General features: G+C 62.0%; 62 protein-coding genes and 1 pseudogene (1 of these 63 running past the window's edge). 12 read left to right on the forward strand and 51 right to left on the reverse strand.

All coding sequences use genetic code 11. The features are described 5' to 3' along the window. Together D3242_RS30655 and D3242_RS30660 are read left to right on the forward strand one after the other, a co-directional pair. A pseudogene (locus D3242_RS30655) lies at window positions 1–127 on the forward strand (IS5/IS1182 family transposase); the annotation flags it as partial. 111 nt (window positions 128–238) lie between these two features. After that, a complete protein-coding gene (locus D3242_RS30660; protein WP_064982902.1) occupies window positions 239–1,222 on the forward strand; it encodes a glycerophosphodiester phosphodiesterase family protein in 984 nt (327 codons plus the stop codon). A 481-nt stretch (window positions 1,223–1,703) separates the two neighbouring features. Here D3242_RS30660 and D3242_RS30665 read toward each other — a convergent pair whose 3' ends face one another. Together D3242_RS30665 and D3242_RS30670 are read right to left on the reverse strand one after the other, a co-directional pair. After that, complete coding sequence (locus D3242_RS30665) at window positions 1,704–3,683, reverse strand: bifunctional 2',3'-cyclic-nucleotide 2'-phosphodiesterase/3'-nucleotidase (protein WP_064982901.1); 1,980 nt, start codon at window positions 3,681–3,683, stop codon at window positions 1,704–1,706. Window positions 3,684–3,833: 150 nt separating this feature from the next. Then, on the reverse strand, window positions 3,834–5,099 hold the full coding sequence (locus D3242_RS30670) for an NAD(P)/FAD-dependent oxidoreductase (RefSeq protein ID WP_064983546.1): 1,266 nt from the start codon (window positions 5,097–5,099) through the stop codon (window positions 3,834–3,836). 162 nt (window positions 5,100–5,261) lie between these two features. Here D3242_RS30670 and D3242_RS30675 point away from each other — a divergent pair, with 162 nt between their 5' ends. Next, on the forward strand, window positions 5,262–5,912 hold the full coding sequence (locus tag D3242_RS30675) for a 5-formyltetrahydrofolate cyclo-ligase (protein ID WP_081296012.1): 651 nt from the start codon (window positions 5,262–5,264) through the stop codon (window positions 5,910–5,912). Between the two features lie 32 nt (window positions 5,913–5,944). Here the strand turns inward: D3242_RS30675 and D3242_RS30680 are convergent, their stop codons facing one another. After that, window positions 5,945–6,418: an Lrp/AsnC family transcriptional regulator gene (locus tag D3242_RS30680; RefSeq protein WP_010909317.1), complete on the reverse strand. Its 474-nt coding sequence runs from the start codon at window positions 6,416–6,418 to the stop codon at window positions 5,945–5,947. Between the two features lie 157 nt (window positions 6,419–6,575). Between D3242_RS30680 and ald the strand changes: the two genes are divergently transcribed. Together ald and D3242_RS30690 are read left to right on the forward strand one after the other, a co-directional pair. Continuing rightward, window positions 6,576–7,691, forward strand: coding sequence for an alanine dehydrogenase (ald, locus tag D3242_RS30685; RefSeq protein ID WP_064982899.1), 1,116 nt, complete (start codon window positions 6,576–6,578; stop codon window positions 7,689–7,691). 211 nt (window positions 7,692–7,902) lie between these two features. After that, window positions 7,903–9,198, forward strand: a complete 1,296-nt coding sequence (locus tag D3242_RS30690; protein WP_064982898.1) for an outer membrane protein — start codon at window positions 7,903–7,905, stop codon at window positions 9,196–9,198. A 232-nt stretch (window positions 9,199–9,430) separates the two neighbouring features. On the opposite strand, the gene D3242_RS30695 is transcribed toward D3242_RS30690, so the two are convergent. The 6 genes from D3242_RS30695 to D3242_RS30720 form a co-directional block, all read right to left on the reverse strand. Then, window positions 9,431–9,898 carry a DUF1203 domain-containing protein gene (locus tag D3242_RS30695; protein ID WP_064982896.1) on the reverse strand — a complete coding sequence of 156 codons (468 nt, stop codon included), beginning with the start codon at window positions 9,896–9,898 and terminating at the stop codon, window positions 9,431–9,433. A 180-nt stretch (window positions 9,899–10,078) separates the two neighbouring features. Next, window positions 10,079–10,636, reverse strand: coding sequence for an OmpA family protein (locus tag D3242_RS30700; protein ID WP_064982894.1), 558 nt, complete (start codon window positions 10,634–10,636; stop codon window positions 10,079–10,081). A gap of 116 nt (window positions 10,637–10,752) precedes the next feature. After that, complete coding sequence (locus tag D3242_RS30705) at window positions 10,753–11,316, reverse strand: GNAT family N-acetyltransferase (RefSeq protein WP_027046818.1); 564 nt, start codon at window positions 11,314–11,316, stop codon at window positions 10,753–10,755. Window positions 11,317–11,321: 5 nt separating this feature from the next. Continuing rightward, window positions 11,322–12,218, reverse strand: a complete 897-nt coding sequence (gene sseA / locus D3242_RS30710) for a 3-mercaptopyruvate sulfurtransferase (RefSeq protein WP_064982893.1) — start codon at window positions 12,216–12,218, stop codon at window positions 11,322–11,324. A gap of 38 nt (window positions 12,219–12,256) precedes the next feature. Then, window positions 12,257–13,000: an alanyl-tRNA editing protein gene (locus tag D3242_RS30715; protein ID WP_064983543.1), complete on the reverse strand. Its 744-nt coding sequence runs from the start codon at window positions 12,998–13,000 to the stop codon at window positions 12,257–12,259. Continuing rightward, window positions 13,000–14,034 carry a cysteine synthase A gene (locus D3242_RS30720; protein ID WP_019857998.1) on the reverse strand — a complete coding sequence of 345 codons (1,035 nt, stop codon included), beginning with the start codon at window positions 14,032–14,034 and terminating at the stop codon, window positions 13,000–13,002. Before D3242_RS30720 ends, D3242_RS30715 begins: the two co-directional genes overlap by 1 nt. A 226-nt stretch (window positions 14,035–14,260) precedes the next feature. Between D3242_RS30720 and D3242_RS30725 the strand changes: the two genes are divergently transcribed. Next, window positions 14,261–15,082 carry an SDR family oxidoreductase gene (locus D3242_RS30725; RefSeq protein WP_064982892.1) on the forward strand — a complete coding sequence of 274 codons (822 nt, stop codon included), beginning with the start codon at window positions 14,261–14,263 and terminating at the stop codon, window positions 15,080–15,082. A gap of 93 nt (window positions 15,083–15,175) precedes the next feature. Further along, a complete protein-coding gene (locus D3242_RS30730) occupies window positions 15,176–16,150 on the forward strand; it encodes an alpha/beta hydrolase (RefSeq protein ID WP_064982890.1) in 975 nt (324 codons plus the stop codon). A 107-nt stretch (window positions 16,151–16,257) separates the two neighbouring features. Here the strand turns inward: D3242_RS30730 and D3242_RS30735 are convergent, their stop codons facing one another. The 3 genes from D3242_RS30735 to D3242_RS30745 all read right to left on the reverse strand — a co-directional run bounded on the left by D3242_RS30735 (window position 16,258) and on the right by D3242_RS30745 (window position 18,553). Beyond that, window positions 16,258–17,679 carry a DEAD/DEAH box helicase gene (locus D3242_RS30735; RefSeq protein ID WP_038646681.1) on the reverse strand — a complete coding sequence of 474 codons (1,422 nt, stop codon included), beginning with the start codon at window positions 17,677–17,679 and terminating at the stop codon, window positions 16,258–16,260. Window positions 17,680–18,022: 343 nt separating this feature from the next. Further along, window positions 18,023–18,304, reverse strand: coding sequence for a type II toxin-antitoxin system RelE/ParE family toxin (locus D3242_RS30740; protein WP_081296011.1), 282 nt, complete (start codon window positions 18,302–18,304; stop codon window positions 18,023–18,025). Then, window positions 18,305–18,553, reverse strand: a complete 249-nt coding sequence (locus D3242_RS30745; protein WP_019857993.1) for a hypothetical protein — start codon at window positions 18,551–18,553, stop codon at window positions 18,305–18,307. It abuts the gene before it with no gap. A gap of 63 nt (window positions 18,554–18,616) precedes the next feature. On the opposite strand from D3242_RS30745, the gene D3242_RS30750 reads away from it, so the two are divergent. Further along, window positions 18,617–20,149, forward strand: a complete 1,533-nt coding sequence (locus D3242_RS30750) for an acyl-CoA carboxylase subunit beta (protein ID WP_064982888.1) — start codon at window positions 18,617–18,619, stop codon at window positions 20,147–20,149. Window positions 20,150–20,185: 36 nt separating this feature from the next. Here the strand turns inward: D3242_RS30750 and D3242_RS30755 are convergent, their stop codons facing one another. Beyond that, window positions 20,186–22,186 (reverse strand): hypothetical protein, encoded by a 2,001-nt coding sequence (locus D3242_RS30755; protein WP_064982887.1) that lies wholly within the window; start codon window positions 22,184–22,186, stop codon window positions 20,186–20,188. Then, the gene (locus tag D3242_RS30760) at window positions 22,183–23,721 is read right to left on the reverse strand and encodes a bifunctional ADP-dependent NAD(P)H-hydrate dehydratase/NAD(P)H-hydrate epimerase (RefSeq protein ID WP_064982885.1); all 1,539 of its coding nucleotides are present in this window, start codon (window positions 23,719–23,721) and stop codon (window positions 22,183–22,185) included. Before D3242_RS30760 ends, D3242_RS30755 begins: the two co-directional genes overlap by 4 nt. 356 nt (window positions 23,722–24,077) lie before the next feature. Between D3242_RS30760 and D3242_RS30765 the strand changes: the two genes are divergently transcribed. The 3 genes from D3242_RS30765 to D3242_RS30780 all read left to right on the forward strand — a co-directional run bounded on the left by D3242_RS30765 (window position 24,078) and on the right by D3242_RS30780 (window position 26,749). Beyond that, window positions 24,078–24,416, forward strand: coding sequence for a P-II family nitrogen regulator (locus tag D3242_RS30765; RefSeq protein WP_006205430.1), 339 nt, complete (start codon window positions 24,078–24,080; stop codon window positions 24,414–24,416). Window positions 24,417–24,478: 62 nt separating this feature from the next. After that, window positions 24,479–25,888 (forward strand): type I glutamate--ammonia ligase, encoded by a 1,410-nt coding sequence (gene glnA / locus D3242_RS30770; RefSeq protein WP_010909302.1) that lies wholly within the window; start codon window positions 24,479–24,481, stop codon window positions 25,886–25,888. Between the two features lie 696 nt (window positions 25,889–26,584). Continuing rightward, on the forward strand, window positions 26,585–26,749 hold the full coding sequence (locus tag D3242_RS30780; protein WP_317452340.1) for a P1 family peptidase: 165 nt from the start codon (window positions 26,585–26,587) through the stop codon (window positions 26,747–26,749). 112 nt (window positions 26,750–26,861) lie between these two features. Here D3242_RS30780 and D3242_RS30785 read toward each other — a convergent pair whose 3' ends face one another. Further along, window positions 26,862–27,902 carry a glutamine synthetase beta-grasp domain-containing protein gene (locus D3242_RS30785; protein WP_010909300.1) on the reverse strand — a complete coding sequence of 347 codons (1,041 nt, stop codon included), beginning with the start codon at window positions 27,900–27,902 and terminating at the stop codon, window positions 26,862–26,864. A gap of 316 nt (window positions 27,903–28,218) precedes the next feature. Here D3242_RS30785 and D3242_RS30790 point away from each other — a divergent pair, with 316 nt between their 5' ends. Next, on the forward strand, window positions 28,219–28,410 hold the full coding sequence (locus D3242_RS30790; RefSeq protein WP_019857985.1) for a DUF2735 domain-containing protein: 192 nt from the start codon (window positions 28,219–28,221) through the stop codon (window positions 28,408–28,410). A gap of 81 nt (window positions 28,411–28,491) precedes the next feature. On the opposite strand, the gene D3242_RS30795 is transcribed toward D3242_RS30790, so the two are convergent. The 36 genes from D3242_RS30795 to rplC form a co-directional block, all read right to left on the reverse strand. Further along, the gene (locus D3242_RS30795; RefSeq protein WP_069092115.1) at window positions 28,492–30,381 is read right to left on the reverse strand and encodes an MFS transporter; all 1,890 of its coding nucleotides are present in this window, start codon (window positions 30,379–30,381) and stop codon (window positions 28,492–28,494) included. Between the two features lie 183 nt (window positions 30,382–30,564). Beyond that, the gene (locus D3242_RS30800; RefSeq protein ID WP_064982880.1) at window positions 30,565–31,356 is read right to left on the reverse strand and encodes an ATP12 family chaperone protein; all 792 of its coding nucleotides are present in this window, start codon (window positions 31,354–31,356) and stop codon (window positions 30,565–30,567) included. A gap of 12 nt (window positions 31,357–31,368) precedes the next feature. Next, complete coding sequence (locus tag D3242_RS30805) at window positions 31,369–32,238, reverse strand: DMT family transporter (protein WP_064983542.1); 870 nt, start codon at window positions 32,236–32,238, stop codon at window positions 31,369–31,371. A 47-nt stretch (window positions 32,239–32,285) separates the two neighbouring features. Continuing rightward, window positions 32,286–33,266, reverse strand: a complete 981-nt coding sequence (locus tag D3242_RS30810; protein WP_019857981.1) for an RluA family pseudouridine synthase — start codon at window positions 33,264–33,266, stop codon at window positions 32,286–32,288. A 61-nt stretch (window positions 33,267–33,327) separates the two neighbouring features. After that, window positions 33,328–33,702: a fluoride efflux transporter CrcB gene (gene crcB, locus D3242_RS30815; RefSeq protein ID WP_038652633.1), complete on the reverse strand. Its 375-nt coding sequence runs from the start codon at window positions 33,700–33,702 to the stop codon at window positions 33,328–33,330. A gap of 47 nt (window positions 33,703–33,749) precedes the next feature. Then, window positions 33,750–35,336 (reverse strand): hypothetical protein, encoded by a 1,587-nt coding sequence (locus tag D3242_RS30820; RefSeq protein ID WP_223217736.1) that lies wholly within the window; start codon window positions 35,334–35,336, stop codon window positions 33,750–33,752. Window positions 35,337–35,729: 393 nt separating this feature from the next. Beyond that, on the reverse strand, window positions 35,730–36,560 hold the full coding sequence (locus D3242_RS30825; RefSeq protein ID WP_064982878.1) for an aspartyl/asparaginyl beta-hydroxylase domain-containing protein: 831 nt from the start codon (window positions 36,558–36,560) through the stop codon (window positions 35,730–35,732). Window positions 36,561–36,736: 176 nt separating this feature from the next. Beyond that, on the reverse strand, window positions 36,737–37,456 hold the full coding sequence (locus D3242_RS34195) for a DUF930 domain-containing protein (protein WP_240564765.1): 720 nt from the start codon (window positions 37,454–37,456) through the stop codon (window positions 36,737–36,739). Further along, window positions 37,426–38,733, reverse strand: coding sequence for a replication-associated recombination protein A (locus tag D3242_RS30835; RefSeq protein ID WP_038646662.1), 1,308 nt, complete (start codon window positions 38,731–38,733; stop codon window positions 37,426–37,428). The genes D3242_RS34195 and D3242_RS30835 overlap by 31 nt, the downstream gene beginning before the upstream one ends. A gap of 41 nt (window positions 38,734–38,774) precedes the next feature. Further along, on the reverse strand, window positions 38,775–40,268 hold the full coding sequence (locus D3242_RS30840) for a DegQ family serine endoprotease (protein WP_064982877.1): 1,494 nt from the start codon (window positions 40,266–40,268) through the stop codon (window positions 38,775–38,777). A gap of 181 nt (window positions 40,269–40,449) precedes the next feature. Beyond that, window positions 40,450–40,881 carry a 50S ribosomal protein L17 gene (gene rplQ, locus D3242_RS30845; RefSeq protein ID WP_010909289.1) on the reverse strand — a complete coding sequence of 144 codons (432 nt, stop codon included), beginning with the start codon at window positions 40,879–40,881 and terminating at the stop codon, window positions 40,450–40,452. A gap of 104 nt (window positions 40,882–40,985) precedes the next feature. Then, complete coding sequence (locus tag D3242_RS30850) at window positions 40,986–41,996, reverse strand: DNA-directed RNA polymerase subunit alpha (protein ID WP_006205443.1); 1,011 nt, start codon at window positions 41,994–41,996, stop codon at window positions 40,986–40,988. A 104-nt stretch (window positions 41,997–42,100) separates the two neighbouring features. Beyond that, a complete protein-coding gene (gene rpsK / locus D3242_RS30855) occupies window positions 42,101–42,490 on the reverse strand; it encodes a 30S ribosomal protein S11 (RefSeq protein ID WP_006205444.1) in 390 nt (129 codons plus the stop codon). 158 nt (window positions 42,491–42,648) lie between these two features. Beyond that, window positions 42,649–43,017, reverse strand: a complete 369-nt coding sequence (gene rpsM / locus D3242_RS30860) for a 30S ribosomal protein S13 (protein ID WP_006205445.1) — start codon at window positions 43,015–43,017, stop codon at window positions 42,649–42,651. Window positions 43,018–43,235: 218 nt separating this feature from the next. Further along, a complete protein-coding gene (locus tag D3242_RS30865; protein ID WP_019857972.1) occupies window positions 43,236–43,832 on the reverse strand; it encodes an adenylate kinase in 597 nt (198 codons plus the stop codon). Beyond that, window positions 43,829–45,169, reverse strand: a complete 1,341-nt coding sequence (gene secY / locus D3242_RS30870; protein ID WP_019857971.1) for a preprotein translocase subunit SecY — start codon at window positions 45,167–45,169, stop codon at window positions 43,829–43,831. The genes D3242_RS30865 and secY overlap by 4 nt, the downstream gene beginning before the upstream one ends. A gap of 194 nt (window positions 45,170–45,363) precedes the next feature. Further along, window positions 45,364–45,837, reverse strand: coding sequence for a 50S ribosomal protein L15 (gene rplO, locus D3242_RS30875; protein WP_010909286.1), 474 nt, complete (start codon window positions 45,835–45,837; stop codon window positions 45,364–45,366). A gap of 22 nt (window positions 45,838–45,859) precedes the next feature. Next, entirely contained in the window at window positions 45,860–46,057 is a 198-nt protein-coding gene (gene rpmD / locus D3242_RS30880; protein WP_006205449.1) for a 50S ribosomal protein L30, read from the reverse strand. A gap of 24 nt (window positions 46,058–46,081) precedes the next feature. Then, window positions 46,082–46,645, reverse strand: coding sequence for a 30S ribosomal protein S5 (gene rpsE / locus D3242_RS30885; protein ID WP_064983538.1), 564 nt, complete (start codon window positions 46,643–46,645; stop codon window positions 46,082–46,084). Window positions 46,646–46,721: 76 nt separating this feature from the next. After that, complete coding sequence (gene rplR, locus D3242_RS30890; protein ID WP_010909284.1) at window positions 46,722–47,081, reverse strand: 50S ribosomal protein L18; 360 nt, start codon at window positions 47,079–47,081, stop codon at window positions 46,722–46,724. 86 nt (window positions 47,082–47,167) lie between these two features. Then, complete coding sequence (rplF, locus tag D3242_RS30895; protein ID WP_019857968.1) at window positions 47,168–47,701, reverse strand: 50S ribosomal protein L6; 534 nt, start codon at window positions 47,699–47,701, stop codon at window positions 47,168–47,170. 88 nt (window positions 47,702–47,789) lie between these two features. Continuing rightward, window positions 47,790–48,188, reverse strand: a complete 399-nt coding sequence (gene rpsH, locus D3242_RS30900; protein ID WP_006205453.1) for a 30S ribosomal protein S8 — start codon at window positions 48,186–48,188, stop codon at window positions 47,790–47,792. A gap of 12 nt (window positions 48,189–48,200) precedes the next feature. Continuing rightward, window positions 48,201–48,506 (reverse strand): 30S ribosomal protein S14, encoded by a 306-nt coding sequence (rpsN, locus tag D3242_RS30905; protein WP_010909282.1) that lies wholly within the window; start codon window positions 48,504–48,506, stop codon window positions 48,201–48,203. A 27-nt stretch (window positions 48,507–48,533) separates the two neighbouring features. Further along, complete coding sequence (rplE, locus tag D3242_RS30910) at window positions 48,534–49,112, reverse strand: 50S ribosomal protein L5 (protein ID WP_010909281.1); 579 nt, start codon at window positions 49,110–49,112, stop codon at window positions 48,534–48,536. Beyond that, window positions 49,105–49,419: a 50S ribosomal protein L24 gene (gene rplX / locus D3242_RS30915; RefSeq protein ID WP_019857966.1), complete on the reverse strand. Its 315-nt coding sequence runs from the start codon at window positions 49,417–49,419 to the stop codon at window positions 49,105–49,107. The genes rplE and rplX overlap by 8 nt, the downstream gene beginning before the upstream one ends. Window positions 49,420–49,431: 12 nt before the next feature. After that, window positions 49,432–49,800 carry a 50S ribosomal protein L14 gene (gene rplN / locus D3242_RS30920; protein ID WP_006205457.1) on the reverse strand — a complete coding sequence of 123 codons (369 nt, stop codon included), beginning with the start codon at window positions 49,798–49,800 and terminating at the stop codon, window positions 49,432–49,434. 84 nt (window positions 49,801–49,884) lie between these two features. Next, window positions 49,885–50,124 carry a 30S ribosomal protein S17 gene (rpsQ, locus tag D3242_RS30925; RefSeq protein WP_010909280.1) on the reverse strand — a complete coding sequence of 80 codons (240 nt, stop codon included), beginning with the start codon at window positions 50,122–50,124 and terminating at the stop codon, window positions 49,885–49,887. Between the two features lie 11 nt (window positions 50,125–50,135). After that, on the reverse strand, window positions 50,136–50,336 hold the full coding sequence (gene rpmC, locus D3242_RS30930) for a 50S ribosomal protein L29 (protein WP_006205459.1): 201 nt from the start codon (window positions 50,334–50,336) through the stop codon (window positions 50,136–50,138). Window positions 50,337–50,349: 13 nt separating this feature from the next. Further along, the gene (rplP, locus tag D3242_RS30935) at window positions 50,350–50,763 is read right to left on the reverse strand and encodes a 50S ribosomal protein L16 (protein ID WP_010909279.1); all 414 of its coding nucleotides are present in this window, start codon (window positions 50,761–50,763) and stop codon (window positions 50,350–50,352) included. A 27-nt stretch (window positions 50,764–50,790) separates the two neighbouring features. Next, window positions 50,791–51,516: a 30S ribosomal protein S3 gene (rpsC, locus tag D3242_RS30940; RefSeq protein ID WP_010909278.1), complete on the reverse strand. Its 726-nt coding sequence runs from the start codon at window positions 51,514–51,516 to the stop codon at window positions 50,791–50,793. Then, window positions 51,516–51,905, reverse strand: a complete 390-nt coding sequence (rplV, locus tag D3242_RS30945) for a 50S ribosomal protein L22 (protein ID WP_010909277.1) — start codon at window positions 51,903–51,905, stop codon at window positions 51,516–51,518. Before rplV ends, rpsC begins: the two co-directional genes overlap by 1 nt. Window positions 51,906–51,907: 2 nt before the next feature. Continuing rightward, window positions 51,908–52,186 carry a 30S ribosomal protein S19 gene (gene rpsS, locus D3242_RS30950; RefSeq protein WP_006205463.1) on the reverse strand — a complete coding sequence of 93 codons (279 nt, stop codon included), beginning with the start codon at window positions 52,184–52,186 and terminating at the stop codon, window positions 51,908–51,910. 16 nt (window positions 52,187–52,202) lie between these two features. Then, on the reverse strand, window positions 52,203–53,036 hold the full coding sequence (gene rplB, locus D3242_RS30955) for a 50S ribosomal protein L2 (RefSeq protein WP_010909276.1): 834 nt from the start codon (window positions 53,034–53,036) through the stop codon (window positions 52,203–52,205). A gap of 22 nt (window positions 53,037–53,058) precedes the next feature. Beyond that, complete coding sequence (locus D3242_RS30960) at window positions 53,059–53,352, reverse strand: 50S ribosomal protein L23 (protein WP_010909275.1); 294 nt, start codon at window positions 53,350–53,352, stop codon at window positions 53,059–53,061. Beyond that, window positions 53,349–53,969 (reverse strand): 50S ribosomal protein L4, encoded by a 621-nt coding sequence (rplD, locus tag D3242_RS30965; protein WP_019857964.1) that lies wholly within the window; start codon window positions 53,967–53,969, stop codon window positions 53,349–53,351. Before rplD ends, D3242_RS30960 begins: the two co-directional genes overlap by 4 nt. After that, window positions 53,969–54,287 carry the end of a 50S ribosomal protein L3 gene (gene rplC, locus D3242_RS30970; protein WP_010909273.1) on the reverse strand. The gene runs 395 nt beyond the window's last position, so 319 of the gene's 714 nt are visible here — the last part of the coding sequence; its start codon lies off the right edge, out of view — the gene reads right to left on this strand; it ends in the stop codon at window positions 53,969–53,971. The genes rplD and rplC overlap by 1 nt, the downstream gene beginning before the upstream one ends.

Consider the following 54,287-nt stretch of genomic DNA (forward strand, 5'->3'; position numbering starts at 1 on the left):
CTTCAACAAGGCCAAGCAATTCCGTCGTATCGCAACCCGATACGACAAGCTGGCTGAGAACTATCTTGCCGCCCTCAAACTCGTCGCAATCCGCCTCTGGCTACGCGGTAATGAGTCTACGTCCTAGGTCGCCACGAACTGCCGATGTCGGGCCTGATCTCGACATCGCCCTGTGATCGCCGTCAAAAAGTCCGATCCTCAAGCAGGATGTCGCCCGGGACAGGCGAATCGAAAAATCATGCGCAAACGGACAATCTTCTTCACGTGCGTCACCGTCGCCTTGGGAGGTATCTGGCTCAACAACAGCTCATTGCTGTCGAGCCGTCCTGCCGGCTTTCCGGCAGTACTTGCCCATCGCGGTCTTGCCCAGGATTTCGACCGCACGGATCTTGGGTCCGACACATGCACGGCCAGTCGCATGCTGCCGCCGCGCCATGCCCACCTCGAGAACACGATCGCCTCGATGGAAGCTGCCTTCGCGCTTGGCGCGGACGCGCTCGAACTCGATGTCCAGCCGACGACGGACGGCAAGTTCGCTGTCTTCCACGACTGGACGCTGGATTGCCGGACCGAAGGCAAGGGCGAGACCCGCGGCCATTCCATGACCGAGTTGAAGACGCTCGACATCGGCTACGGCTACACGGCCGATGGCGGCAAGACCTACCCGTTTCGCGGCAAGGGGATCGGTATGATGCCGTCGCTAGACGAGGTCCTGTCGCACTTCCCGGCTCGCCGCTTCAACATCAACGTCAAGAGCAACGATCCCCATGAAGGCGAGGCGCTGGCTAACTGGCTCGCCAAGCTGACGCCCGCGGAGCGCGGCTACCTTTCGGTCTATGGCGGCGACAAGCCGATTGCCGCGGTCAAGGCGGCGCTGCCGGACATGCATACGCTGAGCCGGGCGTCGCTCACGCAATGCATCGCACGATACGCCGCGCTGGGGTGGAGCGGATATGTTCCGGATGCCTGCCGCCAGGGCATATTGCTGATCCCCATCAACGTCGCCAAATGGATGTGGGGTTGGCCCGACCGTTTTCTCGACCGCATGCAGGACGTCGACACGCGCGTCTACCTACTCGGCCCCTATTCGGGCGGCGGTTTTTCGCAAGGGCTGGACGATCCCCAACTCATCAACCAATTGCCGGATGGCTATTCCGGCGGCATTTCCACGGATGCGCTGGATCGCGTCATGCCTGTGATCAAGCAGCGTTTTGCATCCTAGGCCAGCCGGCCCGCTGTTGTGCCCCTTCACCTCCTTCGATCGCAACCTCTTGATGCGAACGTGATGAAACCGGGATCACGCGGCTATCGTTTCGACGCATCCGACGCCCGCGCCCAACCCAACGCCGAGCGCCTCTGATCATAGGAGGCTTCCTTGAAGCGAACTGTTACCGCCATTGCCATCCTGCTTGCCGCCCTATCCGCCGCCGAAGCACGGCGCGGAGTTCCACCAACAGTCATGAATGATCCGCTGGGCCGCAGCCTCAGCCCAGCCTTGACGCCTGGTGCGAGCGATCTCATCGACAACACGCCAACCTCGACCATCCACGAGGTGCACACTCCGGCCGGTATGTCGCCCCTGACCGTGCCCAGCGACCCGACTGGCACGTCCCTCGAGCCAACGCAGCCAATCAGCCCGCAAGCCCCCGCGACGGCCTTGCCGCTGGCGCCGGCTCCTGCAAACTGACGCCGTGCGATGCGGATCAGAGAAGGATGCGATATCTAGCGAACCCCGCTTCGCCCTCGCCCGCCGGTTCGATCTTCAGCGACTTCACATCGGCAATGAAATCCTTTGCCTTGACGCCTGTCTCGAACACGACGCTGGTTCCCGGCAGCGGTGCGAACGACCAGTTGCCGTCGACCGACGGGTTGATCGTGCCCTGGCTCACAATGTAGCGAACGATCACGTCGCGGTTGGTGTCCGGCGCCTCGTAGATGATCTTCGAGGCATTGATATCGGGGAAATTGCCGCCGCCGCCGGCCCGGTAGTTGTTGGTCGCGACGACGAATTTCTGATTGGGATCAATTGGTTTTCCGTCGAACATCAAGTCGGCGATGCGGTTGGCGCCGGCGTTCGCCACTCCGCCTTTGGCATCATATTTCGGCGGCTGCGACAGGTCGATCTTGTAGGAGACGCCATCGATGACGTCGAAATTGTAGGACGGGAAATCGGTGTTTATGAGCGCCTGGTCAGCCTTCCCCACCTCGATCTTGTTGAAAATGCCGGCCGACATCTCCAACCATTCCTTCACCTGCGCCCCCGTGATCTCAACGGCCCGCACGGTGTTCGGGTAGAGATAGAGGTCGGCGACGTTCTTGATGGCAATGTCGCCGGCCGGCACGTCGGTGTAGTAGTCGGCGCCGTTGCGCCCGCCCGCCTTGAAGGGAGCAGCGGCCGACAGCAGCGGCACGTCCTTCCACTGCGTGTTCTTGAGAATGTCCTTCAGGTACCAGGTCTGCGCCTGGCTGACGACCTGCACCGACGGATCGTCGGCGACCAGCGCGAAATACGAATAGAGCGGCGCGGAGGTCTTGCCGACCGGGCGGCGCACATAGGCCAGGGTCGCCTGATGGTCCTGCTCGAGCGCCGCGATGACGCGCTTGTCGTCGGGGACAGTCGGCTTGTTCTTGTTGTCGACGCGCTCGAAGATCGGCCGCGCCTCGGTGGTCGCCGAGACGACCTTCCATTTCGATCCGTCACGCTCCAGCATGAGGTCGATCAGACCCATATGCGAGCCCCAGAAGCCGCCCATCACGGCGGGCTTGCCCTGCAGCGTGCCTTTCTGCGTGTCGACGCCTTCGAGCGACTGGAAGTCCTTCTTGCCGGGGAACACCAGATGCTGGTGGCCGGTGAAGACGGCATCGATGCCATCGACACCGGCAACGAAGAACGAGGCGTTCTCCATCATGTCGCCCTGCTTCACGTCGATGCCGGAATGCGAGAGCGCGATGACGATGTCGGCGCCTTCTTCCTTCATTTGCGGCACCCAGGCCTTGGCCGCCTCGACGATGTCTCGCGTCTTGACGTTGCCTTCGAGATTCTTGAGGTCCCAGACCATGATCTGCGGCGGCACGAAGCCGATGATGCCGATCCTGATCGGCTGCTCGGCGCCCGAACCATCCTTGATCTTCTTGTCGAGGATCACATAGGGCTTGAGATAGAGCTTGTCGTCACGCGGGTTGGCGGCAAGCTCCGTGCCGCGGACCAGATTGGCGCAGACGAAGGGGAAATTGGCGCCGGCCAGCACCTTGTCCAGGAAAGACAAGCCATAGTTGAATTCGTGGTTGCCGAGTGTCGAGCACTCGTAGCCCAGCAGGTTCATGCCTTTCATGATCGGATGCAGATCGCCGTCCTTCAGGCCTTTTTCGTAGGCGATGTAGTCGCCCATCGGATTGCCCTGCAGCAGGTCGCCATTGTCGATCAGCATCGAATTGACGGCTTCCTTGCGCACCGCGTCGATCAGCGACGCCGTGCGCGACAGGCCCATCGTGTCGTTGGCTTTGTCGGCGTAGTAATCATAAGGCAGCACGTTCACATGGATGTCAGTGGTTTCCATGATCCGAAGATGCGCCTGGTTGGCCTGCGCCCGGGCGGAGAAGGGATGAAGCACGATCAGCGCCCCTGTGGCTGCGGCGCCGGCGAGGAAACCGCGGCGGGAGACGGGATGGAGCAGTTGCGACATGTTCTCTCCTCATTGACAACGTGACACGCCCTGCCCCGCAGCGAACTTCGCGCCGAATTCGGCTCAAGTCCACTCAACAAGTCGCGCGCATCCGCACATCAATCCATCAGCGAGAGATGACGGGCGGATGAATGGGACAGTGGAGAAAAGTCAGGCCTTGTCGTCATCGCCCTGGGTGATCAGCCGGGCGCTGCGCTGGCCCGTGACGTAGATCCATAGCCAGCTCAGGGAAACCGCAAGCCGGTTGCGGAAACCGATCAGGAAATAGATGTGCGCGATGCCCCACAGCCACCAGGCGAGCCAGCCCGTGAGCTTGATCCAGCCGAAATCGATCGCGGCTGCGCGTTTGCCGATCGTCGCCAGATCGCCGGCATGTTTGTAGTGGAATGGCCGCACGGTGTTGTCACCGGCGAGCCTGGCCTTGATCGTCGCGGCGACGTGGCGACCCTCCTGCTTGGCGGAAGGCGCCACGCCGGGTACCGGCCGACCATCGGGCCGCAGCACAAGGGCGGCGTCGCCGATGACGAAAATCTCCCGGCTGCCGGGCACGCTGAGGTCAGGCTCGACGAGCACCCTGCCCGCGCGGTCCGCCTTCGCACCCAGCCATTCGGCGGCGGGCGAGGCGGCAACGCCGGCTGCCCACAGGATCGTTCGGGCTGCCAGTTGCTTGTCGCCAAACACGACACCTTCGGCGTCGCAGCGCGTGACGGCCCGGCCGAGCTCGACCGTCACGCCGAGCCGCTCGAGCGCCTTGCTGGCGTATTCGGAGAGTTCTGGCGCGAAATTGGCCAGGATGCGGTCACCGGCCTCGATCAGCACCACGCGCGTTTGCCGCGTGTCGATGTTGCGGAACTCGCCGCGCAGGGTGTCGTGCGCCAGTTCCACGATGGTGCCGGCCAGTTCGACGCCAGTCGGCCCGCCGCCGACGATTGCAATGGTCAGCAGCGCCTGGCGTCTGGCGGGATCGGTTTCCCGCTCGGCCTGCTCGAAGGCCAGGAGAATGCGCCGCCGAATGGTGGTGGCGTCCTCCAGTGTCTTCAGGCCAGGCGCGAAAGGCTCCCATTCGTCGTGGCCAAAATAGGCGTGACGGGCGCCGGTGGCGAGCACCAGCGTGTCATAGGCGACGGCGCTGCCGTCATCGAGCAACACGCGTTTGCCGGTACGGTCGACGCCGGCGACGTTGGCCAGAAGCGTCGTCACGTCCTTGCGTTTGCGCAGAAGATGGCGAATCGGCCAGGCAACCTCGGAGGTCGCCAGCGCGGTCGTCGCCACCTGATAAAGCAGCGGCTGGAAAAGATGGTGGTTGCGCTTGTCGATCATGGTGATGCGCACGGGCTGTCCAGCCAGCGCGTGGGTGAGTTCGAGGCCGCCGAACCCCGCGCCGACGACGACAACATGGTGGCTGGCCTGGTTCATCTCATTCACCCTGATGGCAAGATACCTGTCCCGGATGTAGGTATTTTTGTGCAATGCAACAACAGAAGGATAGTGCCCAGGACTCGCCGTCCCATGTCGTGAATGCACAAGTTGTATCGTGTCGCGAGGTATAGCGTCACCGAACACGCTATGAGGTGACGCATGGCCAACGATCATGACGACCAGGGTCCGGGACAGTATGCCTCGCCTCCCTGCTTCATGCACGAGTTCGATCCGGAATTCCGGGCGCCGCTGTCCGACTGGACCGATGTGCGGCGCTGGCGCAAGGCCGAACGCGAGCGACTGATCGCGGCCCGCCTTGCTGTTTCGGCCGACGCGCGAGCAGCAATGTCCCGGCGCATCGCCAAAGGGCTCGACACGATCATCGGCGAGATCCGCGGCCGCATGGTCAGCCTTTACTGGCCGTTTCGGGGCGAACCGGATCTGCGATCATGGATGGCGTCCGTCAACGAGCGCGGCGGCCGCACAGCGTTGCCCATCGTCGTCGAGAAAGGACACCCCCTGATCTTCCGTGCCTACAAACCGGGCGACGGATTGGAAAAGGGCGTCTGGAACATTCCGATCCCGGCCGAGGGCGATCCGGTGCTGCCGGACATCGTCATCGCGCCGATCGTCGGCATTGATCCGGCAAATTATCGCCTGGGTTATGGCGGCGGCTTCTTCGACCGCACACTGGCCGCCATGCCCGTCAAGCCGCTGGTCATCGGCGTCGGCTACGAACTGCAGCGCATCGCCACCATCTATCCGCAGCCGCATGACATTCCGATGGATCGGATCGTCACTGAAGCCTGAAGCCCGTCTAGAGCAAGGTCAGGCCGGCAAGCTCAAGCCATCTCAGGCTTCATGCCCATGGCGGTGCGGTCGACGATTTCGCGCAAGGCGAAGGACGAGTTGATCTTGGTCACGTGCGGCATGGCCGACAGCCATTCCTTGTGGATGCGCTCATAGTCGACCAGATCTTTCGCCGCGATGCGCAGGATGTAGTCGTACTCGCCCGACATCAGGTGGCAGGACAAGACATTGGGGCAGCGCTTGATGGCTGCTTCGAAATCCGACAGCGTCTTCTCGAACTGGCCCGACAGCGATATATGCACGATCGCCGTCATCTGATGACCGAGCGCGGCATTGGACAGCCGGGCGTGGTAGCCGCGAATGGTTCCGGATTTTTCCAAATTATCGAGCCGGCGCGAACAGGCCGACTGCGACAGGCCAACCTTCTCGGCGAGCGCCGCATTGGGTATCCTGCCGTCCTTCTGCAAAGTCTCAAGAATGGCGATATCGATCCTGTCGAGCGGCATTTTTCGTGAATCCTGCGAATATCCTGCTAATTCACGCAAGGATTATCGAAACCGACCTGCCCGCGCAAGCGCATTCGCAAACACTTGCGAGCCGATTCATGGTTCACTCCGACAATACAGGGAGTGAGCCCAAAAGGGCCCGGATCAGGAGAAGAAAATGCGCGTCGGCTGCCCCAAGGAAATCAAGAACCACGAATATCGTGTCGGCCTCACGCCAGGCTCGGTCCGCGAATATGTGGCGCACGGCCACGAAGTGCTGGTCGAGGCCGGCGCGGGCGCCGGCATCGGCGCCGATGACAACGCCTATCGCGCCGCCGGCGCCACCATCGCCAAGACCGCCGCCGATGTGTTCGCCAAGTCGGACATGATCGTCAAGGTCAAGGAGCCGCAGCCCAATGAGTGGGTTCAGCTGCGCGAAGGCCAGATCCTCTACACCTACCTGCATCTGGCTCCGGATCCGGAGCAGACCAAGGGCCTGCTCGCTTCGGGCGTCACGGCGATCGCCTACGAAACCGTGACCGACGATCGTGGCGGCCTGCCGCTGCTCGCGCCGATGTCGGAAGTCGCGGGCCGCCTGTCGATCCAGGCCGGCGCCACGGCGCTGCAGAAGGCCAATGGCGGCCGCGGCGTGCTGCTCGGCGGCGTGCCCGGCGTGCTGCCCGGCAAAATCACCGTGCTTGGCGGCGGCGTCGTCGGTCTGCACGCGGCCCGCATGGCCGCCGGCCTTGGCGCCGATGTCACCATCATCGACCGCTCGATCCCGCGCCTGCGCCAGCTCGACGACCTCTTCGCCGGCCGTGTGCACACCCGCTACTCCACCGTCGAGGCGCTCGAGGAAGAATGCTTCTCGGCCGACATCGTCGTCGGTGCCGTGCTGATTCCCGGTGCCGCGGCGCCGAAGCTCGTCAGCCGCGAAATGCTATCGGGCATGAAGAAGGGCTCGGTGCTGGTCGACGTCGCCATCGACCAGGGCGGCTGCTTCGAGACCTCGCATGCGACGACCCACGCCGAGCCGACCTACGAGGTCGATGGCGTCATTCACTATTGCGTCGCCAACATGCCAGGTGCGGTGCCGGTCACCTCGGCCCACGCCCTCAACAATGCGACGCTGCACTACGGCCTGCAGCTCGCCGACAAGGGCCTGAAGGCGCTGGTCGACGACCATCACCTGCGCAACGGCCTCAATGTCCACAAGGGCAAGATCACCAACCGGGCGGTCGCCGAAGCGCTCGGCTACGAGCTGGTCGAGCCGAAAGCTGTTCTGGCCGCCTGATACACCCAGAAAAAGTCAACTTGCTATTCTTGCCCGCCGGTCCACGCCGGCGGGCTTTTTATTGGCCGATCTAGGGCAGCGGCCTGGTTACTGGGCAGAACAGTACCGACCGCAGGTTTTGGTTTGCCCAAAACTGTTGCATATTTGTCATTCTTGGTCTGACCGACTCCCTGCTAGAGACGTGGTGGGTTTATTGATTAGGGGTTGGGCTATGTTTCTTCGCGTTTCTGCGAAATCTTTCCTTTTGGGTGCCGTTTCTGTAGTGGCTTTGATCTCCGCCGCGCATGCGGCTGATGTGGTGCAGCCGGTCGAGGCCTCCGGTTTCAACTGGAGCGGTGCTTATGTCGGCATCGGTGGCGGATTTGGCGCCAGCGTGCACAAGTTCAGCGTGGCGCCGATTGTCGACTTCAACGGTATCGGCGGCAATGGCGTCTTCGGCGAACTGACCGCTGGCTACGACTATATGGTCAATGAACGTTTCCTGCTCGGCGGCTTTATCGATGCCAATATCGGCAATATCGGCCCGTCGATCAGCATTCCGGACGCCGATATCGACCTGACCAATGCCTACGGCTTCGACGTTGGCCTTCGCGCTGGCTACCTCCTCAATCCAAGCACGCTCGGCTATGTGCTCGGCGGCTATAGCTGGCAGCATTTCAAGCTGGACGGGTCTGGAGATGCCGATGGGCTCGAATTCACCGAGAATCGTGGTGGCTATGTTCTCGGCGTGGGTATGGAAACCGTGCTGCGCGGTAACTGGACGCTGAAGACCGAGTATCGCTACGCGAACTATGGTGACAAGTCGGTTATTGATTTTGGCGGAGGTTCTCTGAACGTCGAGCCGTCCACCCACACCTTCCATATCGCCGCCAACTATCGCTTCGGCGCTCAGAGCGGTGGCGGCGCCTCATTTCCGGCCCCGACCTACAACTGGACCGGCTTCTATGTTGGTGGTGCGCTTGGCGCCGGCACGGCGGTTCACGACCTTGGCGTCGACCTTGGCGGCGGCGGCGCTCTCGATCTCAATGGCATTGGCAGCGAAGGCGTGCTCGGCGAAGCCAGCATTGGTTATGACTACGATTTCGGCAGCTGGGTTGCCGGTGTACAGCTCGATGGCAGCTATTCTGGAATTCGCTCCAAACTCGACATCCCTGGCGGCTCGATCAAGCTCGACAACGATTATGGCTTCGATGCTTTGGCCCGCGTTGGCGCCAAGGTCAACGAATCGACCCTTGCCTATGTCATCGGCGGCTACAGCTACCAGCATTTCGATCTGCACGCTTCGGACCCGGTCGGCGATATCATCGATTGGAGCAAGAGCGGCTTCACGGTGGGTGGCGGCCTCGAAACAGCCGTCTCCAACAATGTGACGGTCGGCCTCGAATATCGCTATTCGCAATTCGCCAAGAAGGACTTCTCATCGGAATTTGGCGCACCGGATGGTACACTCACCGACAAAGCTTCGTTCCAGACCGTGCGCATCGGCGCGAAGTACAAGTTCAACTAAAAGCCCTCCAGGCTAAAGTTGCGGCCCGCCGGCCTAGCCGGCGGGCTCTTTTTTGCGTTGAAGGCTTTTGCGCAGAACCCAAGGCAACAAAAAAGCGGAGCCAAAGCCCCGCTTCCTCGATATCGAGATCGCCGCCGGTTCATCCGCGGTCGGCCAATCTATCGACACTCGCGTTCTATCCGACCTATGCGACGGGAGTACGACAGGCTTCCTGGGCGCAATCCTTTGCGTTTCAGGCTCGCTCAATCCGGCACTGGTAGCAGTTGTTACGCGCCGAGCGGACATGCACGTAGGCGATGTCATCGCGCTCGAACAAGGTCTCGGCCCGTGCCGCAATTGCGTCGGTAGGAATGACCCCGCCACTGCCGTAGACGATTCGATCATCCCTGCCATAGCCGCGCACGATGTAGTCCGGGCTTTCGAGGACCTCGGGAAGCAATTCGGTCTCGGCCGCACGCTCGCACTCTTCCGCATGCAGAAAGATCGGCCCGGTTTCGGCATAGGGCTGAAGCTCCGGAAAGGGGCGGTAGGCAAGAATGAGATAGGCATCGCCGGCGGCGATGTTCTTCAGGCAATGGCGGCAAGGCATGCCGTCGCCGTCGGAAATCCTCAGCTCTGGCGTCTGGCCGTAAGCATCGGGACCGCCGCGTTGCAGCGTCCTGACTTGTTCGCTGGGGAGCGCTTTGAACTGAATGGCCATGGTGAAAACCTCCGGTTTGCTGACCGGAAATTATGTGGTCGGGCCAATGCTTCCCACCCGATTCTTGCCAAGGCATAGAGGGACCGATCCGATGTCGGTCCCTCCCATAGATCAAAAGCATCATCGATAGCGCCAGCCGATTAAAATACGCCAGTTCATTAAAGTTGACCGAACCCTGGTTCACCGAATGAAATCGTCGAAGCGTCGCAATGTCACCCTGCGATTCCGCCAGTTTTCGTTCTGCGTCGGCACGAGCAGGAACTCCTCGCCGTAGCCAACGGTTTCCAGGGCATAGCCGGGCACGCCGAATTCGCGCACCAGCGTGCGTTTCAACGAAGCGGCCCGTTGTTCGGACAGGATCTGGTTCGACTGGAAGGAACCGACGGCATCGGTATGCCCTTCGATCAGCACGCGGGCGCCGGGATCGCGGCGCAGGATGCGCTGCAGCGCGTCGGCGATATTCTCGATCTTGTCGTATTGCGAACTGGAAATAGCGGCCGAGCCAAAAGCGAAATTGATCGACTGGATGTCGATCGAGCGCGCCATGCGGCGCAAATCCGGCCGGCGCTTGAATTCGCGGATGGTGACACGCTCGTTCGGCCGCAACTTCACCCGGGGCGTCGCCTCGAGCTTGCGCTCGATCGTCGCGGCCGAAGGCGTCGTCGCCTGGGCGGCGGCAAGGCTCGGCATGGCGATCGCTGCGATCAGCGCGACGACAAGTGTACGGCGTGTCAGCATGTCTATCCTCCTTCGGCCTCAGCCGCATTGATGATGCGGGCAAGATGCCAAAGGCAGGCTGAAGCGCCGATGAACGGCCGGTTCAGGTTCCGGCCGATTTCGGATTCCAGCTGAAATCAGGGCCGCATGACGCTGGCCGAGCGCTCGGCGAAAGGCAGCGGATGCACGACCTCCTTCTTCTGCGCGACCGGCTTGAAGCCGAGCTTCTGGTAGAGCGGCAGAGCCGCCGGATGGTCCAGCGTGCAGGTCTGCACCGTCACTCGTTTTGGCCCATACGACCAGGCGGCTGAAATCGCCGAACCCAGGAACCAGCGGCCAATGCCTTGCCCGGTGGCATGTTCCATCATGCCGAAATAGGCGAGTTCGACTTCATCAGGCAGATGCGGCTTGAGGTCAAAGAAGCCGGCTGGCGCGCCGTCGAGGTAGAGCACCCTGATGTCACGGTCCTCGCGGTGGATGCCGGCCGAAAGCTCCTCATCGTCCAGCCTGAGAACATTCACCCAATGCCATTTGCGCCCGACCCGGTCCATCAAATAGCGATAGAAATGCAAGGGGATGTCCTTGGTCTTCAACAGCGCGACCTGGCGGTTGTAGGGCACTGGCGGGGAGACCGCAGGGGGGGCATGCATTTCGAGAAAAGTCACGGTGACTTCAATGTCCTGCAGCACACCGTTTTCCATCGCGTTCATTCCTTGCTGGCCTTGGCGGGGCCGGTCTTAGCGGGGCCGGCCGTCGCGGGGCCGGTCACGACAGGCGTGTCGGAGAGCCCGCCCCATTCCGTCCATGAGCCGTCATAAAGCCTGTTGTCGGTGTGGCCAAGCGTCTCCAGCGCGAGCGTAACCACCGCGGCGGTGACACCGGAGCCGCAAGATGTGATGACGGGCTTCGACAGGTCGATGCCGGCGTCCTCGATCACCTTGCGCAAACGGTCCTTCGACAACAGCATGCCGTTTTCCGACAGTGCGGAGTACGGCACGTTGCGTGCGCCCGGCATATGGCCGGAGCGGATCCCCGCGCGCGGCTCGGGCTCGACGCCGGTGAAGCGGCCGGATCCACGGGCATCGGCAATCTGGCTGGCGCCGGTCTCGACGATCCGGCGCATGTCGGCGAGGCTGGCGACGCGGCCGGCGTCGAAGTCGGCATGGAACACGCTTGGCGCGATCTTCGTCGGCTCGGACGTTACCGGGCGGCCGGCCGCCTTCCAAGCGTCGAAACCGCCATCCAGAATATAGGTCTGGAAAACACCCATGATGCGGAACATCCACCATGCCCGGGGTGCCGAGAAGAAACCCGGACCATCATAGACGACAATGGTGTCGTCGGCGGACACGCCCATCGCACCGACATATTGCGCGAAATGCTGAGGCGAAGGCAGCGTGTGCGGCAAGGCAGCGTCGGGATCCGACACCGCGTCCTGATCCAGGAAGCGGGCGCCTGGAATGTGGGCGGCATTATATTCGGCGCGCGCGCCGCGCTTCTGCGCCGGCAGGTACCAGGACGCGTCCACGATGGTCAGGCCGGGCTCGCCCAGGCGCGCCTGCAGCCAGTCCGCATCGACGGTGAAAGGACTGTCTTCGGCCATTCTGGTTCTTTCTGTTCCGGGTAGGGCTAGGTTGCGTGTCAGGCGGCCGGCATCGGGCCGAAACGAATGCGGAAGCGCCTGTTCTCACGGCCCTTCTTTTCGATCTTGCCGATGTGGATTTCACCGATTTCGCCGGTGCTTTTCACGTGCGTGCCACCACAGGGCTGGCTATCGACCGCGCCATTCTCACCAATGCAGACCAGGCGGATCTTGCCGGTGCCGACCGGCGGCAGGACATTCTTCGACTTGACCAGGCCTGGGTTCGCGGCGAGTTCCTCGTCGCTGATCAGCCTGGTGAAAATCGGATGATCGGCGCGCACCAGATCCATCAGGCTCGCGGTGACCTCTTCCTTCGAGAAGCTGGCGTCCGGAATGTCGAAATCGACCCGGCTATCGTCCTCGGAAACCGCCGCACCGGTGATCGGAAACGGGCAAACGACGGTAAGCAGATGGCAAGCCGCGTGCATGCGCATCAACAGGTGCCGACGTTCCCAGTCTATCGCGAGTTTGACCTTCTCGCCAACCGCCAGGGCCGCCTGCTCCGGCGCCGGCACGTGGATGATCTCGTCCTTGGTCTCACCTGTGATGGTGGCGGCAATGACGATGCGGCTGCCGTCGGCACGTTCGAGATAGCCGGTATCGCCCGGCTGGCCACCCGAGGTGGCGTAGAAGATCGTCCGATCGAAAATGATGCCGCCACGATCATTGACGGCAGCAACCGCCGCATCCGCCATGGCGAGATAGGCATCGTCGCGAAACAGCGCTTCCGTCTTGTGCGCCATCATGCGACCTTTTCGAAAGGCACCGAAATCTTGCTCTGCAGTTCCATCCAGCCCGGCACCGGGAGATTCTTCTCGCGCAGGAATTCCGGATTGAACAGCTTCGACTGGTAGCGCGTGCCGTAGTCGCAAAGAATGGTCACGATGGTGTGGCCGGGGCCCAATTCCCTGGCAAGCCGGATGGCGCCGGCAATGTTGATGCCGGTCGAGCCGCCGACGCACAGGCCTTCTTCCTGGATCAGGTCGAAGACGATCGGCAGCGCGTCCTCGTCCTTGATCTGGAACGAGAAATCCGGCGTGAACCCTTCGAGATTGGCGGTAATACGCCCTTGCCCGATGCCTTCGGTGATCGAACTGCCTTCGGACTTCAATTCGCCGCTGGTGTAGAAACTGTAGAGCGCGGCGCCAAGCGGGTCGGCAAGCGCGATTTTCACATCCTTGTTCTTGGCCTTCAGCCCGAAAGCGACGCCGGCCAGCGTGCCGCCGGAACCCACCGCCGAGACGAAACCGTCAACCTTGCCGCCGGTCTGAGCCCAGATTTCTTCCGCCGTGGTGCGGATATGCCCATCGCGGTTGGCGACGTTGTCGAACTGGTTGGCCCAGATGGCGCCGTTGGGCTCGGTCCTCGCCATCTGCTCGGCCAGCCGTCCCGACAGTTTCACGTAATTGTTGGGGTTCTTGTAGGGCACGGCCGGCACCTCGATCAGCTCGGCGCCGAGCAACCGGATCGTGTCCTTCTTCTCCTGGCTCTGCGTATCGGGAATGACGATGACCGTGCGATAACCCAGCGCCTTGGCGACCAGCGTCAGCCCGATGCCCGTATTGCCCGCCGTTCCCTCGACGATGACGCCACCCGGCTTCAACAGGCCGCGCCGTTCGGCGTCGCGGATGATGAAAAGGCCGGCGCGATCCTTGACCGATTGCCCCGGATTCATGAATTCGGCCTTGCCCAGGATCTCGCAGCCGGTTTCTTCGGACGCTTTGTTAAGGCGGATCAGAGGCGTGTTGCCGATCACGTCGATCACAGAACGGGGCATTCAAGATTCCTTGTGTGCATGCGCCGAAACCCTAGAAACCCGAAGCTTCGGTTTCAAGGCAAGAATTCACCTGGTCCAGTCGCATTTCCGGCACTGCTGTGCGTCTACACCCCTTGCAGCCTGCTCGATATCCCAAAGTTCATTTGCACCCGTGGTCGAAAAGCACTCTTTTCATTCGATTTCCTGACCGCTAGAGCAAGGCACCAACAACTCGGCAGGGCGCAACATGACACTCTATCGGGCCGATCCGGAACACGGCGTCGCCTGGGTCACGGGCGGCAGCAGCGGCATCGGCCGCTCGCTGGCCAGGGATCTGGCGTCACGGGGCTATACGGTGGCCGTAACGGCACTGGACGATGATCCGATCGACACGCTCATCGTCGAGACCGCGCAGATGCCGGGCAGCGTCACCGCCTTTCCCTGTGACGTCACGGATGAGCCGCGCATGGCAAGAACGGTGGCCGCGATCGAGAGCGAACTCGGCCCCATCGTGCTCGCCGTCTTCAATGCCGGAAACTACATTTCGACGCCTGGAGAGGCTCTGGTCGTCAAGGACTTTCGCCGGTCCTTCGAGGTCAACTATTTCGGCATCATCAACGGCCTGGTGCCGGTCGTGGAGTATATGCGCGTGCGGTCGCGCGGCCACGTCGTGCTGGTCGGATCGGTCACCGCCTATTTCGGCTGGCCAACCACGGCCGCCTATGGTGGCACCAAGGCGGCGATCAACATCCTGGCCGAGTCACTGAAGTATGATTTCGACAAGATGAACATCCGCGTCCAGGTGATAAACCCCGGTTTTGTCGACACGCCGCTGACCGAAAAGAATATGCTGCCAATGCCAGGCCTGATGCCGGTCACCCGGGCAACACGCCGCATGGTGAAGGCTATCAAATCCGGCGGCTTCGAAACCACGTTTCCTTACCGCACGAGCTGGCCACTGAAATTTCTCGCCATGTTGCCGAGGCCGATAAGCCGATGGGTGATCATCTTGATGACCAGTTGGAAGGCAAGGCCGCTGCATTACGAGCGCAAGCCACCCAACGAATAGGATGCCCACAGGATTGGTGGTGTGGCTGCCTGAACGGCCGTTGCCTGTTCATGGCCACCACCATAGGCTTGTTGTTGTTGCGTGGAGTCTGCGATGGGGCGACGGATCGTGCTTGCTGTGCTGGCCCTGGTCGCCGTCCTTGCATTGGCCTTCGTCCTCGGTCCGCGCGTTCCCGTCGACACCACGATCCGCTTCGATCCTTCCGTCGTCGGTGACGATCCGCAGGCCTATGTGGCAAAGGTGGAGGCCGCCGTGCCCGGTATCCGCGACGGGCTGGAGAAGGAGATCGTCTGGGCCAATCCCATGGTGCATGCCAAGACGCCGCTGTCGATCGTCTACATCCACGGTTTCTCGGCTTCGAAGGGCGAGGTCCGCCCCCTGCCCGACGACGTGGCCGACCTGCTCGACGCAAATCTCTTCTACACCCGCCTGACCGGTCACGGGCAGGACGGCGCGGCGATGACGCAAGGCAGCGTCAATGCCTGGATCAACGACTATGAGGAAGCGCTCGCCATCGGCCGCGCCATCGGCGACAAGGTGATCGTCATCTCGACCTCGACCGGCGGCTCGCTGGCGGCATGGGCGGCTACGCAGCCCGCGGCATCGAATGGGGTGGCTGCCATTGCATTCATCTCGCCCAATTTCGGTGTGAAGGCATCCGGCGCCGAGATCCTGACCATGCCCTGGGGCAAACAGATCGCCGAACTCGTGATCGGCAAGGAGCGCAGTTTTGTGGCGCGCAACGCGCTGCACGAGAAGTTCTGGACCATCAAATATCCGGTTGCCGCGACGCTGCCGATGCAAGCGTTGACGGAACTCGCCTACAGGGCGCCGGTGGAGAAGGCTGATATCCCGGCTTTGTTCATCTTCTCGGATTCGGACAAAGTGGTGCGGCCAGACCGCACCCGCGAAATCGCAGGGCGCTGGGGCGCACCGCACGAGCTGGTGCCGGTCGACGACACCGGCGACCCGGACAACCATGTCATTGCCGGCGACGTGCTGTCGCCATCGACCACGGCATTTCTCGCGCAACGGATTGCCGTCTGGGTCGAGGCGGTGGCGAAGTAGGTGCGCAGACGGAAAGGGCGGCCGAAGCATCGCTTCGGCCGCCCTTTCTCTAATCGGTCAGGCAACCAGCCAAGCGCTAAGACTTGGCCGACCGCGACGAGGCTTGGTTAAGCAGCCCGCGCTGCCGGACGCTTGCCGCCGAAACGGCGCTTGTTGTTGCCCTTGAAGGGCTTGGCGCCTTCCGGCTTGCGCTCACCGGCAAAGGCCGGCTTGTCGCCGAACCGCTTCTTGCCAAAGCCGTTGCCCTTGTTTTCGCCGCCCGGCCGCCGGCCGTCACGACGGCCATTGCGGTCGTTGCGATCATTGGCGGGCTCGAAGCGCTCGTTCTTTTCAGCCGGATTGCGCTGCGGATCGGGGCTGCCGAGATGGTCGGCGACGATCGGCAGTTTGGTGCGGATGATGCGCTCGACCTGGCGCAGCTTGCTGTTCTCAGAAGGATCGCAAAGTGTGATCGCGATGCCGTCCATGCCGTTGCGGCCGGTGCGGCCGATGCGGTGGACGTAGCTTTCCGCCTCATCCGGCAGGTCGAAATTCACGACATGGCTGATGCCGGGGACGTCGATGCCGCGCGCCGCGATGTCGGTCGCGACCAGAATGCGGACCGATCCATCGCGAAAATCGTTCAGCGCCTTCTGACGGGCATTCTGCGACTTGTTGCCATGGATGACGGCCGCCTTGAAGCCATCGCGCTCGAGGTCCTTGGTCACCCGGTCGGCGCCATGCTTGGTGCGCGAAAAGATGATGACGGACTTCATCGCCTCGTCAGCGAGCATCGTCGACAGAACCTGGCGCTTCTGCTTGGTGCGGGCGAAGACGACGCCCTGGACAATCTCGGCCGCCGCGGTGCTTTGCGGCGAGACTTCGATACGGACCGGGTTCTTCAGAAGACCCTTGGCCAGTTCGGCGATCTCGTCAGGCATGGTGGCCGAGAACAGCGCCGTCTGGCGGTCAGGCGCGGTCGCCTTGGCGATGCGCTTGACGTCGTTGATGAAGCCCATGTCGAGCATGCGGTCGCCCTCGTCCAGCACCAGCCATTTGGTGTCGGAGAGGATGAGGTCGCCCTCGCGCACCAGGTCGGTCAATCGGCCGGGCGTAGCAATGAGGATGTCGACGCCGGGAGCAACCTTCTTCACCTGGCTGAAGCGCGAGACGCCGCCCAGCACGAGTGCCGTCGAGACATGCGCGCCCTTGGCGAGGATCTTGATGGTGTCCTCGATCTGCACGGCGAGCTCGCGGGTCGGCGCCAGGATGAGCGCGCGGGTCGTCTTGGCGCGCCGCTTGGTGCCGAGCGCGATGATCTTCGACAGGATAGGCAGCGCAAAGGCCGCGGTCTTGCCGGAGCCCGTCTGCGCGATGCCGAAAATGTCACGGCCTTCCAGCTGGGGCGGGATTGCCTGCATCTGGATCGGCTTCGGTTCGGTGAATCCGGCATTGTGGGTGGCCTTGAGCAGCGCACCCGTGATTCCCAGCGCTGCGAAACCGAAGAGTTCCGCGGTATCGTTGCCGGGCAATGTGTTTTCGTTGGTCAAAATAATCTTCTTTCACGCGGCTTCTTTGCCGCAAACATCAATGGCGGCAGGGCGCAACCTGCCGTCGAAAAATTTGATATGAAACGACAAGGCGGGCGGACGTGTGCGTCCACTCGGCTGCGCTGTCGTGCCCGCAGGCATCATGCCACGGGGCTTTTTCGCCGCCTTGCCGATTTGCCGGAAAGAGGGAAAACAGACGCAACCAGTCTCATTTGTCGAGAAGGCCGGAATCTCCCGGCCCAAGCGCCTATGGGCTGCATATGGCTGAGTTCGCCCCGGAATGCAAGGGGCGTAATGTTGCAGCGCAGCAAAAGCCGGCTAGAGAGCAGTCCGAAATGTCCGCTCAGACCTCATCCGGCCACTTCCTGGCGCCATGTTGCACAAACAGAATTTCTATCTGAGTGTCCGTGACCCGATAGGCGACGATGTAGGGTGTGCCGGGAATCACCAGTTCACGCGTGCCCTTGATCTCCCCAACTCGTCCGATGAACGGGTTGGCGGATAACAGCCGGGGGGTCTTTGAATGGATCTCACTGACGATCCGGGCAGCGGCCCGCGGCTTATGTTGGCCAATGTAGTCGCCGATTGACGCTAGCTCGATCAGATAGTGTCGGGTCCAGACAATTCACACAGAGGCTGATGCCTGACTGTACTTGTTGAGAACGGTCGCGATCTCTTCCTCATTGGCGAAGTCGCCACGGTCGGCGCCCTCTATTCCCGCCTGAACGCCTGCGACCCATTTTTCTTGCCACGCCAGCGAACGTCCATGGGACAGCGCATCCTCAATGATCTGATCACGTGTCAGTGTCGAGCGGGACGTGAGCATATCAATCCGGCGGTTCAAATCCTCGGATATTTCTACGTTGTTCTTCATAGGCTTATTCTGCCATATCTGGCGAATGCCTGCCAAGAAGTATCGCGCATGGGGGACCGAGCGATGAAGGACGTGCTGAAGGAACTCGAGCGCCGGCGCGACATCGCCCGCATGGGTGGCGGCCAGGCGCGCATCGACGCCCAGCACAAAAAGGGCAAGCTCACCGCGCGCGAACGCATCGAGGTGTTCCTCGACGAAGGCTCGTTCGAAGAGTTCGACATGTATGTCGAACACCGCTCGACCGATTTCGGCATGGAGAAGACCAAGATCGCCGGCGATGGCGTCGTCACCGGCTGGGGCACGGTCAACGGTCGTCCGGTCTACCTCTTCGCCAAGGATTTCACCGTATTCGGCGGCTCGCTGTCGGAAGCGCATGCCGAAAAGGTCATCAAGGTGCAGGAGATGGCGCTGCGCAACCGCGCGCCGATCATCGGGCTTTACGATGCCGGCGGCGCGCGCATCCAGGAGGGCGTTGCGGCGCTCGGCGGCTATGCCGAAATCTTCCAGCGCAACGTGCTGGCCTCCGGCGTCATTCCGCAGATTTCCGTGATCATGGGTCCATGCGCCGGCGGCGACGTCTATTCGCCCGCAATGACCGACTTCATCTTCATGGTGCGCGACACCTCCTACATGTTCGTCACCGGCCCGGATGTGGTGAAGACCGTCACCAATGAGACGGTGACGGCCGAAAGCCTCGGCGGCGCCTCGGTGCACACAACCAAATCCTCCATCGCCGACGGCGCCTACGACAACGACGTCGAGGCGCTTCTGCAGATGCGCCGGCTGGTCGACCTGCTGCCGGCTTCGAACACATCGGACATTCCCGAGATCGAATGCTACCAGTCGGTCACCGACCACGATCTGTCGCTCGACCGGCTGATTCCCGACAACGCCAACAAACCCTATGACATCAAGGAGTTGATCCTGAAGGTCGCCGACGAGGGTGACTTCTTCGAAATCCAGCAGAGTTTCGCCAAAAACATCGTGACCGGCTTCGGGCGCGTCGAGGGCCGCACGGTCGGCTTCGTCGCCAACCAGCCGATGGTGCTGGCCGGCGTGCTCGATTCCGACGCCAGCCGCAAGGCGGCACGCTTCGTGCGTTTTTGCGATTGTTTTTCCATCCCGATCGTCACCTTTGTCGATGTTCCTGGTTTCCTGCCCGGCACCGCGCAGGAATATGGCGGGCTGATCAAGCACGGCGCCAAGCTCTTGTTCGCCTATGCCGAGGCGACCGTGCCGAAGATCACCGTCATCACCAGAAAGGCCTATGGCGGCGCCTATGACGTGATGGCGTCAAAGCATCTGCGTGGCGACATGAACTATGCCTGGCCGACGGCGCAGATCGCGGTGATGGGCGCGAGAGGCGCGGTCGAGATCATCTACCGCAAGGACATTGGCGACGCGGACAAGATCGCGGCCCATACAAAGACTTACGAGGATCGCTTCCTGTCGCCCTTCGTCGCCGCCGAGCGTGGCTATGTCGACGAGGTGATCATGCCGCACTCGACCCGCCGCCGCATCGCCCGGGCGCTGCGGATGCTGCGCAACAAGGACATGCAGAACCCCTGGAAGAAGCACGACAACATCCCGTTGTAAGCCGCCGAAGGGCGTTTACCGGGAAGCAGTAGCCGCTCATTCCTCCTCAGTCGCGCCGAACCCAGCGTCCCTGGGCATGCTGGTAGCGCTCGCCCAGGGTGTCGCGTGGTTGTCGATGCGCATCTGGAAGATGAAATAGGTCGGCGAGCAGAAGCCGATGCCTTTCACTTTAGGAGCGCCCGGCGTGTCCGGCGGTAGCGACTGGCACATATAGTCCTCGCGGCAGAAATGATCGGCCGAGCAGGCCGGCCGGTTGCCGCGATTGACTGCGCCGCCGAGGCACTGGTCGAAATTGTTGGTCGCCACGCAAGTATCGAATTTCTTGCCGCCGACCAGCCCGCAGATTTCGTTCGGCATCGGCTTGCCCTTCTTGAAGGCGGCGAAGCTGCGATCCTTGTCGTCGCAAGCGCGGTAGGCGATGCCGGCCGGCACACCGATCTTGGGCGGCCGGCAGGTATAGGCTGTCCGCGAAATCCCCGGCGCGAAGGCGGCGAACTGGCCGGTAATTTTGTAGCGATCGTTGAAGGGCTGCGACTGGTTGCTGGCGATCGACCCGTTCAGGCAGGGATGGCCGGAGAACATCCTTTCGCTGTCCTTGGGCAACAGACACTGCGCCAGAGTGGTGCGCACGCCGGACGCGGCCACCAGCGGCGTGCAGACCGTACCGCCACCGCATCGCCAGGTCGCTCCGAAACGCTTGGCATCGTCCGGCATCAGGCACGGCATCGCCATTTCTGCCGGCGCGTAGTCGATTTCGCCGGCATCGCTCCATGTGGCTGGCGGCGCGAAGGACAGCGGCCGGTACCGGTTCGGCTCCTTGCCTTCTTGCGTTGCGCGCAGCCAGGCCTGGCGCCGGGGGACCTCGGCATGCAGATGTGGCGAGATACCGACCTCGATGCGATTGAGCGGTGATGTCGTGCTGTCGTCGAGGCCGATGAAGTGGAAGCCGGCCGTGGAGCCCGCCTGGTGGCAGCCCTGGCAGGCGCCATTGTCCAGCCGCTCGACCAGTGCCTCCGGTGTGCGCACCAGCTTCAGCGCCGCATAGTCCAGGCCGGCGAAATCCGTGGGCTTGAACAGCGGCGTGAACGGATGGTTGGCCTGTCTTGCGCTGCCGAAGGTCGACCATGAGATGACCTTCTTCGCCAGGAATTCGCTGGGGAGTTCGTAGACGCCGAGATCGACCGCCCCGACATTGGCGCTGACATAATCGGCGAGCTTTTTCTTGAGCGCTGCGTCTTGCGAGAGCCGTGGGGTGTCCGGCGTGTTCTCCAGCGGCTTCTCACTGACGGCGGCGCCATCGATGCCGAATATCCGCATGAGATAGGCGGCCTGCCCGCCGAATTCGGTCTCCTGGCCGGAGGGAAAACGCACGATCTGCGCATTGAGTTCAAGCTGCTTGAAGGTCAGACCGGCCCGCTCCAGCGGCCCACCGGTCAGCCAGCCGGCATCGACGCTCTCATCGAGTTGCGGCGTCCAGCGCCCGGCAACGCCGACGCAGCCGCCGTCGGCATCGGGTGCCGCACGGTAGACGGCGTTGAAGTTGAACGGCAGCCGGGAGGCCAGGACCTTGCCGTCCTTCTTGAAACTGTAGGCCAGGCGATAGATGAACCGCACCTCGCCGCAGCTCTTGTCACCTTCCAGGGCAGCGAAATCACGCCGGTCGAGCCGGTTGACGACGCCGACCAGCCGGAAGCGCGCCGCCTCCGTCTTCAGCCAGCGCATATCCATGATGCGGCCGACATTGGCGTCGGTCACCTCGTAGAGCGTGCGCCCGCCGGCCTTCATCTCGGCGCGCAGCGTGGCAATGTCTGATGCCGCCGTATCGACGACCGCATGATAGGCCGGCGCCCTTTCATAGAGTGTCTTCAGGTTGTCCTCGCCATCGACGGCGAAAATGCCGGCGAAGCCAAAACCCCCGGCATCGAGGGCGGCGAGCACCGCCGGATCGTCGACGATGGTCACCGGCTGCTCGGCGCGCACGCCTTGCGATGCAAATAGCGCGATGACGGCCGCGACGGCGAGCGCGAAACGCTTCATTCGACGGGCACCTTGCGACGTGCTTCGACCAGTTCGCGCAACACAGGCACCAGCGCCAACGGCAGATCCTCGGCAATCAGCCCCGGTCCGAACCGGCTGCCGGCCTCGGCATGGATCCACACCGCCGCGCAGGCCGCTTCGAACGCCGGCATGGCTTGCGCCAGCAGACCGGCTGATATGCCGGACAGCACGTCGCCAGACCCGGCAGTGGCAAGCCACGCCGCGCCATTGGAATTGATCGCCGCCCTGCCATCGGGCGCAGCGATCACCGTGTCAGCGCCCTTGTAGACGATAACGGCATTGGCACGTGCGGCCGCCGCGCGCGCCTTGTCGAGCTTGGACGAGGCATTGTCATCGGCGATATCAGGAAACAGCCTGGCGAACTCCCCTTCGTGCGGGGTCATCACCAGGGCCGGTGCATTCGGCCGGCGCGCCGCTTCGAACAAGATTTCTGGCGCCTCACGAAACGCGGTGATCGCGTCAGCGTCGAACACAAGGCCATCGACCTGTGTGGCGGCATCCTGAGCTTGTCCGGAGGCGAGGAGCGCCAGCCCAAAGCTTCGCGTTTTGTCACCAACGCCGAAGCCCGGACCAAGGATGAAGGCCGAAGGCCGGCGTTCGCCGACAAATTCCCGGATGTCCGCGACATCATCGGTCTTGCGCAGCATGATCGAGGTCAGATGGCCGGCATTGACCTGCATGGCGTTGCCCGGCGACAGCACGGTCACCGCCCCTGCCCCGCTTCGAGCCGCGGCAAGCGCCGACAGCCGCGCCGCCCCGGTAGCGCTCGGCCCGCCGGAAAAGACGCCGACATGGCCGCGCTTGTACTTGTGTGCATCGACAGCCGGCACCGGGAAATCGCGCAGCCAATGCACTTGCCTGTTCTCGAACGTCCGGGGCTGGAGCCGTGCGATGATGTCATCGCCGATGCCGATATAGGCAAGCACGATCTCGCCGCATCGCTCACGGCCAGGCAGGAGCAAATGGCCTGGCTTCTTGCGCGCGAAGGTCACGGTGACGGCGGCGGTAAATGCCACGCCCAAAACTTTGCCACTGTCGCCGGAAACGCCCGAGGGCAGATCGACCGCGACAACCGGCAAACGCCGATCGGTGGCGACAGCCACCGCCCTGGCGGCATCGCCGGACAGCGGTTTGGACAGCCCTGCCCCGTAAAGCGCATCGACCACGATCGAGCCAGGCTCGGCTTCGAACCCGGACAATGGCCGGGACGCGATCGGGCACTGTGCCGCGGCAAGTGCTGCGTCGCTTCGCGGCCTCGGCGCACCGGACGCCCAGATCGTCGTGGCAACGCCGCTGTCAGCCAGGATACGGGCGACGACATAGCCGTCGCCACCATTGTTGCCGGGACCACACAGCACGTGGACATGGGTCGCTGAGGGGTAACGCCTGAGAACTTCGCCCGCGACCGCTTCGCCGGCGCGGCACATCAGGCCGATGCCGTCGACCGGGCCGGCGGCAATCGTCAGCCGGTCCGCCTCGCCCATTTCGGCGGAAGTAAGAAGTTCATCGCTCATGGATTGCCGATCCGCATTCGATCAAGCATTGTCCAGTTTTCGAGCCGAAGCAAACAAAGAGGAGCGCATCAGCAACTGCGGCCATGCCACCAAGGCGGGCATCAAGGCAAAAAGCGCACACCAGATGAGCATTCCGCCTAATTATTAGGCGGACGCAAGCATGGGGACTGTGTAGGCTTCAGCAGGCCATGCCGCATCCGATGCAGTGAATGACGCGAATTTGCATCTCGGTGCGGCATGGGTTGGAAATCGTATGAAACCGCTTCGAATCCAGCTATCTGGCACAGTTCGTGCTTGATGGAGGCGCAAGCGGGGGTTCACAACCCGTTTTTTTGGCAGTGGAGGCCACTTTTTACATGAAAAAGATCGAAGCGATCATCAAGCCATTCAAGCTGGACGAAGTGAAGGAAGCGCTTCAGGAGGCCGGACTGCAAGGTATCACCGTAACCGAGGCCAAGGGCTTCGGACGTCAGAAAGGCCATACCGAACTCTATCGTGGCGCCGAATATGTCGTCGATTTCCTGCCGAAGGTGAAGATCGAGGTCGTGCTCGGCGACGACGCGGTCGAAGGCGCCATCGAAGCCATCCGCAAGGCGGCCCAGACCGGCCGTATCGGCGACGGCAAGATCTTCGTCTCCAATATCGAGGAAGTCGTGCGCATCCGCACCGGTGAGACCGGAATGGACGCAGTCTGACGCGACCAGCCTTCTAAGAAACGTCATCCATCAAAAAACGTCATCAAACAGGGATACATGACATGACGACAGCCAAAGACATCATGAAGCAGATCAAGGACAACGACGTGAAATTCGTCGACCTGCGCTTCACCGACCCGAAGGGCAAGCTGCAGCACGTGACGATGGATGTCGTGGAGGTCGAGGAAGACATGTTTGCCGATGGCGTCATGTTCGACGGCTCCTCGATCGCCGGCTGGAAGGCCATCAACGAGTCCGACATGGTGCTGATGCCCGATCCGGACACGGTCCACATGGACCCGTTCTTCGCCCAGTCGACCATGGTCATCCTGTGCGACATCCTCGACCCGGTCTCGGGCGAATCCTACAACCGCGACCCGCGCGGCACGGCCAAGAAGGCCGAGGCCTACATGAAGTCGGAAGGCATCGGCGACCAGATCTTCGTCGGCCCGGAAGCCGAGTTCTTCGTCTTCGATGACGTCAAGTACAAGGCCGATCCCTACAACACCGGCTTCAAGCTCGACTCCACCGAACTGCCGTCCAACGACGACACCGACTACGAGACCGGCAATCTCGGCCACCGCCCGCGCATCAAGGGCGGCTATTTCCCGGTGCCGCCGATCGACAGTGCGCAGGACATGCGCTCAGAGATGCTGACCGTGCTCGCCGAAATGGGCGTGCGCGTCGAAAAGCATCACCACGAGGTCGCGGCTGCGCAGCACGAACTCGGCATCAAGTTCGACACGCTGGTCCGCAACGCCGACAAGATGCTGATCTACAAGTATGTCGTGCACCAGGTCGCCAACGCCTATGGCAAGACGGCCACCTTCATGCCGAAGCCCATCTTCGGCGACAATGGCTCGGGCATGCACGTCCACCAGTCGATCTGGAAAGGCGGCAAGCCGACCTTCGCCGGCAATGAATATGCCGGCCTGTCGGAAAGCTGCCTGTTCTACATCGGCGGCATCATCAAGCACGCCAAGGCGATCAACGCGTTCACCAACCCGCTGACCAACTCCTACAAGCGTCTGGTGCCCGGCTATGAAGCGCCGGTGCTGCTCGCCTACTCCGCGCGCAACCGTTCGGCCTCCTGCCGCATCCCGTTCGGCTCGTCGCCAAAGGCCAAGCGCGTCGAGGTCCGCTTCCCCGATCCGGGCGCGAACCCTTACCTTGCCTTCGCCGCCATGCTGATGGCCGGCCTCGACGGCATCAAGAACAAGATCCACCCCGGCCAGCCGATGGACAAGGACCTCTACGATCTGCCGCCGAAGGAGCTGAAGAAGATCCCGACCGTCTGCGGTTCGCTGCGTGAAGCCCTCCAGAGCCTCGACAAGGACCGCGGCTTCCTGAAGGCCGGCGGCGTCTTCGACGACGACCAGATCGACAGCTACATCGAACTGAAGATGGCTGAGGTGATGCGCTTCGAAATGACCCCGCATCCGGTCGAATACGACATGTACTATTCGGTGTAAGAACCCGTACCGATAGCGTTGAAAAGGCCCTTGAAGGATTTCCGCCTTCAAGGGCTTTTTGCTGTCGTCAATGCGCATCGATGAGCGCGCGAGTGGTCAGCCACGCAAGCGCGAACACTCTCGCTCGGTTCCAAAGCATCGTTTGATGGCGCGACTTGCCAGCTTCGTGGCCGCCGGCGGAAATCGCAAATGAAGGCTGGTGCGTGGCAGTTTCGAGCGCGCAATCGAACGCCAGGAGCGAGCGGCGCACTGCCTCAGGCTGCAATGCCCGCTCGTCCGGCGCCCCCGCCAATGCCGTCGTTCAAGAAACCCCGCCCCGTTCGAACAGCATCGCTTTGGCGTAACCCATGGCCACGAATACGCATGCCGCAGCGTGATCTGTCAACGTCGCCCGACGAATGCATAAATCGCCGATTTCGATGTATGAACAGAGGCTTATACTGGGGATCGTTGGAGTGCGGATGAGCCGGAACACGCCGTTTTCCGGGCTTTTTCGACGAAGTCGAGAGCGTACGACACCAGTGGCGGCAAGCAGCATCAGCCAAAAGCCTCTCCATCCGGCGTATTTGCCCTGGCCTTTTCAACCTGACTTTTTTTGGGGGTATTCGCTTCGCCGGCCAGCACTGCAAAAAAGAATCACGGCGAAGGCCGGGATTCTCGCAAGGACAGGGCGTCGGAGGGCGACGCCTATCCTGCATGGACGATTTCTACGCAGCCGTCGTACAGGCGACCGAGGAGGCGGTGCTCAACGCGCTCGTCGCCAACGATGACATGATCGGCCGCGACGGCAACCGGAGCCCTGCTCTGCCCCATGCCAAGGTGCTGGCGGCGCTGAAGGCACGTGGGGCTGTCGCCGGTTGAGAACGGCAGACGCGCCTCGCAAACACGAAAAAGCCCTGGCGTTTCCGCCAGGGCTTTTTGTTGTCGAGTTCTGGTCGCGGCGAAGACCTTGCGATCCGCGCCGCGAAAACAATCAGGCGGCGGCCGAGACCTTAGCGTCGGTCGCAACCTGCGAGATCGTCTTCAGCACCTGCGAGGCGATCTGGTAGGGGTCGCCCTGGGAGTTCGGACGACGGTCCTCCAGATAGCCCTTGTAGTCATTCTTGACGAAGGAGTGCGGCACGCGGATCGAGGCGCCACGGTCGGCGACGCCATAGCTGAACTTGTTCCACGGCGCGGTCTCGTGCTTGCCGGTCAGGCGCTTGTCGTTGTCCGGACCGTAGACGGCGATGTGGTCCATCAGGTTCTTGTCGAACTGCGCCATCAGGGCTTCGAAATAGGCCTTGCCGCCGACTTCGCGCATGAACTTGGTCGAGAAGTTGCAGTGCATGCCGGAGCCGTTCCAGTCGGTGTCGCCGAGCGGCTTGCAGTGGAACTCGATGTCGATGCCGTAAGTCTCGGTCAGACGCAGGAGCAGGTAGCGCGCCATCCAGATCTGGTCGGCGGCCTTCTTGGAGCCCTTGCCGAAAATCTGGAATTCCCACTGGCCCTTGGCCACTTCGGCGTTGATGCCTTCGTGGTTGATGCCGGCAGCAAGGCACTGGTCGAGATGCTCTTCGACGATCTTGCGCGCGACGTCGCCGACGTTCTTGTAGCCGACGCCGGTGTAGTACGGACCCTGCGGCGCGGGATAACCGCTCTCCGGGAAGCCGAGCGGGCGACCGTCCTTGTAGAAGAAATATTCCTGCTCGAAGCCGAACCAGGCGTCCTCGTCGTCGAGGATGGTCGCGCGGCTGTTCGATTCATGCGGGGTGACGCCATCGGGCATCATGACCTCGCACATGACGAGAATGCCATTGGTGCGGGCGGGATCCGGGTAAAGCGCCACAGGCTTCAACACGCAATCGGAGCTGCGGCCTTCGGCCTGCATGGTCGAGGAACCGTCGAAGCCCCACAGCGGCAGCTGTTCGAGCGTCGGGAATTCCGCGAATTCCTTGATCTGCGTCTTGCCGCGAAGGTTGGGGACCGGGGTGTAACCATCGAGCCAAATGTACTCGAGCTTGTATTTCGTCATTCTAGCCTCTCGTTGCTTGTTCACCGAACACCAAACGGCCTCGACACGCGTCTGCCGTCGGCAGCCGGCGCTGCCGATCCCTACAATGCAATTCATGTGCCACTCCGACTTCGGCGGGTGCGGCAAAATGGCAGGGATATCGCGTCGAATTTGCTGAGCCGCCTCAGCACTGGGTCCAAATCAATCAAACGCGAATTATGCATAAATATTAGGCAATTGCTGATCTTTTCGTAGGCATATTGCCTAAAGGAATCGCAGGACTTATCTTGTAGGAAAGCTGAATCGACAAGCTCCTGAAAAAGAAAGGAGACCGCCCATGGAAGTCGTCCCCTCCCGTCCGTCGGCAAAAATTCTGATGTTCCCTCTGGCAGCGCGCAAATCTGCCTCAAATTTAGGCGCAAAGGCGAAATTCGCGGCAGAGGTCGCCTCGTTGCGCTACACGTACGCCGATTTTGACGGCTGGTATCACGAGGCGGCCATCGAGGAAGATAATCAGCCAAAGAGCTGATCCGCTTCTTCGGGTCTCAGACATGGAAAAGCCCGGCGTGAGCGATCACGCCGGGCTTTCTCTTGGCCGATGACGGCTAGGCTATTCCTTGCCGTGTAGGTCGGTGCCAAGCGTATCCTTGACGAAGATCATGCCGATGATCAGCGTCATCGCCGCGATCACCACCGGATACCACAGACCATAGTAGATATCGCCCTTGTAGGCGCTGAGCGCGAAGACTGTTGCCGGCAACAGACCGCCGAACCAGCCATTGCCGATATGATAGGGCAGCGACATGCCGGTGTAACGAATGCGGGTCGGGAACATCTCGACCAGGATCGCCGCGATCGGCCCGTAGACCATGGTCACGAACAGGACCAGGATGAACAGGATGCCGATCGTCATCGGCCAGTTCACGGCGGCCGGATCGGCGAACATGGCGAAGGCACCGCCGCCCGGTATGTTGTAGACGGTGACCTCTGGCGCGCCGGCGGCCTCCTCCGACGTCAACAACTTGTCCTTGACCGCCTGATCGATCGGCACCGCGGTCTTTTCGCCGCCGCGAATGGCAGCCGCGTCGAGCTTGAGTTCAGGATTGGCCGCGACGAAGGCGTCGAGCTTCTGGTCCGCTACCTTGATCGCCGCACGCTTGAGCGGATACCCGCCGTCCTGCAGCGACATGTTGACCGCCTTGACGAAGGCCGCGTCCTTGGCCTTGGCCTGATCGCCAGCGGCGACCGCGTCGTAGGACGACACCGTCTCGTTGCCGATCTTGACGGTAGCAGCCGTACCGGCTGCCGCCGTCGATACCACGTCATAGGGAACCGAGTTCTTGGTCAGGAACGAAGTCGCGATGTCGCATGACGTCGTGAACTTGGCGGTGCCGACCGGGTTGAACTGGAACTTGCAGTCGCCGGGTGCTGCCGTGACCGTTGCCTTTGTATTCAGCTGCGCCTTGGCGAGTGCCGGATTGGCGGCCCAGGTCAATGCCTTGAACAACGGGAAGGTGCAGACGATGGCGAGCGCAAGGCCAGCCATGATGATCGGCTTGCGGCCGATCTTGTCGGAGAGCCAGCCGAACACGACGAAGAAGATCGAGCCGAGTGCCAACGCGATCGCGATCATGATGTTGACCGACTGCGCATCGACTTTCAGTACGTTCTGCAGGAAGAACAGCGCGTAGAACTGGCCATTGTACCAGACGACGGCCTGTCCAGCAGTGAGGCCAAGCAGCGCCAGCAGTGCGATCTTGGCGTTCTTCCACTGACCGAAGGCTTCCGAAAGCGGTGCCTTCGAGCCCTTACCTTCGTCCTTCATCTTCTGGAAGGTCGGAGACTCCGAGAGAGACAGTCGAATCCAGATCGAGACGGCGAGCAGCACGAAGGAGACGATAAACGGAATACGCCAGCCCCAAGCGGCGTAGGTTTCCTTGCTCAAGGAGCCCTGAACAATCAGAATGACGATCAGCGACAGGAACAGGCCAAGTGTCGCCGTCGTCTGGATCCACGACGTGTAGAAGCCGCGACGGTCGTCAGGCGCGTGCTCAGCGACATAGGTCGCCGCACCGCCATATTCGCCGCCGAGGGCCAAACCCTGCAACATGCGTAGCACGATCAGGATCACCGGAGCCGCGATACCCAAGGTCGCATAACCGGGCAGCAAGCCGACCAGGAAGGTCGACAGACCCATGATCGTCATGGTGACGAGAAAGGTATATTTGCGGCCGACGAGGTCACCGATACGGCCAAACACCAGGGCGCCGAACGGGCGGACGAGAAAACCGGCGGCAAAAGCCAGCAGCGCGAAGATGTTGCGCGTCGCCTCCGGAATGGTCGGACTGAAAAAGGTCGAGCCAATGAAGGCCGCCAATGAACCGTAGAGATAGAAATCGTACCATTCGAAAACGGTGCCGAGTGAGGAAGCGAAGATGACCTTCTTCTCTTCCCGAGTCATGCCGCGGCTCGTTCTGCCGGCGGTCGATGCCATTGCCATTGAGTTGTCCTCCCGTGAGACGCTGTCCTCGATGGCGGGCGCCAGTGTCAGCGCTCTCCTCCGAACGCGGACTCGGAAATGCCGGGCCATCACGGGAAAAATGACAGAAAGCGCCCGCCGACGGCAGAGCGACGATGGGATTATGACTTTGGTATTAGGTGCGGCGCGGCAATCGCCGCAGGGTCAACCCTTGAGCGCCTCGAGAAGGCTGACGGCAGCCATCATATCGCGTCTGCGGGCGGCACGGCGCGCGACCGCTTCGGCGTCCTGCCCCCAATGCTCGATCTGCCAGTCCTCGTCGACATGGCCGGCGGCCCAGGCAGTCTCGGCATCGAGCTCGCCGAAATCGACCGCCAGCGCCAGCAGCGCCGAACCCGTCAGCGAGGTCATGAGGTGGATGGCGGCCAACCGCAGCGGCTCGGCGCGCTGATTGAGATGACTGCCCAGAACGGCGATCGTCTCGCGTGGCTGCTCGACATGGATGATGCCCTCGGCAAGGTTGAAGCGAGCCCCCAATGTCGTGCGCGCCCAATCGATGACCGGATCCCACTGCTCGTTCTGCCGCGCGACCAGCCCTTGGGGAGCGTCGGCGCGGTAACAGAGCAGATCCGATGAGGCAAACCGCAGTATGTCTTCCAGCACCGCCTGCGGATCGTTGGCAACGCCGTCGATGGTAGTGTTGACCAGGCGCATCACCGGCATCGTCACCGGATTGATCGTCTCGCCCTGTTCCGCGAACTCGCCTGCAACCAGCACTGCCGCCGCCTCGGTCGGCAGCGCCAGCAGCGCCTTGCCCGGCGTGCGCACCGGCTTGCCGTCGAGATGCACGGCAAAACCTCCCTCTATCGGCACAACCGAAGCGGTTTTGTAGAAGCGCTTGGGCAGCGGCGTCTTCATCTGAATCTGGGCGCGGCGGACCGGATCCGGATCGGAAAGATACTTGCCCGCTTCGAGGTCGTTGAGGATGTCACGCATGAAAAGTCACTCTCACACCGGTGTCGGCTTGCGCGCCGGCCGGTTAACGATGATCAGGCCCGCCGCAATCAAGCCAAGTGCCAGAAAAATGCGAATGGTCAGCGGCTCGTTCAAGATGATCGCGCCGCACAGGACACCGAAAACCGGCGACAGGAAGGTAAAGCTGGACAGGCCGGAGGCCGGATAGCGGCGCAGAAGCCAGAACCACAGGACATAGGTGAAGGCGACGATATAGATCGCCTGGAAAAGCAGCGCCAAAGTTGGCAACAAGGACGGATCGCGCACCGGCGGGCCGGCGAGAGGCAGCACCAATATGCCGACGATCGCCGCGCCGGCGAGTTGGTAGAGCAGCAGCTTCTCGGCGCTCGCCACGACCAGTTTCGACCGCTTGATGAGGATATTGGTCAAAGCCCAGAAGAACCCGGAGCCAAGACTGAGCAGATCGCCGAACAGCATGTCGCCGCCGCCAAGCTTGTCGGAAAAGACGGCGGTGAGGCCGGCAAAAGCCAGCAGCAGGCCGAGGAACTTGCGCATGGTGATCTGTTCGCCAAGCAGGAAGTGACCGCCAATCAGCATCCAGAACGGCATTGAGTTGACCAGCAGCGTGTTGCGGGCAACAGTCGTATGCTCCAGGCCGACATAGAGGCAAAGGAACTCGATGCCGAAAAGCACGCCCACGGCAATGCCGGCGAGCAATGTGCCATCGCGCCTGAACAGAGCGATGCCGCGCCAGCGGCACCAGAGGAAGACGCAGAAGCCGCCGATGATCGAGCGTGCGATCGACAGGAAGACGGGATCGTAGCCGGCATAGGAGATTTTGGCGGCGACATAGTTCAGGCCCCAGGAAAAGGTCAGGCCGACCATGATGGCGGCGGCGGCCATGTCGACTGTGTCGCGCCGATCGAGCGCGTCGGTGGCGCCGCTCAAGATCAATCCTCCGCGCTGGCGTCGTCGAAGCCGATCAGGTTCCAGCTCTGGCGCATGTGCGGCGGCATCGGCGCGGTGACGTCGATGACGCCCTTGTCGGGATGCGGAATGATGATGCGGCGCGCATGCAGATGCAGGCGATTCTGGATACCGCCGGGGAAATCCCAGTTGGTGTCGGCCTCGAAATATTTCGGATCGCCGATGATCGGGCAGCCGATATAGGCGGCATGGACGCGAAGCTGGTGGGTGCGGCCCGTGTAAGGTTCCATCTCCAGCCAGGTCATGGTCTGCGCCGCCTGCTCGATGATGCGGTAGTAGGACACGGCATGGTCGGCGCCTTTTTCACCATGCGCTGCGACCCGGACGCGGTCGCCATCCTCGGTCGGCTCCTTGATCAGCCAGGTCGAGATCTTGTCCTCGCGCTTCGGCGGCACGCCCTTGACCAGCGCCCAGTAGGTCTTCTTCGTTTCGCGGGCGCGGAACGCTTCCGACAGCTTCATGGCGGCCAGTCTCGTACGGGCGACAACCAGCACGCCCGACGTGTCGCGGTCGAGCCGGTGGACCAGCCGCGGCTTCTCACCCTTCTGGTTGCGCCAGGCTTCCAGCATGTCGTCGACATTGCGGGTGACGCCCGAGCCGCCCTGCACCGCAAGGCCCGCCGGCTTGTTGAAGACGAAAACCTTCGGATCCTCATGGATCAGCATTTTCGCCAGGACGTCGGCATCGCCCTGGTTGCGGATCGAATGGCCAGTCAGCGCGCTCTCGCCCTTCTTGTCGACCTCGAGTGGCGGGATACGCACCACCTGGCCGGGCTCGACACGGCTGTCGGCCTTGACGCGGCCGCCGTCGACGCGGATCTGGCCGGAGCGCAGCAGCTTCTGCAAATGGCCGAAACCAAGGCCCGGGAAATGCGTCTTGAACCAGCGATCGAGCCGCATGCCCGCCTCGCCGGCCTCCACCGTGATCTGTTCAACGCCTGCCATTTTTTCTTCGCTTATCCGTTTCCAAAGCAGGGCTCGGCCTGCGCTTGGCGCGGCAATAGCATTAAGGCAGGCTTCTTGCGAGCCAAAGACCCAAAAACAGGGCGATGATCGCGCCAATGACACTGGCCAGCGCATATCCAAATGCCGGCAGCGTGGCTCCGCGCTCCCACAGCGTCGCGAAATCGAGCGAAAAGGCGGAAAAAGTCGTGAAGCCGCCAAAGATGCCGGTGGCGACGAACAGCCTGACTTCGTTCGACCCGCCGCGGCGCGCCAGGGCGGCGATGAACAGGCCCATGGCAAAGGAGCCGACGATGTTGATGACCATCGTGCCCCAGGGGTAGTTGGGGCCGACAAGACGCAGCGCGCCCATGTTGGTGAGATGGCGGATGCCGGCGCCGATGCCGCCGCCGACGACCACGAGAAGCAGATTGAACATCATCGTCTACTGCCCGTGTCGAGGCCGTGGCGTCAATCCCTTCGCAATCACCATTCAGGCACCGTCCAGTCTGGATACTTCTTCTTGAATTCGACGTAGAGGGCATCGACCTCGGCCTTTCTGACCGGGCGTACCTGTTCGTAGAGATAGCCGGCGACACCGCCTGACAATCGGTACTGCGCAATGCGCCTGTACGCGGCACCGATACCCTTGCCTTCAAGAATATACTGGTTCGGGAGCGTGACGCAGATCTGCGCGCCCGGTTGCAGATGAGTAACCGGCCGGTCGGTCACGACAACATATCTGGATTTCAATGCGTCCGGTCGGAACCGATCACGACTGTCCACCTGGCAAATCCATCCGACATGGGTAACAAGATCCCGTTTCATGCCGAACAACAGGGCGTCGCTCATCACAGGACCCGACGCAAATACCGAAAAGCGGTCCTTCGGTTCCATCCTGTCGACGAGGTCATCGATCAGGCGGCTGTATTCGGGGAGATTGTCAAGGTGAAGGGGAAGCGTGGCTTCCCTGGCGAAGACGAAGCCAACCGGGGACAACAACTGACGGCCGGCTGGAAAAAACGTGCCCAAAAAAGCAAATCCGGCAACAGCGGCCATGGCGACGGTCGGCCATCGTGATTTCAGTCCCGGCACGGAGACGATCGAAACGATTGCCTGGGCATAGGCGGGAAAGAGCCAAAGAAAAATCGGCAAGGAATGATGACGTTCCGGGTCCTGCGTCCGGATGAAAGCCAAGAAGGTAAGCACCGAGGCCATGGCACAGAAGACGGCAAATCTGTTGCGGCGCACAACCGAGATGTAGAGGCCCACCACAATCAACGCCCAGTTCAGATAGCTGAGCCGGGATCCGACGTCACCGAGCTGGGTGACAAAGGTCGTCTTGTATCCGCTGTAAAGGTCGGCGTAGCTGGTTTGCAGAATCTTGGCAATTAGCGGCAGCTGGAAGTTCAACGCCGTCGCGGCAATAAGGAAAATCGCGCACGCGCCGCCCAGAGCCGCGTTGCGGAAGGCCGGCAAATCCCGCTCCCTTGCGATCTGCAGCAAACCCAGGAATGCCGCGGAAACGGTGATCCCTATGTCCGCATAGGCGTACCAGCGGCGCAGCATGAACGCCAACCACAGGCAGGCGCCGACGGCTATTCCGCTCATCACCGGTTCGCGGGTCAGGAATTTGGATTTCCAGAAAAAATAGGTTGCCGCGGTCAGGGCGAGACAGCCGGCAATGTCAGGCATTCCCCGAAGCGTCGGCGCCCAGAACGGCGTGTACAGGAAGGCCGCGATCCAGACGGCGATCCAGCTACGGGACGGTATCTCGGAGACCGCCTCCTGATAGCTTATTCTGCCTATCAAAAGAACCGCTGGAACCAGGTAGACCGCGACTATTCCGGTAACGAAGGAAAGCCTTGAACCGCCAAAAACAAGGTGAAACGGCATCAGCGGCACCAGGATCGCCACGCCGTAATCTTCCGTGGCGATGGAGGTGCCCAATTGGCTCAGCCATTCGAAAGGGCTTTCGACCAGAAGTGCGCCCTGCTGGTTGAACATGTTGAAATAGGCCGCGAAGTCCCAATAATAGACGGACTCTTCGAGACTTATGTACGCGGCGCTCACAGCAGCGCCAAGTAACACGGCGCAGATGTAAGCCCCCAGAATCCGAAGATTTTTTTCCCGATCACTTGAAGCCGCCAAGAATGGAAGAGACGGGGTCCGCCTAAGTCTTATTTAAGCTATTTCTAATACACTCGAATGCCGTTTCCGCGATCGGGATTTGCCAATTCGTATCACGAATTATTGATGACTTGATAAAGATGTATACTTGAACGCATGGACGTCGCAAGCGTCGACGACACACAGAAATACCGCCGAAGGGACCGCTTCTTCCAAGCAGCCGTTCGATATATTATTCATATGTGATATACAGAAGCCGTGCGCGAGAAGTCGGCAAAAGATAATGCATCGCACCCTGACGCTGCCAGCAGAGCCGGCAGCGTCGACGTTTTCAGGTCAGGTGGTTTCGATCTTCTTCGGCTTGGTCGAGCCGATCATCTTCCAGTTCTTGTAGAACATCGAATTGATGCGCTCGACGCTGACCGAGACAACCGCGAGCATGCCGGCAATGAGTCTCGGGAACGGGGACGGCCTGATGATGTCCATGAACACGCAGTAGCGGCGGCCGTCATATTCGTTGACCGAACGGTGCAGCAGCGTGTCGTCGAAGATGAACTGCGGATTGTCGTACCAGTAGTTCTTGACGTTGCCGCATTCGACGAAGATTTCCGCCTTCACCGGGATCAGATTGTAGAGGATGCGAAGGCTGAGGCGCAGCGGACCGAAGTGCCAGGAGGTCGATTCGCGCTTGCTGAAGACCGAAACGGCGATGGTCTTGATGTATTTGAAATCCTTGTTGAACTCGGCGACGTTGTCGATCCGGTGTTTGCCATACCACTGGTAGACATACATGCCACGCCGGCCGGCGCCGAAATTGGCATCGATATCGGCGATGATCTCATCCTTGCGCGCCTTGAAGATGTCCAGGACCTCATTGACCTCGCGCTGATAATCCTCCGGAAACTGCTCCAGCTTCCACACACCGGGATTGCGGTAGCAGAGCAGATCGACCAGCAGGTTGAACGGCGACAAGAGCCAGGTGAACAGGCCGTTGCCTAGGAAGTAGCCTGAGAACAGCGCCAGATCCTTCCTGTCGTTGCGCAGCACGTCGATCAGGCCGCAGACGATGAAGATCGTCGTCAGAATGGGGATGAAGTAGAAGCCAAGGGCGAGAAGCGGGATGGCGATGGCGAATTTGCGAAGGGTTTTGCGAAGGGTTTTTGTCATTTTTCCACGCGCGGAGCGCGATCCTGTTGCGAATGAGTGTGCCAAATCTCGGCAACGACCACCGCCCGGCCGTGCGCCTTGATAAGGTTTTTTGGGTCGCCGCACAACGCCACGACATCGTGGCCTGGCAGTTGCCTGGTGGAATTTGCCAGACTTCGGTCAATGCATCGCTGGGGTCAATGCACCGCTGGCAAGCCGAGCTCGTTCCATTTCTCCCTGGCCACGGGATCGCCGACCAGGAACTCAAAGCCGATGACGCTTTCGCCGTCCCGCGCGAGCTGGCATTTGAACTTCAGACCATACCAGTTTTTGCGACTGCGGAAAGCCGCGCCGTCCGCGGTGATCGTGGTGCCGCCGATCTTCTCCTCGGCTGTCGCATAAGGCACGACGCGTTCCGGCTGAAAGTCCACGCGCCATCGCCGGATCTGGTCCATGGCCTCGAGATTGCACAATTGCACCATGCGTTCGTCGGAAGCGAAGGTCGCGAGATCGGCGCGCGCCTGCCGGCTGCGCGGATCGGCGAGCGTCTTGGCCGACAGCATTTCGGTCGGCCGAATCATGGTCGGCGCGGTGGGCGATATAGATCGAGGAGTGGTTGATGGTGTTGTTGGTGTTGGTACGGACGCTTGCGCCTCGGGCGCTGAAGGCGGTGCTGGCGCCGGCGGCGGCCTTGTCGAGGCCTCGAACTGCTGGGGTGTCAGAATGTCGACCGACACCCCTTCCTCGTCCAGCCGCTTCGGCCGCTTTGGCAGCGGCATGAGCGCCAGCATCGCGGCCAGCAGTGCGTGGAGAGCAACCGAGGTTGAGATACCCCATGGCGGGGCCTCGCTTCGAAGCGTGACGACCACCGGGCCACGCAAATCCGCTATTCCCGTTCCTTGCGCAGCTTCGCCCAATAGTCGAGCCGCTTCCTGATGTCGCGCTCGAAACCACGCTCAGGCGGATCGTAGAAGGTCTGGCGGCCCATCTTCTCCGGAAAATAGTCCTGGCCCGAAAATGCGTCGGGCTCATCATGATCGTAGCGATAGCCCGCGCCGTAGTCCTCTTCCTTCATCAGCTTGGTCGGCGCATTGAGGATATGCTTCGGCGGCAGCAGCGAGCCATGCTGCTTGGCTGCCTGTGTCGCCGCCTTGAAGGCCGTGTAGACGGCATTGGATTTGGGCGCGGTGGCGAGATAGACGGTGGCCTCGGCAAAGGCGAGCTCGCCTTCCGGAGAGCCCAGATAGTCGTAGGCGTCCTTGGCGGCATTGGCGACGACCAGCGCCTGCGGATCGGCTAGGCCGATGTCTTCCATCGCCATGCGCACCAGCCGGCGGCCAAGATAGAGCGGATCCTCGCCGGCGTCGAACATGCGCGCGAGATAGTAGAGTGCCGCGTCGGGATCGGAACCGCGCACCGATTTGTGCAGCGCCGAGATCAGATTGTAGTGGCCGTCCTGGCCCTTGTCGTAGATCGGCGCACGGCGTTGGACGATACGCTGCAGCCCTTCGGGATCAAAGACCTCACCGGGCTTGGCGGCGCGCCAGACTTCCTCGGCCAGCGTCAGCGATGCGCGGCCGTCGCCATCGCTCATGCGGATCAGCATGGCGCGGGCCTCGTCATCGAGCGGCAGCGCCCTGCCCTCCGTCTCCTCAGCCCGCACCATCAGCTTGGCGATGCTCTCCTCGCCGAGCGAATGGAAAACCATGACGCGCGCGCGCGACAACAGAGCCGCGTTGAGCTCGAAGGACGGGTTTTCCGTCGTGGCGCCGACCAGGACGACCGTCCCGTCCTCCATGACAGGGAGAAAGGAATCCTGCTGGGCGCGGTTGAAGCGATGGATCTCGTCGACGAACAGCAAGGTCTGGCGGCCGTTGGCGCGGCGCAGCTTGGCCGTCTCGAACACTTTCTTCAGGTCGGCAACGCCGGAAAACACCGCCGAAATCTGCTCGAAGGCAAGGCTGGTCTCGCCGGCGAGCAGCCTTGCCACCGTGGTCTTGCCGGTGCCCGGCGGCCCCCAGAAAATCATCGAGCCGAGTGAGCCCGAGCCGATCAGCCGGGTCAGCGCGCCATCGGGGCCGGTCAGATGCTCCTGGCCGACGACCTCGCCAAGATTTCTCGGCCGCAGCCTGTCGGCCAGCGGCCGACCGAGCGGCGCCTTTTCCGGTTCATCGACACTGAACAGATCGGCCATGTACTTCTTTTGGTTTGGAGCGCGATCCCTTCAGATCGAACTCAGTAACGCAGCACCTGGCGCAGTATCTGCCCGCCGCGCTCGACGGTAAAGCGCCACCAGCGCGTATCCTGCTGGGCTACCTGCGCCAGGGTCGCGGCGGTATCGATGGTGGTGCCGTTGACCTCGCGCACGATGTCGCCCGGCATGAAGCCGAAATCGGCGGCCGGCGAGTCGCGGTTGATGTCGATCACCGTCACGCCCTTGAGGTCGGTGCGCAGGCCAAGCTTCTGGGCAAGCCGCGGCGACAGTTCCGCGACCTTGGCGCCCGAGAACGGGCTGCGGCCATGCAGCGTCACTTCCGAGGCTTTCGCACCTTCCGGCGCGCGCTCCAGCGCGATGTCCATGGCTGCTTGCTGGCCCTTGGTCAGGATCGCGAAATTCGCCTTTGTGCCGATCGACAGCGTCGCCATGCGATAGTCCAGCGCCTCGATGCTCTCGACCGGCTTGCCGTTGACCTGCAGCACGACATCGCCAGCCTTCAGCCCGGCCTTGCCGGCTGGCCCAGTAGCATCGACCGAAGACACCAGCGCACCGGTCGGCTTTTCCATGCCGAGCGATTCGGCGATCTGCGGCGTCACCGCCTCGAACTCGGCGCCGATATAGGGCCGTTCGAAGAAATCGAGGCCGGCCTTGGCCGCATCGGCGAAAGCCCGCACCATGTTGGCCGGGATGGCGAAACCGATGCCGATCGAGCCGCCGCTGCGGCTGTAGATGGCGGTGTTGATGCCGACCAGCTGGCCGCCCATGTTGATCAGCGCGCCGCCGGAATTGCCGGGATTGATGGCCGCGTCGGTCTGGATGAAATAGCCCGAATCCGAGACGCCGATATGGCTGCGGGCAAGTGCCGAAACAATGCCGCTGGTGGTGGTCTGGCCGACGCCGAAGGGATTGCCGATGGCCAGCACCAGGTCGCCGACCTCCAGCGCGTCGGAATCGCCAATGGCGATGACCGGGAACGGCTTGTCGGATTCGATCTTGAGCACGGCTAAATCCAGCGTCTCGTCCTTCAGCATCACCTTGCTGGTGAATTCGCGCCCGTCGGCGGTCGCCACCTTGACCTCGTCGGCATCCTTGATGACGTGAAAATTGGTGACGATGACGCCGCTCGGATCGACAAGCACACCTGAGCCCAGCGAGGATTGGGCGCGCGGCTGCGCACGGCCGAAAAACTCCTCGAAGAACGGATCGCCTTCAAAAGGCGATGTGACCTTGGCCGTCTGCGAGGCATAGACATTGACCACGGCCGGCGCCGTCTGCTTGACCAGCGGCGCGAACGAAAGCTGTACCTCCTCACGGCCGAACGGCACGCGCTTGTCAGGCCCCGAGGTGGCATTCTCGCCTTCGACACCGTGCAGCAGGTCGGTCAGCACGTCCGACAGGCCCGGATCGGCGGGTTTTGCCGCGTCTTCGGCGAACGCCTGCCGGACTGCCGGTGCGGCTGCGAACACCATGAAGGCGCAGAGCAAAACAAGGGACAGTCTTTTGGCGCGCATTCGCGAATCCTCCAAAGCAAGTTCGGGCGCATTGTCCCGACGATTGTGCAAAATGAAAGGCTAAGCCGCTGAAATCCGATTATTTTCGCGCCGGCAGATCATTTTGGGCACGCTTTGACGCGCGTAGAACATGAAAAAGGGGCCCGCAGGCCCCTTCAATTCATTCCGGAAAGACGGAGCCTTATGCGGCCGCGGCTTCCGCGTCGGTGCCTTCGGCTTCGAGGCGGGCGCGGTCGCCAGCGCCCTTGGCCGAGGTGTCGCGATCGACGAACTCAATGACGGCCATCGCGGCGTTGTCGCCGTGACGGAAGCCGGCTTTCATGATGCGCAGATAACCGCCGTTGCGGTTGGCGTAGCGCGGGGCGATGGTGTCGAACAGGCGCTTAACGACGCCTTCATTGCCGATCTGCGCGATCACCTGGCGGCGGGCGTGCAGGTCGCCGCGCTTGCCGAGCGTTACCAGCTTCTCGACGATCGGACGCAGGTCCTTCGCCTTCGGCAGGGTGGTGACGATCTGCTCGTGCTCGAGCAGCGACACGGCGAGGTTGGCGAACATCGACTTGCGATGGCTAATGCTTCGGGCGAAGCGACGGCCTTTGAAACCGTGGCGCATGGCTCTTTTCCTTCTTCAGTTGTTCAAGAGGCCAAGGCCTCTGATGGTTTTCCGCATGACCGTCGGATCGAGCGGCTCACGCCGCCGATCCTTGGAATTCATGCTCAATATTGGTCTTCGTAACGCTTGGCGAGGTCTTCGATGTTTTCCGGCGGCCAGTCCGGCACTTCCATGCCGAGGTGCAGGCCCATTGCCGCCAGCACTTCCTTGATCTCGTTCAGCGACTTGCGGCCGAAGTTCGGGGTGCGCAGCATCTCGGCTTCGGTCTTCTGGATGAGATCGCCGATGTAGACGATGTTGTCGTTCTTCAGGCAGTTGGCCGAACGCACCGAAAGCTCGAGCTCGTCGACCTTCTTGAGCAGCGCCGGGTTGAAGGCGAGCTCGGTGACGGCTTCGGCGGCGACTTCCTTCTGCGGCTCGTCGAAGTTGACGAACAGGCCGAGCTGGTCCTGCAGGATGCGGGCGGCGAAAGCCACCGCGTCCTCGCCCGAGATCGAACCGTCGGTCTCGATGGTCATGGTCAGCTTGTCATAGTCGAGAACCTGGCCCTCGCGGGTGTTCTCGACCTTGTAGGAGACCTTCTTGACCGGCGAATAGAGGCTGTCGACCGGGATCAGGCCGATCGGCGCGTCCTCGGCGCGGTTGCGCTCGGCCGGCACGTAGCCCTTGCCGGTGTCGACGGTGAATTCCATGCGGATTTCAGCGCCTTCGTCCAGCGTGCAGATGACGTGGTCGGGATTGAGGATCTCGACATCGCCAACCGTCTGGATGTCGCCGGCGAGAACCGCACCCGGTCCCTGCTTGCGCACAACCATGCGCTTGGGGCCGTCGCCTTCCATGCGGATGGCGATTTCCTTGATGTTCAAGACGATGTCGGTCACGTCCTCGCGCACACCGGCGATGGACGAGAATTCATGCAGAACGCCGTCGATCTGCACGGCGGTCACAGCCGCACCGCGCAGCGAAGACAGAAGCACGCGGCGCAGCGCGTTGCCCAGCGTGAGGCCAAAGCCACGCTCAAGCGGCTCGGCGACCAGCGTGGTCAGCGTCTTCTTCTTCGACGAGAACTCGATCTTGTTCGGCTTGATCAGTTCCTGCCAATTTTTCTGGATCATGATGCTTTCCTTCCGTTGACCCGCCACCATCCAATCGTGGCGGGCGACCTGGAATACCGCGGAGGAACGCCCCTGTGGGCGTTCGCGCGGCGTTCGGTAATTTCTTAGACGCGGCGCTTCTTGCGCGGGCGGCAGCCATTGTGCGGGATCGGCGTCACATCACGGATCGAGGTGATGGTGAAGCCGGCCGCCTGCAGGGCGCGCAGCGCCGATTCACGACCGGAGCCAGGTCCGCAGACCTCGACTTCGAGCATGCGCATGCCGTGTTCCTGGGCCTTCTTGGCGACGTCCTCGGCAGCCATCTGGGCGGCGAACGGGGTCGACTTGCGCGAACCCTTGAAGCCCTGGGCACCGGCCGACGACCAGGCAATCGAATTGCCCTGCGCGTCGGTGATGGTGATCATCGTGTTGTTGAAGGTCGAATTGACGTGGGCAACGCCCGACGAGATATTCTTGCGTTCGCGACGGCGAACACGTGCGGCTTCCTTGGCCATGGTATTCCTTTCAGTTGATCTCTACACCGCCGTAATGCCAGCGGCTCCACCTTCGTAAGGGAGTGGGGGAATAGGGCAGTAAGGGAGTAGGGAGAAATGCGACCCGACTGGCGGGCATTCCCTACTGCCTTACTCCCCTACTCCCTTATTCACCCAAATTACTTCTTCTTGCCGGCGATCGACTTGGCCGGGCCCTTGCGGGTGCGTGCATTGGTGTGCGTGCGCTGGCCGCGGACCGGCAGCGAGCGACGGTGACGCAGGCCGCGGTAGCAGCCGAGGTCCATGAGACGCTTGATGTTCATCGACACTTCGCGACGCAGGTCGCCTTCGACCTGGTAGTCACGGTCGATGGTCTCGCGGATCTGCAAGACTTCCGCGTCGGTCAGCTGGTTGACGCGGCGCTCGGCCGGGATGCCGACCTTGTCGACGATCTCCTGGGCGAACTTCTTGCCAATGCCGTGAATGTACTGAAGCGCGATGACGACGCGCTTGTTGGTCGGAATGTTGACGCCGGCTATACGAGCCATGTTCTTTCCTTCTCCATGTGGGCCGGCCAACCTTTAAAACAAGGTAGTCCCGGCGCTGTCAAAGTTGCCCCGCGTCCGGTGGAGGCCGGCCCTTGCGGGAGTTTCCAGTTCAAAGCGACTGCCTTGCCCTTGCGGACAAGCAAAGTTCGCACCTGATAGGAAGACGGGCCGCCATACCGCAGCGAGCCGCTCCCGTCAAGCCTAATCTTTAGATTCCGTTACCGCGCCTTGGCGGCGGCCGCGAGCACGGCTTCGATCTCGGCGGTCACCGCGTCGATGCTGGCCATGCCGTCGACCGTCTTAAGCTTGCCCTTGGCGTAATAATAGCCGGTCAGCGGAGCGGTCTTCTTGTAGTACTCGCGCAGGCGCTCCTCGAACACCGCCGGATTGTCGTCCTTGCGCACCGGCTGCCCGGCGGCCTTGGCGTCCTCGGCGCGCTTGACGATGCGGCCGACCAGGGCCCTGTCGTCGACGACCAGTTCGATGACCGTGTCGAGGCCGATGCCACGCTCAGAAAGCATCGATTCAACCGCATCGGCCTGCACCAGTGTGCGCGGGTAGCCGTCGAGGATGAATCCCTTGGCGCAGTCGGCTTGGTCGATCCGCTCGGCGACGATGGCATTGACGATGGCGTCGGACACCAGTTCACCGGCATCCATCACCGCCTTGGCACGCTTGCCGACTTCGGAACCGGCCTGAACGGCGGCACGCAGCATGTCTCCCGTCGAGAGTTGGGGTATGCCGTGTTTTTCTACCAGTCTTTGTGCTTGTGTCCCCTTGCCCGCCCCTGGCGGCCCAAGCAAAATCAACCTCATCTGGCTTTCTTCCCCCCGCGCAGCTTCGACTTCTTGATCAGGCCTTCATACTGGTGCGCGATCAGGTGGCCCTGAATCTGCGCAACCGTATCGAGCGTGACACTGACCACGATCAGAAGCGATGTGCCACCAAGGTAGAATGGTACGCCAGTCGCCGAGATCAGGAACTCCGGCAGCAGGCACACCAGCACCAGATAGATGGCGCCGACGACGGTGATGCGGGTGAGAACGTAATCGATGTAATCGGCGGTGCGCTCGCCCGGGCGATAGCCCGGGATGAAGCCCGAATGCTTCTTGAGCTGGTCGGCGGTGTCCTTCGGGTTGAAGACAATCGCTGTGTAGAAGAAGGCGAAGAACACGATCATCGCCGCGTAGAACGCCATGTAGAGCGGCTGGCCATGGCCGAGCGAGGCCAGGATGGTGCTCGCCCAGGCGGGCATGTTGGTGGTCTGCGAGAAGCCGGCGATGGTGGCCGGCAGCAGGAGCAGCGACGAGGCGAAGATCGGCGGGATGACGCCCGACGTATTGAGCTTCAGCGGCAGATGCGAGGTGTCGCCCTGGAACATGCGATTGCCGACCTGGCGCTTCGGATACTGGATCAGCAGGCGGCGCTGGGCGCGTTCGAAGAACACGATGAGCGCGATGACGACGATGGCCAGGACGATGATCGCCAGGATCAGGCCGGTCGACAGGGCGCCGGTGCGACCAAGTTCCAGCGTGCCGGAAATGGCATGCGGCAAGCCGGCGACGATGCCGGAGAAGATGATCAGCGAAATGCCGTTGCCTATGCCGCGCGCGGTAATCTGCTCGCCGAGCCACATCAGGAACATGGTGCCGCCGACCAGCGTGACGACGGTCGAAACGCGGAAGAACATGCCGGGATCGCTGACGATGCCGTTGCCGTTCTCCAGCCCCACCGAAATGCCATAGGCCTGTACCAGTGCCAGAAGCACGGTGCCGTAGCGCGTGTACTGGTTGATGACCTTGCGGCCCTGTTCGCCTTCCTTCTTCAGCGCTTCCAGCGACGGAATGACCGAGGTCATCAGCTGCATGATGATGGAGGCGGAGATGTAAGGCATGATGCCGAGCGCGAAGATCGCCATGCGCTGCACGGCGCCGCCGGCGAACATGTTGAACATGCCGAGCACGCCCTTGCTCTGCGAGGAGAAGGCTTGGGCGAAGGCGTCGGGATTGATTCCGGGCAGCGGGATATAGGTGCCGAGGCGGTAGACGAGCAACGCGCCAATGGTGAACCAGATGCGTTTCTTCAGGTCCTCCGCCTTGGCGAAGGCCGAGAAATTCAGATTCGAGGCTAGTTGTTCAGCAGCCGAAGCCATGCCTGATTCTCCGCTTGGTAACGCTTGATGGCCCGTGAGGTCAGGCGGTGCGTTTCACCGAAGCTCACGAGATAAGCTCCGGGCTCTAAACATGCAAGCGGCCGCGTTGACGCGGCCGCTTAATTGAGCAGATCAAAGCGCAATCGTGAGCAAAAACGGGATCCCACTCTTGCCGATCGCGCTTCAAATTGCCGTTACTCGGCAGCTGCCTTTTCCGGCAACTTGACCGAGCCGCCGGCCTTTTCGATCTTCTCGATCGCCGCCTTGGAAGCACCGGCGACGTCGAAGGCAAGCTTGGCCTTGAGTTCGCCATCGGACAGCACGCGCACGCCATCCTTGACGCGGCGGATGACGCCGGCGGCGACGAGCGCCTCGGCCGTCACGGTTGCCTTGGCGTCGAGCTTCTTGGCATCGACGGCTTCCTGGATGCGGGCCAGCGACACGACGACGAAGCTCTTGGCGAAGATGTTGTTGAAGCCACGCTTCGGCAGGCGCCGGTAGAGCGGCATCTGGCCACCCTCGAAGCCGTTGATGGCGACGCCGGAGCGCGCCTTCTGACCCTTGACGCCGCGACCGGCGGTCTTGCCCGAGCCGGAACCGATGCCGCGGCCGAGACGCTTCTTGGAATGCGTCGCGCCGTCCTTGTCACGCAGATCGTTGAGTTTCATCTGAGTTCTCCTGCGCTTTGGCTCAGCCCTCGTCCACGACGCGGACGAGATGCTGAACGGCGGCGATCATGCCGCGCACGGAAGGCGTATCTTCCAGGGTGCGCTGCTTGTGCATCTTGTTGAGGCCGAGGCCGACCAGCGTCGCGCGCTGTTCCTTCGGGCGGCGGATCGGCGAACCGATCTGCTCAACGGTGATGGTCTTGGTTGCTTTCTTGGCCATGGTCAAAATCCCTGGTCAGATCGACTATTCTTCAGCCGCAACGGCGGTGCCGCGGCGGGCCTGAAGGGTCGAATACTTGATGCCGCGAGCGGCAGCCACATCCTTGGGATGCATCTGGCTCTTCAGCGCGTCGAACGTGGCGCGAACCATGTTGTAAGGGTTCGACGAACCCATCGACTTGGCGACCACGTCATGCATGCCGAGCGTCTCGAAAACGGCGCGCATCGGGCCGCCGGCGATGATGCCGGTACCCTGCTTGGCGGCGCGCAGCAGAACGCGTCCGGCGCCCCAGCGTCCCTCGACGTCGTGATGCAGCGTACGGCCCGAGCGCAGCGGCACGAAGATCATGTCGCGCTTGGCCGATTCAGTTGCCTTGCGGATGGCTTCCGGCACTTCGCGTGCCTTGCCATGACCGAAGCCGACGCGGCCCTTCTGGTCGCCGACGACGACGAGTGCGGCGAAGCCGAAGCGACGGCCACCCTTGACGACCTTGGCGACGCGATTGATGTGGACCAGCTTGTCCACCATGCCGTCGTCGCGCTCTTCGCGCTCACGCTCGCGGCCGCCTTCCCTACGTTCCTGTGCCATATCCTGTTCCTTGTTTTTTTCCGGAAGCACGGTTGATGATACGATCCGGCGCCTCTGTGGGTCACCGGGGGCGAAATTAGAAGCTCAGACCGCCTTCGCGGGCAGCTTCAGCCAGCGCCTTGACGCGGCCGTGATAGATGTACGGGCCACGGTCGAAGACGACTTCCTTGACGCCGGCCTTGGTGGCGCGCTCGGCGATCAGCTTGCCGATCGCGGCGGCGGCGGCCGTGTCGGCGCCGGTCTTGAGCGAACCCTTGAGGTCCTTCTCGAGCGTCGAAGCGGCAGCGATGGTGTGGCCCTTGGCGTCGTCGATCACCTGGACATAGATGTTCTTCGAGGTGCGGTGAACCGACAGGCGCGGACGCTCGCCGGCGACCTTCCTGATCTGGCGGCGAACGCGCTGCGCACGGCGCTGCGTGGATTCCTTGGTACCCATGATGGTCTTCCTTGCCTTCAAAAATCGGGGGCCGCCATATGCGGTAGGCGAAGCGCCTCCCGCGACCGCTCCCCGCGGCGTTACACTTACTTCTTCTTGCCTTCCTTGCGGACGATCTTCTCGCCAGCGTAGCGGACGCCCTTGCCCTTGTAGGGCTCCGGACCGCGATATTCGCGGATCTCGGCGGCGACCTGGCCGACCTGCTGCTTGTCGATGCCGGTCACGGTGATTTCCGTCGGCTTCGGCACAGCGATGGTGACACCGGCCGGCGTCTCATAGACGACGTCATGGCTGAAGCCAAGAGCCAGCTGCAGGTTCTTGCCCTGCATGGCGGCGCGATAGCCGACGCCGGTGATCTCGAGCTTCTTCTCGAAGCCGTCCTTGACGCCCTGCAGAATGTTGACGATCTGCGTGCGCGACATGCCCCACTTGGAGCGGGCGGTCTTGGTCTGGTCGCGCGGCTGGACAGCGATCTCGCTGCCTTCCATCTTGACCAGGACTTCGTCGTTCACCACGAACTTCAGCTCGCCCTTGGGGCCCTTCGCCGTCACGGTCTGGCCGTTGACGGTCGCGGTCACGCCCTGAGGCAGCGAAACGGGTTTCTTTCCAATACGAGACATTTTGTTGTCCTCGTCACTTCTCTTGTTTCAGGTCTCTGTCTTCGGAACGATCCGAAGACCGGATTCCAATTTGCGGTCAGCTGCCAGATCAGAAGATCTGGCAGAGGATCTCGCCGCCGACGTTCTGTTCGCGGGCTTCGTGATCGGCCATCACGCCCTTCGGCGTCGAAAGGATGGCGATGCCGAGGCCGTTGGCGACGTGCGGGATCGACTTGGCCGAGACGTAAACGCGGCGGCCCGGCTTCGAGACGCGGGCGATTTCGCGCACGACCGGCGCACCGTCGAAATACTTCAGCTCGATTTCGATCTCGGACTTACCGTTGTCGAAGTCGGTCTGGCTGTAGTCGCGGATATAGCCTTCAGCCTTCAGCACGTCGAGGACGCGGGTGCGCAGACGCGAGGCCGGCGTCGAGACACTCGACTTCTTGCGGCCGTAGGCGTTGCGGATGCGGGTCAGCATATCGCCGAGAGGATCGCTCAATGACATGTTATGTCCTCCTTACCAGCTCGACTTGACCAGGCCCGGGATCTGGCCGTTGTTGCCGAGATCACGAAGCGCGATGCGCGATACTTTGAGCTTGCGATAGTAGGCACGCGGACGGCCGGTGACTTCGCAGCGGTTGCGGATGCGGATCTTGGCCGAGTTGCGCGGCAGGGCAGCAAGCTTGAGCTGAGCGCGGAAGCGCTCTTCCATCGGCTTGGACTGATCCATGATGATCGCCTTCAGGGCAGCGCGCTTGGGACCGTACTGGTCGGCAAGCTTGCGGCGCCTGTTGTTCTTCTCGACTGAGCTGGTCTTTGCCATTTCAGATTTTTCCTTTTCTCGCTGCCGTTACTGGCGGAAGGGGAAGTTGAAAGCCTTGAGCAATGCCCGGGCTTCGTCGTCCGTCTTCGCAGTCGTACAAACGATGACGTCCATGCCCCAGATCTGATCAACCTTGTCGTAGTTGATCTCCGGGAACACGATATGCTCCTTGATGCCCATGGCGTAGTTGCCACGGCCATCGAAGCTCTTGGGGTTCAGTCCGCGGAAGTCGCGGACGCGCGGCAGCGCGATGTTCACGAGGCGGTCGAGGAACTCGTACATGCGTTCCTTGCGCAGCGTGACCTTGGCGCCGATCGGCATGTTCTCGCGGACCTTGAAGCCGGCGATCGAATTGCGGGCGCGGGTGACGACGGCCTTCTGGCCGGCGATCAGCGCCAGGTCTTCGGCCGCAACCGAAGGCTTCTTCGAATCGGCGGTCGCTTCGCCGACACCCATGTTCAGCACGATCTTGTCGAGGCGCGGAACCTGCATGTCGTTGTCGTAGCCGAACTGCTCCTGCAGCGCCTTGCGGATGGTCTCGTTGTAGACCTGCTTCAGACGCGGCGTGTTGGTGGCAGTCGCCTGCTTGCTTTGAGCCTTAGCCATTGATGACTTCTCCCGAGCGCTTGGCGACGCGCACCTTCTTGCCGTCCTTCTGGAAGATGAAACCGACGCGGGTCGGCTTGCCATCCTTGGGGTCGGCCAGCGCGATGTTCGACAGCTGGATCGGCGCTTCCTTGGTAATGATCCCGCCCTCTTGGGACTGGGTCTGCTTCTGGTGACGACGGATCATGTTGACGCCGCGCACCAGCGCGGTGTCATCCTTCGGCTGAACCGAGAGGACTTCGCCCGAACGGCCCTTGTCCTTGCCGGCCAGCACGACGACCTTGTCGCCTTTTCTAATCTTTTGCATTGGTCCGGCTCCTTACAGCACTTCAGGCGCGAGCGAGATGATCTTCATGTGGTTCTTGGCGCGGAGTTCGCGCGGAACCGGTCCGAAGATACGCGTGCCGATCGGCTCTTTCTTGTTGTCGACGAGAACGGCCGCGTTCTTGTCGAAACGGATCACGCTGCCGTCCGGGCGGCGGATGTCCTTGGCCGTGCGAACCACGACCGCCTTCATCACATCGCCCTTCTTAACGCGGCCGCGCGGAATGGCTTCCTTGATGGACACCACGATGATGTCGCCCACGGAAGCGTATTTCCGCTTCGAGCCGCCCAGCACCTTGATGCACATGACACGACGCGCGCCGGAATTATCCGCCACGTCGAGGTTTGTTTGCATCTGAATCATGACTGGCCGCCTTCTTCTTTTCTAACGGGACGGGCTCGAAGCCCCTCCCCGGTCTGTCCAAAATTCGTTGTTTACGCCCGGAGGTCAGGCTTGGTCCGAAGACACGACGATCCAGCGCTTGTCCTTGGAAATCGGCTTCGATTCCTGGATGAACACCTGATCGCCAACCTTGTGGGCGTTGTTCTCGTCGTGCGCCTTGTACTTCTTGGTCATGCGCACGGTCTTCTTCATCACGGGATGCGTGAAGCGCCGTTCGACCTTGACGACAACCGTCTTCTCGTTCTTGTCGCTGACGACGGTGCCCTGCAGAATGCGCTTTGGCATGGTTTTCGTCCTTAAGCCTTCTTGGCCGCGGACTTTTCCGCAGCGATGGTCTTGATACGCGCAATGTCCTTACGGACCTGCCTCACGCGCGCGGTCTTCTCGAGCTGGCCGGTGGCCTTCTGGAAGCGCAGGTTGAACTGCTCCTTCTTCAGGCTGGCCAAATCGTCGGTCAGCTGGTCCTGGGTCTTGGTCCGGATGTCTTCGGCTTTCATGATCAGCCCGTCCTTATTCTGCGATGCGCTGTACGAAGCGCGTCCTGACCGAGAGCTTGGCCGCGCCGAGACGCAGCGCCTCACGGGCGGTTTCTTCACTGACGCCGTCGATCTCGAACATGATGCGGCCCGGCTTGACGCGCGCCGCCCAGTAGTCGACGGCACCCTTGCCCTTGCCCATGCGGACTTCGGTCGGCTTCGACGTGACCGGCAGATCCGGGAAAATGCGGATCCAGACGCGGCCAGCACGCTTCATTTCACGAGTGATCGCGCGGCGGGCCGCCTCGATCTCACGCGCGGTGACGCGGTTCGGCTCAAGCGCCTTCAGCCCGAAACCACCGAAATCCAGGTTGGTGCCGCCCTTTGCGGTACCATGGATACGGCCCTTGAACTGCTTGCGGAACTTTGTGCGCTTTGGCTGCAGCATCGTTCTAACTCCAAATTCCTAAATGTCTCAGGCGTTTTCGCGACGACGACCGCGTTCGCGATCACCACCACCGCCATGCGCAGCATCACCCTCGGTCGCGCGACGTTCCGAAGCCATCGGATCGTGCTCGAGGATCTCGCCCTTGAATACCCAGACCTTGACGCCGCAGATGCCATACGCCGTATTCGCCTCGGCCGTGCCGTAGTCGACATCGGCGCGCAGCGTGTGCAGCGGCACGCGGCCCTCACGGTACCACTCCATGCGGGCGATTTCGGCGCCGCCGAGACGGCCCGAGCAGTTGATGCGGATGCCTTCGGCACCGAGGCGCATCGCCGACTGCACGGCGCGCTTCATGGCGCGGCGGAACGCGATACGGCGCTCGAGCTGCTGGGCGATCGACTGGGCGACCAGGGTCGCGTCGATTTCCGGCTTGCGCACTTCAACGATGTTGAGGTGCGTCTCGGACTTCGTCATCTCCATCAGCTTCTTGCGAAGCTTCTCGATGTCGGCGCCCTTCTTGCCGATGATCAGACCCGGGCGCGCGGCATGGATGGTAACGCGGCACTTCTTGTGCGGGCGCTCGATCACGACCTTGGAGATCGCGGCCTGCTTGAGTTCCTTCTCAAGATACTTGCGGATCTTGATGTCCTCATGCAGCAGCTTGCCGTACTCGCCGGTGTTCGCGAACCAGCGCGAATCCCAGGTGCGGTTGATGCCGAGGCGAAGACCGATCGGATTGACTTTCTGGCCCATTATGCGGCCTCCCCTTTTTCTTCGACTTCACGAACGACGATCGTGAGGTGCGAGAACGGCTTCTCGATACGGCTGGCGCGACCACGGCCACGAGCGTGGAACCGCTTCATGACGATCGACTTGCCGACATAGGCTTCCGCCACCACCAGCGCATCGACATCGAGGTCGTGGTTGTTTTCCGCGTTGGCGATCGCCGATTCCAGCGTCTTCTTGACCGTGCCGGAAATCCGCTTGGCCGAGAATTCGAGGTCGGAAAGCGCTGTCGCGACCTTCTTGCCGCGGATCAGCGCGGCAACGAGGTTCAGCTTCTGCGGGCTGATACGGATCGTGCGCAACACGGCGCGCGCTTCGTTGTCAGCAAGCCTGCGCGGAGCTTTGGCCTTGCCCATGATTATTTCCTCTTCGCCTTCTTATCCGCGCCGTGACCGTAATAAGTCCGCGTCGGAGCGAATTCACCGAACTTATGACCGACCATGTCCTCGTTCACCGAGACGGGAACATGCTTCTGGCCGTTGTAGACACCGAAGGTGAAGCCGACGAACTGCGGCAGGATGGTGGAGCGACGGCTCCACATCTTGATCACCTCATTGCGACCACCTTCACGAACCTTGTCCACCTTCTTGAGAAGGTAGCCGTCGATGAAGGGGCCTTTCCAAATAGAACGAGTCACTTGGCGTTACCTCTTCTTAGCTCTTGCGCTGATGGCGCGAGCGCAGGATGAACTTGTCGGTCGCCTTGTTGGACCGCGTCTTCTTGCCCTTGGTCGGCTTGCCCCACGGGCTGACCGGATGACGGCCACCGGAGGTGCGGCCTTCACCACCGCCGTGCGGATGGTCGACCGGGTTCATTGTCACGCCGCGATTGTGCGGGCGCTTGCCACGCCAAACCGTGCGGCCGGCCTTGCCGTCGTTGATGTTGCCGTGGTCGGGGTTCGACACGGCACCGACGGTGGCCATGCAGGAGCCGTGAACGACACGCTGCTCGCCCGAATTGAGGCGCAGGATCGCCATGCCCTGGTCGCGACCGACGAGCTGGGCGTAACCGCCGGCCGAACGGGCGACCTGGCCACCCTTGCCCGGCTTCAGCTCGATGTTGTGGACGATCGTGCCGACCGGCATCGATGCCAGCGGCATCGCATTGCCCGGCTTCACGTCGACCGCTTCGCCAGCCACGATCTTGTCGCCGGCGGCAAGGCGCTGCGGGGCGATGATGTAGGACAGCTCACCATCGTCGTACTTGATCAGCGCGATGAAGGCGGTGCGGTTCGGATCGTATTCAATGCGCTCGACCGTGCCGACGACGTCGAACTTGCGGCGCTTGAAGTCGATGATGCGGTACGAACGCTTGTGACCACCGCCGATGAAGCGGGCGGTGATGCGGCCGTAATTGTTGCGGCCGCCCGACTTGGTCAGGCCCTCGGTCAGACCCTTGACGGGCTTGCCCTTGTAGAGGCCCGAGCGGTCGACGATGACCAGCTGGCGGGTGCTCGGCGTTACCGGGTTGAATTTTTTCAGTGCCATTGTTCTGTCCTCGCGGCCTTGCTCAGAGACCCGTCGCGACGTCGATCGACTGGCCGTCGGCCAGCGTCACAATCGCCTTCTTGACGTCGCTCTGGCGGCCGATCGTGCCGCGGAAGCGCTTGATCTTGCCCTTGCGGACAAGCGTGTTCACGGCCATCACCTTGACGCCGAACAGCGCTTCGACGGCGGCCTTGATTTCCGGCTTCGACGCCTTCTTGGCGACGTTGAAGACGACCTGGTTCTGCTCGGAAGCCATGGTCGACTTTTCGGTGATCGCCGGGCTGACGATCACGTCGTAGTGACGAAGGTCGGTCATTTAAAGCGCTCCTCGAGAGCCTCGACGGCGGCCTTGGAAAGGACCAGCGTGCCGCGGCGCAGAATGTCGTAGACGTTGATGCCCTGGATGGGCAGCACGTCGATGTTGGGGATGTTGGTCGCGGCCAGCTTGAAGTTCTTGTCAAGCTCGGCACCACCAATCACCAGTGCGTTGCTCAGGCCCAGCGTCGCGAAATTCGCGATCAGCGCCTTGGTCTTGGCCTCGGTCAGCTTCAGTTCGTCGATGACGATGATCGACGCGCTCTTGGCCTTGGCCGAGAGAGCATGCTTCAAGCCGAGAGCACGCACCTTCTTCGGCAGGTCGTGCTCGTGGCTGCGAACGACCGGGCCGTGGGCCTTGCCGCCGCCGCGGAACTGCGGAGCGCGTGCCGAATGGTGACGGGCGCGGCCCGTACCCTTCTGCTTGTACATCTTGGCGCCGGTGCGCGCGATTTCGGCGCGGCCCTTGGCCTTGTGCGTGCCCTGCTGCTTCTTGGCGAGCTGCCAGCGCACGACGCGCTGCAGGATGTCCTCGCGCGGATCAAGGCCGAAAATCTCCTCGGAGAGTTTCACCTTGCCGGCGTCCTTGCCGCCAAGCGTTGTGATCTTGAGATCCATTATTCCGCTCCCTCTGTGGCCGGAGCCTCGTTCTTAACAGCGGCGCGGATCGCGGCGGGCTTCGGCGCATTGGCCGGCAGTGCCACCTTGGCCGCATCGCGGACCAGGATCCAGGCGCCCTTCGATCCGGGAACCGCTCCGCGGATCAGGATCAGGCCGCGGTCGGCATCGGTCGAGACGATCTCGACATTCTGCGTCGTCACACGGGTATCGCCCATGTGGCCGGCCATCTTCTTGCCCTTGAACACCTTGCCGGGGTCCTGGCGCTGGCCGGTCGAACCGTGCGTACGGTGCGAGACCGAGTTACCGTGCGTCGCG

This window comes from Mesorhizobium jarvisii (assembly GCF_003601985.1).
Taxonomy (GTDB): Bacteria; Pseudomonadota; Alphaproteobacteria; order Rhizobiales; family Rhizobiaceae; genus Mesorhizobium; species Mesorhizobium jarvisii.

Excerpts from the sequence above, each read along its gene's own strand:
- D3242_RS30705 (WP_027046818.1), bottom strand. The coding sequence starts at position 11,316 with ATGGAAAACGGTGTGCTGCAGGACATTGAAGTCACCGTGACTTTTCTC.
- D3242_RS30665 (WP_064982901.1), bottom strand. The coding sequence starts at position 3,683 with ATGTCGCAACTGCTCCATCCCGTCTCCCGCCGCGGTTTCCTCGCCGGC.
- D3242_RS30670 (WP_064983546.1), bottom strand. The coding sequence starts at position 5,099 with ATGAACCAGGCCAGCCACCATGTTGTCGTCGTCGGCGCGGGGTTCGGC.
- rpsM (WP_006205445.1), bottom strand. The coding sequence starts at position 43,017 with ATGGCTCGTATAGCCGGCGTCAACATTCCGACCAACAAGCGCGTCGTC.
- D3242_RS30760 (WP_064982885.1), bottom strand. The coding sequence starts at position 23,721 with ATGAGCGATGAACTTCTTACTTCCGCCGAAATGGGCGAGGCGGACCGG.
- rplQ (WP_010909289.1), bottom strand. The coding sequence starts at position 40,881 with ATGCGCCACGGTTTCAAAGGCCGTCGCTTCGCCCGAAGCATTAGCCAT.
- rplD (WP_019857964.1), bottom strand. The coding sequence starts at position 53,969 with ATGGATCTCAAGATCACAACGCTTGGCGGCAAGGACGCCGGCAAGGTG.
- rpsH (WP_006205453.1), bottom strand. The coding sequence starts at position 48,188 with ATGTCATTGAGCGATCCTCTCGGCGATATGCTGACCCGCATCCGCAAC.
- D3242_RS30745 (WP_019857993.1), bottom strand. The coding sequence starts at position 18,553 with ATGAAGAACAACGTAGAAATATCCGAGGATTTGAACCGCCGGATTGAT.
- D3242_RS30750 (WP_064982888.1), top strand. The coding sequence starts at position 18,617 with ATGAAGGACGTGCTGAAGGAACTCGAGCGCCGGCGCGACATCGCCCGC.
- D3242_RS30660 (WP_064982902.1), top strand. The coding sequence starts at position 239 with ATGCGCAAACGGACAATCTTCTTCACGTGCGTCACCGTCGCCTTGGGA.
- rplP (WP_010909279.1), bottom strand. The coding sequence starts at position 50,763 with ATGCTGCAGCCAAAGCGCACAAAGTTCCGCAAGCAGTTCAAGGGCCGT.
- crcB (WP_038652633.1), bottom strand. The coding sequence starts at position 33,702 with ATGTTCAATCTGCTTCTCGTGGTCGTCGGCGGCGGCATCGGCGCCGGC.
- rplX (WP_019857966.1), bottom strand. The coding sequence starts at position 49,419 with ATGCAAAAGATTAGAAAAGGCGACAAGGTCGTCGTGCTGGCCGGCAAG.
- D3242_RS30715 (WP_064983543.1), bottom strand. The coding sequence starts at position 13,000 with ATGGCGCACAAGACGGAAGCGCTGTTTCGCGACGATGCCTATCTCGCC.
- D3242_RS30805 (WP_064983542.1), bottom strand. The coding sequence starts at position 32,238 with ATGGCCGCCGCCGCCATCATGGTCGGCCTGACCTTTTCCTGGGGCCTG.
- rplE (WP_010909281.1), bottom strand. The coding sequence starts at position 49,112 with ATGGCTAAGGCTCAAAGCAAGCAGGCGACTGCCACCAACACGCCGCGT.
- rpsC (WP_010909278.1), bottom strand. The coding sequence starts at position 51,516 with ATGGGCCAGAAAGTCAATCCGATCGGTCTTCGCCTCGGCATCAACCGC.
- D3242_RS30725 (WP_064982892.1), top strand. The coding sequence starts at position 14,261 with ATGACACTCTATCGGGCCGATCCGGAACACGGCGTCGCCTGGGTCACG.
- D3242_RS30795 (WP_069092115.1), bottom strand. The coding sequence starts at position 30,381 with ATGGCAATGGCATCGACCGCCGGCAGAACGAGCCGCGGCATGACTCGG.
- D3242_RS30690 (WP_064982898.1), top strand. The coding sequence starts at position 7,903 with ATGTTTCTTCGCGTTTCTGCGAAATCTTTCCTTTTGGGTGCCGTTTCT.
- D3242_RS30840 (WP_064982877.1), bottom strand. The coding sequence starts at position 40,268 with ATGCGCGCCAAAAGACTGTCCCTTGTTTTGCTCTGCGCCTTCATGGTG.
- rpsQ (WP_010909280.1), bottom strand. The coding sequence starts at position 50,124 with ATGCCAAAGCGCATTCTGCAGGGCACCGTCGTCAGCGACAAGAACGAG.
- D3242_RS30780 (WP_317452340.1), top strand. The coding sequence starts at position 26,585 with ATGGACGATTTCTACGCAGCCGTCGTACAGGCGACCGAGGAGGCGGTG.
- rpsK (WP_006205444.1), bottom strand. The coding sequence starts at position 42,490 with ATGGCCAAGGAAGCCGCACGTGTTCGCCGTCGCGAACGCAAGAATATC.
- rplO (WP_010909286.1), bottom strand. The coding sequence starts at position 45,837 with ATGAAACTCAACGATCTGCGTGACAAGGACGGCGCGACGCATTCCAAG.
- D3242_RS30810 (WP_019857981.1), bottom strand. The coding sequence starts at position 33,266 with ATGGCAGGCGTTGAACAGATCACGGTGGAGGCCGGCGAGGCGGGCATG.
- rplB (WP_010909276.1), bottom strand. The coding sequence starts at position 53,036 with ATGGCACTGAAAAAATTCAACCCGGTAACGCCGAGCACCCGCCAGCTG.
- D3242_RS30785 (WP_010909300.1), bottom strand. The coding sequence starts at position 27,902 with ATGACGAAATACAAGCTCGAGTACATTTGGCTCGATGGTTACACCCCG.
- D3242_RS30730 (WP_064982890.1), top strand. The coding sequence starts at position 15,176 with ATGGGGCGACGGATCGTGCTTGCTGTGCTGGCCCTGGTCGCCGTCCTT.
- D3242_RS30675 (WP_081296012.1), top strand. The coding sequence starts at position 5,262 with ATGGCCAACGATCATGACGACCAGGGTCCGGGACAGTATGCCTCGCCT.
- D3242_RS30960 (WP_010909275.1), bottom strand. The coding sequence starts at position 53,352 with ATGACCGACCTTCGTCACTACGACGTGATCGTCAGCCCGGCGATCACC.
- D3242_RS30755 (WP_064982887.1), bottom strand. The coding sequence starts at position 22,186 with ATGAAGCGTTTCGCGCTCGCCGTCGCGGCCGTCATCGCGCTATTTGCA.
- D3242_RS30850 (WP_006205443.1), bottom strand. The coding sequence starts at position 41,996 with ATGATCCAGAAAAATTGGCAGGAACTGATCAAGCCGAACAAGATCGAG.
- rpsN (WP_010909282.1), bottom strand. The coding sequence starts at position 48,506 with ATGGCAAAGACCAGCTCAGTCGAGAAGAACAACAGGCGCCGCAAGCTT.
- rpmD (WP_006205449.1), bottom strand. The coding sequence starts at position 46,057 with ATGGCCAAGAAAGCAACCAAGACCATCACCGTTGAGCAGATCGGTTCG.
- rplR (WP_010909284.1), bottom strand. The coding sequence starts at position 47,081 with ATGGGTACCAAGGAATCCACGCAGCGCCGTGCGCAGCGCGTTCGCCGC.
- D3242_RS30825 (WP_064982878.1), bottom strand. The coding sequence starts at position 36,560 with ATGACAAAAACCCTTCGCAAAACCCTTCGCAAATTCGCCATCGCCATC.
- D3242_RS30680 (WP_010909317.1), bottom strand. The coding sequence starts at position 6,418 with ATGCCGCTCGACAGGATCGATATCGCCATTCTTGAGACTTTGCAGAAG.
- glnA (WP_010909302.1), top strand. The coding sequence starts at position 24,479 with ATGACGACAGCCAAAGACATCATGAAGCAGATCAAGGACAACGACGTG.
- rplF (WP_019857968.1), bottom strand. The coding sequence starts at position 47,701 with ATGTCTCGTATTGGAAAGAAACCCGTTTCGCTGCCTCAGGGCGTGACC.
- D3242_RS30790 (WP_019857985.1), top strand. The coding sequence starts at position 28,219 with ATGGAAGTCGTCCCCTCCCGTCCGTCGGCAAAAATTCTGATGTTCCCT.
- D3242_RS30835 (WP_038646662.1), bottom strand. The coding sequence starts at position 38,733 with ATGGCCGATCTGTTCAGTGTCGATGAACCGGAAAAGGCGCCGCTCGGT.
- sseA (WP_064982893.1), bottom strand. The coding sequence starts at position 12,218 with ATGGCCGAAGACAGTCCTTTCACCGTCGATGCGGACTGGCTGCAGGCG.
- D3242_RS30700 (WP_064982894.1), bottom strand. The coding sequence starts at position 10,636 with ATGCTGACACGCCGTACACTTGTCGTCGCGCTGATCGCAGCGATCGCC.
- rpsE (WP_064983538.1), bottom strand. The coding sequence starts at position 46,645 with ATGGCACAGGAACGTAGGGAAGGCGGCCGCGAGCGTGAGCGCGAAGAG.
- rpmC (WP_006205459.1), bottom strand. The coding sequence starts at position 50,336 with ATGAAAGCCGAAGACATCCGGACCAAGACCCAGGACCAGCTGACCGAC.
- D3242_RS30865 (WP_019857972.1), bottom strand. The coding sequence starts at position 43,832 with ATGAGGTTGATTTTGCTTGGGCCGCCAGGGGCGGGCAAGGGGACACAA.
- rplN (WP_006205457.1), bottom strand. The coding sequence starts at position 49,800 with ATGATTCAGATGCAAACAAACCTCGACGTGGCGGATAATTCCGGCGCG.
- rplV (WP_010909277.1), bottom strand. The coding sequence starts at position 51,905 with ATGGGCAAGGCCAAAGCTCCGCGCAGGCTTGCTGACAACGAAGCGCGC.
- D3242_RS30695 (WP_064982896.1), bottom strand. The coding sequence starts at position 9,898 with ATGGCCATTCAGTTCAAAGCGCTCCCCAGCGAACAAGTCAGGACGCTG.
- ald (WP_064982899.1), top strand. The coding sequence starts at position 6,576 with ATGCGCGTCGGCTGCCCCAAGGAAATCAAGAACCACGAATATCGTGTC.
- secY (WP_019857971.1), bottom strand. The coding sequence starts at position 45,169 with ATGGCTTCGGCTGCTGAACAACTAGCCTCGAATCTGAATTTCTCGGCC.
- D3242_RS30765 (WP_006205430.1), top strand. The coding sequence starts at position 24,078 with ATGAAAAAGATCGAAGCGATCATCAAGCCATTCAAGCTGGACGAAGTG.
- D3242_RS30720 (WP_019857998.1), bottom strand. The coding sequence starts at position 14,034 with ATGCCCCGTTCTGTGATCGACGTGATCGGCAACACGCCTCTGATCCGC.
- D3242_RS30800 (WP_064982880.1), bottom strand. The coding sequence starts at position 31,356 with ATGCGTGACATCCTCAACGACCTCGAAGCGGGCAAGTATCTTTCCGAT.